51 protein-coding genes, 2 tRNA genes and 1 pseudogene (2 of these 54 cut by a window edge) are annotated in these 56,168 nt (G+C 63.0%); 30 read left to right on the top strand and 24 right to left on the bottom strand.

Features of this window, described 5'->3' with window-relative positions; translation table 11 throughout:
- From HCN50_RS29865 to HCN50_RS29845, 5 genes are all read left to right on the top strand, one after another.
- Nucleotides 1-729, top strand: partial view of a carbohydrate ABC transporter permease gene (locus HCN50_RS29865; protein ID WP_171713455.1) — the 3' portion only. It extends 183 nt beyond the left edge of the window; 729 of the gene's 912 nt are visible here — the last part of the coding sequence; the start codon falls outside the window, past its left edge; its stop codon occupies nt 727-729.
- A 4-nt stretch (nt 730-733) separates the two neighbouring features.
- Nucleotides 734-1,834: an ABC transporter ATP-binding protein gene (locus HCN50_RS29860; protein ID WP_171713454.1), complete on the top strand. Its 1,101-nt coding sequence runs from the start codon at nt 734-736 to the stop codon at nt 1,832-1,834.
- 29 nt (nt 1,835-1,863) lie between these two features.
- Entirely contained in the window at nt 1,864-2,853 is a 990-nt protein-coding gene (locus HCN50_RS29855; protein WP_171713453.1) for a hydroxyacid dehydrogenase, read from the top strand.
- Between the two features lie 53 nt (nt 2,854-2,906).
- Nucleotides 2,907-4,331, top strand: a complete 1,425-nt coding sequence (locus tag HCN50_RS29850) for an amidase (RefSeq protein WP_171713452.1) — start codon at nt 2,907-2,909, stop codon at nt 4,329-4,331.
- Between the two features lie 117 nt (nt 4,332-4,448).
- The gene (locus HCN50_RS29845; protein WP_171713451.1) at nt 4,449-4,853 is read left to right on the top strand and encodes a hypothetical protein; all 405 of its coding nucleotides are present in this window, start codon (nt 4,449-4,451) and stop codon (nt 4,851-4,853) included.
- 21 nt (nt 4,854-4,874) lie between these two features.
- Here the strand turns inward: HCN50_RS29845 and HCN50_RS29840 are convergent, their stop codons facing one another.
- Nucleotides 4,875-5,387 carry a DUF1993 domain-containing protein gene (locus tag HCN50_RS29840; RefSeq protein WP_171713450.1) on the bottom strand — a complete coding sequence of 171 codons (513 nt, stop codon included), beginning with the start codon at nt 5,385-5,387 and terminating at the stop codon, nt 4,875-4,877.
- A 96-nt stretch (nt 5,388-5,483) separates the two neighbouring features.
- Between HCN50_RS29840 and HCN50_RS29835 the strand changes: the two genes are divergently transcribed.
- From HCN50_RS29835 to HCN50_RS29825, 3 genes are all read left to right on the top strand, one after another.
- Nucleotides 5,484-6,263: a transporter substrate-binding domain-containing protein gene (locus HCN50_RS29835; RefSeq protein ID WP_171713449.1), complete on the top strand. Its 780-nt coding sequence runs from the start codon at nt 5,484-5,486 to the stop codon at nt 6,261-6,263.
- 189 nt (nt 6,264-6,452) lie between these two features.
- Nucleotides 6,453-7,292, top strand: a complete 840-nt coding sequence (locus tag HCN50_RS29830; RefSeq protein ID WP_171713448.1) for a DUF2147 domain-containing protein — start codon at nt 6,453-6,455, stop codon at nt 7,290-7,292.
- A gap of 139 nt (nt 7,293-7,431) precedes the next feature.
- On the top strand, nt 7,432-7,785 hold the full coding sequence (locus HCN50_RS29825) for a hypothetical protein (protein ID WP_171713447.1): 354 nt from the start codon (nt 7,432-7,434) through the stop codon (nt 7,783-7,785).
- Between the two features lie 13 nt (nt 7,786-7,798).
- Here HCN50_RS29825 and HCN50_RS29820 read toward each other — a convergent pair whose 3' ends face one another.
- Both HCN50_RS29820 and HCN50_RS29815 read right to left on the bottom strand, forming a co-directional pair.
- Nucleotides 7,799-8,203 carry a (R)-mandelonitrile lyase gene (locus HCN50_RS29820; RefSeq protein ID WP_171713446.1) on the bottom strand — a complete coding sequence of 135 codons (405 nt, stop codon included), beginning with the start codon at nt 8,201-8,203 and terminating at the stop codon, nt 7,799-7,801.
- A 23-nt stretch (nt 8,204-8,226) separates the two neighbouring features.
- The gene (locus HCN50_RS29815; protein WP_171713445.1) at nt 8,227-8,925 is read right to left on the bottom strand and encodes a ribonuclease activity regulator RraA; all 699 of its coding nucleotides are present in this window, start codon (nt 8,923-8,925) and stop codon (nt 8,227-8,229) included.
- 214 nt (nt 8,926-9,139) lie between these two features.
- Here HCN50_RS29815 and pxpB point away from each other — a divergent pair, with 214 nt between their 5' ends.
- The 3 genes from pxpB to HCN50_RS29800 are packed head-to-tail and all read left to right on the top strand — an operon-like array spanning nt 9,140 to nt 11,731.
- Nucleotides 9,140-9,871, top strand: coding sequence for a 5-oxoprolinase subunit PxpB (gene pxpB / locus HCN50_RS29810; RefSeq protein WP_171713444.1), 732 nt, complete (start codon nt 9,140-9,142; stop codon nt 9,869-9,871).
- On the top strand, nt 9,868-10,923 hold the full coding sequence (locus tag HCN50_RS29805; protein ID WP_171713443.1) for a 5-oxoprolinase subunit C family protein: 1,056 nt from the start codon (nt 9,868-9,870) through the stop codon (nt 10,921-10,923). The genes pxpB and HCN50_RS29805 overlap by 4 nt, the downstream gene beginning before the upstream one ends.
- Before the next feature lie 34 nt (nt 10,924-10,957).
- On the top strand, nt 10,958-11,731 hold the full coding sequence (locus tag HCN50_RS29800; RefSeq protein ID WP_171713442.1) for a LamB/YcsF family protein: 774 nt from the start codon (nt 10,958-10,960) through the stop codon (nt 11,729-11,731).
- Here the strand turns inward: HCN50_RS29800 and HCN50_RS29795 are convergent.
- From HCN50_RS29795 to HCN50_RS29785, 3 genes are all read right to left on the bottom strand, one after another.
- Entirely contained in the window at nt 11,728-11,880 is a 153-nt protein-coding gene (locus tag HCN50_RS29795; RefSeq protein WP_171713441.1) for a hypothetical protein, read from the bottom strand. The genes HCN50_RS29800 and HCN50_RS29795 overlap by 4 nt on opposite strands.
- Nucleotides 11,881-12,132: 252 nt before the next feature.
- Complete coding sequence (locus HCN50_RS29790; protein WP_171713440.1) at nt 12,133-13,296, bottom strand: CmpA/NrtA family ABC transporter substrate-binding protein; 1,164 nt, start codon at nt 13,294-13,296, stop codon at nt 12,133-12,135.
- A complete protein-coding gene (locus tag HCN50_RS29785) occupies nt 13,293-13,883 on the bottom strand; it encodes an ANTAR domain-containing response regulator (protein ID WP_057852587.1) in 591 nt (196 codons plus the stop codon). The genes HCN50_RS29790 and HCN50_RS29785 overlap by 4 nt, the downstream gene beginning before the upstream one ends.
- Nucleotides 13,884-13,996: 113 nt before the next feature.
- Between HCN50_RS29785 and rimO the strand changes: the two genes are divergently transcribed.
- The 3 genes from rimO (at nt 13,997) to HCN50_RS29770 (ending at nt 16,972) form a co-directional block, all read left to right on the top strand.
- Nucleotides 13,997-15,322: a 30S ribosomal protein S12 methylthiotransferase RimO gene (gene rimO, locus HCN50_RS29780; RefSeq protein WP_171713439.1), complete on the top strand. Its 1,326-nt coding sequence runs from the start codon at nt 13,997-13,999 to the stop codon at nt 15,320-15,322.
- Between the two features lie 246 nt (nt 15,323-15,568).
- Nucleotides 15,569-16,765, top strand: a complete 1,197-nt coding sequence (locus tag HCN50_RS29775; RefSeq protein ID WP_171713438.1) for an acetylornithine transaminase — start codon at nt 15,569-15,571, stop codon at nt 16,763-16,765.
- A 131-nt stretch (nt 16,766-16,896) separates the two neighbouring features.
- Nucleotides 16,897-16,972, top strand: a tRNA-Arg gene (locus tag HCN50_RS29770).
- A gap of 25 nt (nt 16,973-16,997) precedes the next feature.
- Here the strand turns inward: HCN50_RS29770 and HCN50_RS33925 are convergent.
- Nucleotides 16,998-17,102: pseudogene (locus tag HCN50_RS33925) on the bottom strand (IS5/IS1182 family transposase); the annotation flags it as partial.
- Nucleotides 17,103-17,457: 355 nt separating this feature from the next.
- Here HCN50_RS33925 and soxC point away from each other — a divergent pair.
- Both soxC and HCN50_RS29760 read left to right on the top strand, forming a co-directional pair.
- A complete protein-coding gene (gene soxC, locus HCN50_RS29765; protein WP_171713437.1) occupies nt 17,458-18,729 on the top strand; it encodes a sulfite dehydrogenase in 1,272 nt (423 codons plus the stop codon).
- On the top strand, nt 18,716-19,255 hold the full coding sequence (locus HCN50_RS29760) for a c-type cytochrome (protein ID WP_171713436.1): 540 nt from the start codon (nt 18,716-18,718) through the stop codon (nt 19,253-19,255). The genes soxC and HCN50_RS29760 overlap by 14 nt, the downstream gene beginning before the upstream one ends.
- A 178-nt stretch (nt 19,256-19,433) precedes the next feature.
- On the opposite strand, the gene HCN50_RS35060 is transcribed toward HCN50_RS29760, so the two are convergent.
- From HCN50_RS35060 to pcsA, 4 genes are all read right to left on the bottom strand, one after another.
- On the bottom strand, nt 19,434-20,018 hold the full coding sequence (locus HCN50_RS35060) for a DUF8467 domain-containing protein (protein WP_512699172.1): 585 nt from the start codon (nt 20,016-20,018) through the stop codon (nt 19,434-19,436).
- Between the two features lie 246 nt (nt 20,019-20,264).
- Nucleotides 20,265-21,239, bottom strand: coding sequence for a quinone oxidoreductase family protein (locus HCN50_RS29755; RefSeq protein ID WP_171713435.1), 975 nt, complete (start codon nt 21,237-21,239; stop codon nt 20,265-20,267).
- A 70-nt stretch (nt 21,240-21,309) separates the two neighbouring features.
- Nucleotides 21,310-22,047 carry a TerC family protein gene (locus HCN50_RS29750; protein WP_171713434.1) on the bottom strand — a complete coding sequence of 246 codons (738 nt, stop codon included), beginning with the start codon at nt 22,045-22,047 and terminating at the stop codon, nt 21,310-21,312.
- Entirely contained in the window at nt 22,044-22,778 is a 735-nt protein-coding gene (gene pcsA, locus HCN50_RS29745) for a phosphatidylcholine synthase (protein ID WP_171713433.1), read from the bottom strand. Before pcsA ends, HCN50_RS29750 begins: the two co-directional genes overlap by 4 nt.
- A 134-nt stretch (nt 22,779-22,912) precedes the next feature.
- Between pcsA and HCN50_RS29740 the strand changes: the two genes are divergently transcribed.
- On the top strand, nt 22,913-24,103 hold the full coding sequence (locus tag HCN50_RS29740; RefSeq protein ID WP_171713432.1) for a UbiH/UbiF family hydroxylase: 1,191 nt from the start codon (nt 22,913-22,915) through the stop codon (nt 24,101-24,103).
- An 87-nt stretch (nt 24,104-24,190) separates the two neighbouring features.
- On the opposite strand, the gene HCN50_RS29735 is transcribed toward HCN50_RS29740, so the two are convergent.
- Nucleotides 24,191-25,144, bottom strand: coding sequence for an AEC family transporter (locus HCN50_RS29735; RefSeq protein WP_171713431.1), 954 nt, complete (start codon nt 25,142-25,144; stop codon nt 24,191-24,193).
- 123 nt (nt 25,145-25,267) lie between these two features.
- Here HCN50_RS29735 and hspQ point away from each other — a divergent pair, with 123 nt between their 5' ends.
- Complete coding sequence (hspQ, locus tag HCN50_RS29730; protein ID WP_027537766.1) at nt 25,268-25,600, top strand: heat shock protein HspQ; 333 nt, start codon at nt 25,268-25,270, stop codon at nt 25,598-25,600.
- Nucleotides 25,601-25,671: 71 nt separating this feature from the next.
- On the opposite strand, the gene HCN50_RS29725 is transcribed toward hspQ, so the two are convergent.
- Nucleotides 25,672-26,457, bottom strand: a complete 786-nt coding sequence (locus HCN50_RS29725) for an invasion associated locus B family protein (protein ID WP_171713430.1) — start codon at nt 26,455-26,457, stop codon at nt 25,672-25,674.
- A gap of 304 nt (nt 26,458-26,761) precedes the next feature.
- On the opposite strand from HCN50_RS29725, the gene HCN50_RS29720 reads away from it, so the two are divergent.
- The 3 genes from HCN50_RS29720 (at nt 26,762) to HCN50_RS29710 (ending at nt 31,455) form a co-directional block, all read left to right on the top strand.
- Nucleotides 26,762-28,546, top strand: a complete 1,785-nt coding sequence (locus HCN50_RS29720; protein ID WP_235977297.1) for an extracellular solute-binding protein — start codon at nt 26,762-26,764, stop codon at nt 28,544-28,546.
- A 43-nt stretch (nt 28,547-28,589) separates the two neighbouring features.
- Nucleotides 28,590-30,095, top strand: coding sequence for an AMP-binding protein (locus tag HCN50_RS29715; protein WP_171713428.1), 1,506 nt, complete (start codon nt 28,590-28,592; stop codon nt 30,093-30,095).
- Nucleotides 30,096-30,183: 88 nt separating this feature from the next.
- A complete protein-coding gene (locus HCN50_RS29710; RefSeq protein ID WP_171713427.1) occupies nt 30,184-31,455 on the top strand; it encodes a GGDEF domain-containing protein in 1,272 nt (423 codons plus the stop codon).
- Nucleotides 31,456-31,577: 122 nt separating this feature from the next.
- On the opposite strand, the gene mfd is transcribed toward HCN50_RS29710, so the two are convergent.
- Complete coding sequence (gene mfd, locus HCN50_RS29705) at nt 31,578-35,096, bottom strand: transcription-repair coupling factor (protein WP_171713426.1); 3,519 nt, start codon at nt 35,094-35,096, stop codon at nt 31,578-31,580.
- Complete coding sequence (locus HCN50_RS29700) at nt 35,093-35,383, bottom strand: FAD assembly factor SdhE (protein ID WP_171713425.1); 291 nt, start codon at nt 35,381-35,383, stop codon at nt 35,093-35,095. Before HCN50_RS29700 ends, mfd begins: the two co-directional genes overlap by 4 nt.
- 209 nt (nt 35,384-35,592) lie before the next feature.
- Here HCN50_RS29700 and recG point away from each other — a divergent pair, with 209 nt between their 5' ends.
- On the top strand, nt 35,593-37,701 hold the full coding sequence (gene recG / locus HCN50_RS29695; RefSeq protein WP_171713424.1) for an ATP-dependent DNA helicase RecG: 2,109 nt from the start codon (nt 35,593-35,595) through the stop codon (nt 37,699-37,701).
- Here recG and HCN50_RS29690 read toward each other — a convergent pair.
- From HCN50_RS29690 to glmS, 3 genes are all read right to left on the bottom strand, one after another.
- Nucleotides 37,653-38,642, bottom strand: coding sequence for a Dap2 family DHDPS-related protein (locus HCN50_RS29690; RefSeq protein ID WP_171713506.1), 990 nt, complete (start codon nt 38,640-38,642; stop codon nt 37,653-37,655). The two genes, recG and HCN50_RS29690, sit on opposite strands and share 49 nt — an antisense overlap.
- Nucleotides 38,643-38,803: 161 nt before the next feature.
- On the bottom strand, nt 38,804-39,589 hold the full coding sequence (locus HCN50_RS29685; RefSeq protein WP_171713423.1) for a DUF502 domain-containing protein: 786 nt from the start codon (nt 39,587-39,589) through the stop codon (nt 38,804-38,806).
- A 144-nt stretch (nt 39,590-39,733) separates the two neighbouring features.
- Nucleotides 39,734-41,560, bottom strand: coding sequence for a glutamine--fructose-6-phosphate transaminase (isomerizing) (gene glmS / locus HCN50_RS29680; RefSeq protein WP_171713422.1), 1,827 nt, complete (start codon nt 41,558-41,560; stop codon nt 39,734-39,736).
- 867 nt (nt 41,561-42,427) lie between these two features.
- On the opposite strand from glmS, the gene HCN50_RS29675 reads away from it, so the two are divergent.
- Together HCN50_RS29675 and HCN50_RS29670 are read left to right on the top strand one after the other, a co-directional pair.
- Entirely contained in the window at nt 42,428-43,084 is a 657-nt protein-coding gene (locus HCN50_RS29675; protein WP_171713421.1) for a glutathione S-transferase family protein, read from the top strand.
- A gap of 232 nt (nt 43,085-43,316) precedes the next feature.
- Entirely contained in the window at nt 43,317-43,508 is a 192-nt protein-coding gene (locus HCN50_RS29670; protein ID WP_171713420.1) for a hypothetical protein, read from the top strand.
- A 547-nt stretch (nt 43,509-44,055) separates the two neighbouring features.
- Here the strand turns inward: HCN50_RS29670 and HCN50_RS29665 are convergent.
- The 3 genes from HCN50_RS29665 to glmU all read right to left on the bottom strand — a co-directional run bounded on the left by HCN50_RS29665 (nt 44,056) and on the right by glmU (nt 46,877).
- Nucleotides 44,056-44,802, bottom strand: coding sequence for a hypothetical protein (locus HCN50_RS29665; RefSeq protein ID WP_171713419.1), 747 nt, complete (start codon nt 44,800-44,802; stop codon nt 44,056-44,058).
- Nucleotides 44,799-45,263 (bottom strand): hypothetical protein, encoded by a 465-nt coding sequence (locus HCN50_RS29660; RefSeq protein ID WP_171713418.1) that lies wholly within the window; start codon nt 45,261-45,263, stop codon nt 44,799-44,801. The genes HCN50_RS29665 and HCN50_RS29660 overlap by 4 nt, the downstream gene beginning before the upstream one ends.
- Before the next feature lie 258 nt (nt 45,264-45,521).
- On the bottom strand, nt 45,522-46,877 hold the full coding sequence (glmU, locus tag HCN50_RS29655; protein ID WP_171713417.1) for a bifunctional UDP-N-acetylglucosamine diphosphorylase/glucosamine-1-phosphate N-acetyltransferase GlmU: 1,356 nt from the start codon (nt 46,875-46,877) through the stop codon (nt 45,522-45,524).
- 165 nt (nt 46,878-47,042) lie between these two features.
- Between glmU and HCN50_RS29650 the strand changes: the two genes are divergently transcribed.
- Together HCN50_RS29650 and HCN50_RS29645 are read left to right on the top strand one after the other, a co-directional pair.
- Complete coding sequence (locus HCN50_RS29650; RefSeq protein ID WP_171713416.1) at nt 47,043-48,323, top strand: hypothetical protein; 1,281 nt, start codon at nt 47,043-47,045, stop codon at nt 48,321-48,323.
- A gap of 96 nt (nt 48,324-48,419) precedes the next feature.
- The gene (locus HCN50_RS29645) at nt 48,420-48,800 is read left to right on the top strand and encodes a hypothetical protein (RefSeq protein ID WP_171713415.1); all 381 of its coding nucleotides are present in this window, start codon (nt 48,420-48,422) and stop codon (nt 48,798-48,800) included.
- Here the strand turns inward: HCN50_RS29645 and HCN50_RS29640 are convergent.
- A complete protein-coding gene (locus HCN50_RS29640) occupies nt 48,760-50,385 on the bottom strand; it encodes a glycoside hydrolase family 17 protein (RefSeq protein ID WP_171713414.1) in 1,626 nt (541 codons plus the stop codon). The genes HCN50_RS29645 and HCN50_RS29640 overlap by 41 nt on opposite strands.
- A gap of 21 nt (nt 50,386-50,406) precedes the next feature.
- The gene (locus tag HCN50_RS34335; RefSeq protein ID WP_283812139.1) at nt 50,407-50,532 is read right to left on the bottom strand and encodes a hypothetical protein; all 126 of its coding nucleotides are present in this window, start codon (nt 50,530-50,532) and stop codon (nt 50,407-50,409) included.
- Between the two features lie 100 nt (nt 50,533-50,632).
- Here HCN50_RS34335 and HCN50_RS29635 point away from each other — a divergent pair, with 100 nt between their 5' ends.
- From HCN50_RS29635 to HCN50_RS29620, 4 genes are all read left to right on the top strand, one after another.
- Nucleotides 50,633-51,208, top strand: a complete 576-nt coding sequence (locus HCN50_RS29635) for a beta-1-3, beta-1-6-glucan biosynthesis protein (protein ID WP_171713413.1) — start codon at nt 50,633-50,635, stop codon at nt 51,206-51,208.
- 215 nt (nt 51,209-51,423) lie between these two features.
- Nucleotides 51,424-54,102 (top strand): glycosyltransferase, encoded by a 2,679-nt coding sequence (locus HCN50_RS29630; protein WP_171713412.1) that lies wholly within the window; start codon nt 51,424-51,426, stop codon nt 54,100-54,102.
- Between the two features lie 147 nt (nt 54,103-54,249).
- Nucleotides 54,250-54,325: transfer RNA gene (locus tag HCN50_RS29625), tRNA-Lys, on the top strand.
- A 1,200-nt stretch (nt 54,326-55,525) separates the two neighbouring features.
- Nucleotides 55,526-55,720 carry a hypothetical protein gene (locus HCN50_RS29620; RefSeq protein WP_171713411.1) on the top strand — a complete coding sequence of 65 codons (195 nt, stop codon included), beginning with the start codon at nt 55,526-55,528 and terminating at the stop codon, nt 55,718-55,720.
- A 446-nt stretch (nt 55,721-56,166) separates the two neighbouring features.
- Here HCN50_RS29620 and HCN50_RS29615 read toward each other — a convergent pair whose 3' ends face one another.
- Nucleotides 56,167-56,168: a 2-nt sliver of a hypothetical protein gene (locus HCN50_RS29615; RefSeq protein WP_171713410.1), read on the bottom strand. Its footprint extends 652 nt past the window's final position; a 2-nt sliver of its 654-nt coding sequence is all that appears in the window; its start codon lies off the right edge, out of view; its stop codon straddles the right edge of the window (only 2 of its three bases are visible, at nt 56,167-56,168).

Here is a 56,168-nt window from a genome sequence, read left to right as displayed (position 1 = left end):
GCCGCAACCAATCCCTGGTGGGTCTTCCACCCAACGCTGTCGAACTACATCGAGCTGCTGACCTCCAATCAGTTCCTTCGGTTCTTCTGGAATTCGGCGATGGTGGCGATCATCGTGGTGACAATTACCATGCTGATCAGCGTGCCGGCGGCGTTTGCGCTGGCGCGAATGAAATTCTGGGGTTCGGCGACGCTGGCGACCGGCGTGTTTCTGACCTACCTGATTCCGGACTCGCTCCTGTTCATCCCCCTGTTCAAGATGCTGGTGATGGTCGGCGACTGGACCGGTATCCAGCTCATCAACCGCTGGTACGTTCTGCTGTTCATTTATCCGACACTGACGGTGCCGTTCTGCACCTGGATCATGATCGGCTATTTCGCTTCGATCCCCAAGGAGCTCGACGAAGCGGCCATCATCGACGGTGCGTCCTGGTTTCAGACGCTGACGCGGATCTTCATTCCGGTGGCGCTGCCGGGAATCATCGCGGCGACCATCTTCGCCTTCACGGTGTCATGGGCGCAATTCCTCTATCCGCTCGTGTTCACCACCTCCACGGACCAGCTCGTGTTGCCGGTCGGCATCATCACGACGCTGATCAAGGGCGATGTGTTCAACTGGGGTCAGATCATGACCGGCGCCCTGCTCGGCGCTGCACCCCCGCTCATCATCTACGCGTTCCTGATGGACTATTACATTGCCGGCCTGACCGCCGGTGCGACGAAGGGTTGATCTCATGGCTGACGTGACGTTGCGTAAGGTTGTTAAGCGCTATGACGAGGTCGAGGCGGTGCGCGGCATCGATCTCGACATCGCCGACCATGAGTTCGTCGTGCTGGTCGGCCCCTCGGGCTGCGGCAAGTCGACCACGCTGCGGATGATCGCGGGTTTGGAGGATATCTCCGACGGAGACATCATGATCGGCGGCGATGTCGTCAACGACGTTCCCCCGAAGGATCGCGATATCGCGATGGTATTTCAGAACTACGCGCTCTACCCGCACATGACGGTTGCCGAAAACATGTCGTTCGGACTGCGGCTCAAGCGCTATCCGAAGGCCGAGATCAAGAGCCGGGTCGACGAGGCGGCGCGCATGCTCGATATCGTCGAGCTCGTCGACCGCAAGCCGAAGCAACTGTCCGGCGGCCAGCGCCAGCGCGTCGCGATGGGCCGAGCCATCGTGCGCAATCCGAAGGTATTTCTGTTCGACGAGCCGCTGTCCAACCTTGACGCCAAACTGCGCGTGCAGATGCGGATCGAGATCAAGAAGGTGCACCAGAAGGTCCGTACCACGACGGTCTACGTGACCCACGACCAGGTAGAGGCGATGACGCTGGCCGATCGCGTCGTGGTGATGAACCATGGCCGGATCGAGCAGATCGGCACGCCGAACGAGCTCTATCACAAGCCGGCAACGAAGTTCGTCGCCAGCTTCATCGGGTCGCCGGCGATGAATTTCATTCCCTGCCGGCTGGAGGAGCTCGCCGGCAAGTTGCACGTCCGACTCACCGATCGCATTGCCTTTCCGCTGCCGCCGGCCCGCGCTGCCCGCTATCAACGCATTCCGCGTGACGACAAATTATTGTTGGGGCTGCGGCCCGAGCACATCGCCGAGGCCAGGCCGCATCCCGCGCCGGGCGTCGAGACCTTCGACACCGTGCTCGACGTCACCGAGCCGATGGGAATGGAGACGCTGATCTATTTTACGCTCGAAGGCGCGCAGGTCTGCGGCAGGGTCAATCCCAATGCCGGCGCACAGGATGGCGCCCCCCTCCGATTGGCTGTGGACCTCAACAATATGCACCTGCTAAACGAGGTAACCGGCGTCGTGCTTTGACGGCGCACCAGGAGACCCAAGGGCAGGAAATGGCTACCAATAAGAAGAAAATCTTCATCACGGAATCGATGTCACAGCAGGGAAGAGCGCTGCTTCATGCGCGAGACGACATCGAGCTCGTCGAATTTCCCAACATGATTTCGCAGGAAGATTTCAACATCAAGCTGAAGGAGCACGCGCCGGTCCATGGCGTCGCGCTGGGCGGCACCCGCTTCGGCGAGCCCGAGCTGGAATCCTCCAAGAACATGCTGGTGGTGACCCGGATCGGGGTCGGCTTCGACGCGGTCGACGTCCCCGCCCTCAGCCGCCGCAAGGTGCCGCTGATGGTGGCGGGCACCGCCAATTCGCCATCGGTCGCCGAACATGCGCTGTTCATGATGCTGACGCTCGCCAAACGCGCAACCGAAATGCATTCGCTGGTCCGGGACGACAAATGGGCTGATAGGCTCGGGATGCTGCCCTACGACCTCTTCGGCAAGACGGTCCTGATCGTCGGTTTCGGGCGCATCGGCACTCGAACCGCCAAGCGCTGTCTGGCGATGGAAATGCATGTTCTGGTCTTCGACCCCTACAAACCCGCCGCCGACATCAAGGCCGCGGGCTGCGAGCCGGTCGCCGATCTCAATGCGGCGCTGCCGCGCGCTGACTTCGTCAGCATCCACTGCCCAAAAAATCCGGAGACGGTCGGCATGTTCGATGCCGACAGGCTGAACCGGATGAAGCCGACCGCCTATCTGATCAACACGGCGCGCGGCGGAATCGTCGACGAGGCCGCCCTGCATGCCGCGCTGGTATCCGGCAAGCTGGCCGGCGCAGGCCTCGACGTTTTCGAGCAGGAGCCTCCGCCGGCCGGCCAAGCCTTGCTTGCCCTGCCGAACGTCATCATGGCGCCGCATGTCGCCGGTGTCACGGTGGAAGCGGTGGATCGGATGAGCGAACAGACTGCCCGCAACATTCTGAGCGTGCTGGATGGCGATCCGCTGCGCCAGAACGTGATCAATCAGGACGTGCTCGGCTGAATCGTCCACCACCGGCGCGGCCGGCATCGACCGGCCGGCTAGTGAGGTAGTGCATGGCGTTCAAGGAATACGGCAATTACGACGCGGTTGGCCTCGCCGAACTGGTTCGAGAGAAACAGGTCTCGCCTAAGGAATTGCTCGACGAGGCCGTCGCCCGCACAGCGAAAATAGATCCGCAGATCAACGCGGTCGTCGTCAAACATTACGACTATGCCGAGCGTCAGATCGCGAATGGCCTGATCGACGGCCCTTTCACCGGCGTGCCGTTCCTCCTGAAGGACCTCGACCTCCTGGAAGGCACGCGCACGACCTCGGGCGCGACGGTCCTGATGGATTTTGTGGCTGACCATACCGGGACGCTGGCGCAGCGTTTCATCGATACCGGCGTATCCATCTTCGGCAAGAGCTCCAGTCCCGAATTCGGCCTGATGCCGACGACGGAGTCACGCCTGTTCGGGCCGACCCGCAACCCCTGGAATCTCGCGCATTCCTCCGGCGGCTCGTCGGGCGGAGCCGCGGCTGCCGTTGCCGCCCGCATTCTTCCCGTTGCCCATGCCAGCGATGGCGGCGGTTCGATCCGGATCCCCGCCTCGGCCTGCGGCGTGTTCGGCCTGAAGCCGACCCGGGCGCGCAATCCGCTGGGGCCCGATCGCGGCGAAGGCTGGGGTGGATTTTCCTGCGGCCACGTCGTGAGCATCAGCGTGCGCGATAGCGCGGTGATGCTGGATGCGATCCACGGTCCTGAAGCGTCGAGCCCCTATGTCGCGCCGCCGCCGGAACGGCCGTTCTCGCAGGAAGTCGGTCGCGACCCCGGCCGGCTTCGCATCGCCTTCACCGACAAGTCGCCGTATGGCGACGCCATCGACCCGGAAATCGCGGCCGCCGTGCGCGAGATCGCAAGCCTTCTGGCCGGGCTCGGCCACCACGTCGAGGAACGGGCGCCGGAGCTCGCGGCCGATCCTGCCGCTGTCATGACCACCATTGTCGGCGGCAACACCGCGCTGACAGTGCGGCTACTCGAGCAGAGGCTCGGCCGGGAAATGACGGACAGAGATATCGAGGCGTTGACGCTGGCGCATTCCCACAACGCGAAGAAGGTCACCGCGACCGACTATGTCGCCGCCCAGCTCGCTGCTTTCCAGATCTCCCGCTCGCTGGCGGCCTTCTTCGCAGGCTGCGACGTCTTCCTGTCTCCCACATTGTGCGCACCACCGCTCCGCATCGGCGAGCTCAACACAATGTCGAACGATCTGTCGCACATTGCCCCGATCCTGCGACGCTACATGCCCGGGACGTCCATGTTCAACATGTCCGGACAGCCGGCGATGTCGGTGCCATTGGCGTGGAACAAGGCCGGGCTGCCGCTCGGCATGATGTTCTCGGCCAGATTCGGCGACGAGGCGACCCTGTTCCGGCTGGCCGGTCAGCTTGAACAGGTGCGCCCGTGGAAGAACAAATTACCGCCAGTATGCGCCTAGCCGCGCCGCAAAAAAGCCACGGATTGACAAAACCCAGCTTTATTCGGAAGCAAGGAGGGAGCCCGGGCGGCAACTGACACCGATTCTGCAAGCGGGCTCGATCCGGGAGGCCGAATCGTGACGCCAAGCGACCCAACCGATCATGCCCTGGCGACCATCGCCAGCATTCTTGACCCGCCGCAAGCCCATCGCGAATCCACCGAGCAAAGGCCCGTGGCCCCTCCTCCGCTCCCCGCCGCGCCTCTGCCGATCGAGGCTCATGGCTACTGCAAATTCGGTCCTGGGCCGATGGCGGCGATCCGTTTCAAATGGACCGTCCGGCTCGAGAACGGCGACTACTATGTCGACGAGACCATCGGCGAGAATTCCGCTCCGATCATCATCGGGCCGATGTCGAGGGAGGCCGCGATCCAGATGGTCGATAATCGCGAGAGCGCCGCGCGCCGCCGCTTCGAGCAATTGAAGAGCGAGATGGTCGGACGCAGCGCGGTCGCCAATCCGGTCCGCAACGGTGAGGAGTAATCTTCCGCGATGGCCTGACGGCTATCTTGGCGCCTCCAGAAAGTCCTTCTTGGCGAGGTCGACACCGGCATGGCGCAAGATGTCGTACGCCGTCGTGGCATGAAAGAAGAACTGCGGAACGCTGAAGGTCAGCAGCAACGATTTTCCGGTGAATTTCCGCTGGTTGCCATTCTTGAAGGTGAACGCGACTTCCTTGTCGGCCGCGGCGTCGATCTCGGCGCGCGGCAGAGCTTGCACGAACTCGACCGCCGCGGATATCCGTGTCTTGAGCTCGGCGATATCGGGCTCTGCGTCTGAAAACGTGAGAGGTGCGCGTCCGGCCAGGAGCGCGCTGGCAACGATTGCATGCCGGCTTGCTTCTCCGACCTGCTGCTTCAAATTGTACATGGTGGGCGAGAGCCGCATGTTCAGGAGCACGGCGGGATCGATGTTCCAGGTTTCGGCATGCGCCGAAGCCTTGTCGAGAAGACCGGACAGATTTCCGAGATACGGCACAAACACGCCGACGGAAGCCTCATGAAGCGAGATGGTCACGTTTCGATTTCTCCGGCTGGCACGGCGTGGCGATCTGGTCTAAATCCGCGCCATCGCTTTGAGGATGTCATCTAAATTGCCGTTGGAGAAGACGTGATGTTTCGGGTGTTGGTCAGTCTTGCAATCGCCGTGCTGTGGACGGTTTCGGCCCACGCGCAGCAGGTCGGGAATTCCCGCCTCGACGATATCATCAAGCGCGGCACGCTGCGGGTCGGCATGACCGGCGACTATCTGCCGTTCACCTACTACGACAAGGACACCTCGAAATTCCGCGGCTTCGACGTCGACATGGCGGAAGCACTTGGCAAGGCGATCGGCGTCAAGGTCGAGTTCGTGAAGACGGCTTGGCCGCAACTGATAAAGGATTTTGAAGCCGACAATTTCGACATCGCGATGGGCGGCGTCTCGATCACGCTCGACCGGCAGAAAAAGGGGCTGTTCTCGGCGCCGATCATGCGCGAGGGCAAGACGCCGATCGCGCGCTGCGCCGACAAGGACAAATATGAGACCATTGCAGATATCGACAGGGCCGGCACGCGCGTCATCGTCAATCCCGGCGGCACCAATGAACGATTCGCCAAGGCGAACATCAAGAATGCCGAGATCAAAGTGTGGATTGACAACGTCACGATTTTCGAGGAGATCGCCAAAGGCAATGCCGATCTGATGATGACGGACGCTTCCGAAACCCGCTACCAGCAGAAGCAGCACGCGGGCGTGCTCTGCGCGGTGCATCCGGAAAAGCCGTTCGACTTTTCCGAAAAGGCCTATTGGCTGCAGCGCGACGTGGCGCTGAAGGCCTTTGTGGACCAGTGGCTCCACATCACCACCCAGGACGGAAGCTTCAAGAAAATCTATGCTGTCTGGTTCGATTGATTCCGGAAAGACTCGCTTTCCGCCGGAAATTTGACCGTCAATTGAGCTCTATTTAATCTGCAAATTCGAATTTGAACCGAAGCCGCTAGTACACGACTTATAGTTTGAAAGTGATCTGGATCACGTTGGGTGGAGCTACCGATGCGTAGTAGCTTCGAGGAACGGGGTTCCTGCCAGGAGGTCATCAGAATGAAGAAGTGTCTCGCTATCGCCGCGCTTTTGCTGGCGAGCACCGTCACCGCCGCGCAGGCGCAGTACACCTTCGAGTATAACGGCCGCACCATTACGATCGATCCTGATCGCGGCACCGTTTCCATTCCGGGCGTCTACGACAATACCGGCAAGAAGAAGCGCGCGCGTGGCGAGGAAGGCGATCTTGATCGTCCGAGCAGGAAGGTCCCGCAGCAGGCGAAGACCGCTCCGCAGGCCGCACCCGAAACAGCGCCGGCGCCGGCGGCGCCGCCAGCAACAGAACAAGCGGCTGCCCCTGCGGCGCCGGCACCTGCCGCCCCTGCTCCGAGCGCTCCTGCCGCTGCGACGGCTACGCCGTCAACCGCGACCGCAGCCGTTGCGCCGACCGATGCTGCTGCGCCTGCGCCGGCAGCGCCTGTTGCGCCTCAAGCGCCACAAAACGCTGCTCCGGCAATCGAGCCGCCCGCCCCCGTAGCCGCGCCGCCGCAGCCGCAACAGAAACAGGCCGCGGCCCCCGCCGCTTCGATGGCTCCGCCCGCGAACTCACCGATCGGCGTGTGGCTGACGGAAGAAAAGGAAGGCAAGGTGCGGATTGAACAGTGCGGCGCCAACCTCTGCGGCTATTCCGTCGACAAGAAGTCGAACCAGAACGGCGAGCAGGTCTTGATCAACATGAAACCCGGCAAGGACAAGTGGAGCGGCCGGATTCTCGATCCGACCACCGGCAGCACCTACGATTCCACGATCGCCCTCAAGGGTACCGACAGCCTGCGCGTTCAGGGCTGCGCCTTCGGCGGCATGTTCTGCGGCGGCCAGACCTGGACCCGCGTCAACTGATCGGCGAGCATTGCTGCGCACGCGAACCAAGCCCTGCCATCCCGCGGGGCTTTTTCACGGATTCGCCGCGTGACGACAATCACTGTCGTCAGGGAAGCGCTGTGAGAGCATGACCGTGTCCAAACCAAAGGGGCACGTCATGCTAAAGTCTCGGAAATCCGTGGTCGCCGTTTCGCTGCTTGCTGCACTAGGCCTCGCGACACCATCTGCAGCCGCAACATTTGACGGCGACTGGAATGTGCAGATCGCCTCGTCGAACGCCGCCTGCAGCAGCGTCGCTTCGGTCTCGATCGGAATCAGCAACGGTCAGGTCGCCTCCCACAACGCCGCCATCACGGCCTCCGGCCGCGTAGCCGAAGCCGGCTCCATCCGCGTCACCCTTGCCAGCGGCATGAAGCGCGCGGTCGGCTCCGGCGTTCTCACTGCTACGTCAGGATCAGGCACATGGCGCGCAGCGCTGTGCTCCGGCACCTGGACCGCGCAGCGGATGTGAAGCAACGGCCCGCTCAGCCGACCTTCTCGGCGTACTCCGCGTCGGTCACGTGCTCCATCCAGGTGACATAGCTGCCGTCGAGCGCTTCCTGCATGGCGATGTGGGTCATGCTGTTGGTCGGCGAAGCCCCGTGCCAATGCTTCTCGCCCGGCGGAATCCAGACGACATCGCCGGGCCGGATTTCCCTGACAGGTCCGCCCTTGGCCTGCACCCGGCCAATGCCTGAGATCACATACAGCGTCTGCCCGAGCGGGTGGGTATGCCACGCCGTGCGGGCGCCCGGCTCAAACGAGACGCGCGTTGAAGCCAGCCGCGCCGGCGCCTCGGTCTGGATGATCGGATCCTGCAGCACCGTGCCCGTAAAATAGTCTGACGGCGCCCGGCGTGTCGGCCGGGACCCAGCGAGATGGATTTCCATAGGGTTGCCTCTGCCTGTTGACGTTACTTCTTCGTAGCGGCGTAGCGCGCCTTGGTCTCGGCGTTCATCGGATAGAGACCGGGCAATACCGCGCCGTTGTTCACCTCGTTGACGATCCAGGCTTCCATCCGCTCCTGCTCCGGCCCCTCGGCCAACACGTGATCGAGCAGCGCCTGCGGGATCAGCACGGCGCCGTCCTGGTCGGCAACCACGATGTCGTTTGGAAATACCGCAACCCCGCCGCAGCCGATCGGCTCGCCCCAACCGACGAAGGTCAGCCCGGCCACGGAAGGCGGTGCGGCGAAGCCATTGCACCAGACCGGAAGATTGGTGCCGAGCACGCCTTCGACGTCGCGCACCACGCCATCGGTGATCAGCGCGGCAACGCCGCGCTTGACCATGCGCGCGCACAGGATGTCGCCGAAGATGCCGGCGTCCGCGACGCCCATGGCGTCGACCACGGCAATGCAGCCGGCCGGCATGGCTTCGATCGCGGTGCGGGTCGAAATCGGTGACGACCAGGATTCCGGCGTGGCCAGATCCTCGCGCGCAGGCACGAAGCGCAGCGTAAAGGCCGGTCCCACCAGTCGAGGCTGGCCGGGCCGCAGCGGTTTGGTGCCGCGCATCCAGACGTTTCGCAAACCCTTCTTGAGCAGCACGGTGGTGATGGTGGCGGTGGATACGCCGGACAGGGTTGCGATGGCTTCAGGGGACAGGGACATCTGGAATGCAGGCTCCGCAGGGTGAGAAAGGTAGCGCATCTTGCGAAGCGCTGACATCGCGTCAAGGGGCCTTGGAGGGAGGCGCGATCACAACAATTTATCATCGGCATGCAGATTAATTTATTGAACTTACTGGCGGATTTCGCGCGAAGCGAATTCCACTCTCGTCCAAAACACGCTACAGATTGAGGTCAGCACAAGAGCTCTAGAGGCCATGGTCGCCACGCCACCCCCGCCCCGCCTTTTGCCGAGTGGCGACAGCGCCATCACGGTGGAATTCAGCCGCAACATCGACGATGCCGCCAACCGGCGGGTGCTGGCGCTCGACCGCGCGCTCGCTGCCGAACCCATTGCGGGCGTTGTCGAGACCGTGCCGACCTACCGTTCGCTGCTGGTCCATTACGACCCCGTCCAGATCGATTTCGACAGGCTCGGCAAAGAGATTCTCGCCTTCGCGCAACGGCCGGTACCGGCAACGACAAAGTCCCGGCGTTGGCGCATTCCGGTCGTCTATGGCGGCGAGCACGGCATCGATCTGGAGGATGTCGCCAAAACCCTCAACACCACGCCGGACGAGATCGTGGCGCGGCATGTCGCCGGCGACTACCGGGTCGCCATGATCGGCTTTACCCCCGGCTGGTCCTATCTCAGCGGGCTCGCGGACTCCCTGCACATGCCGCGGCGGCAGAACCCGCGTTTGCTGACGCCGGCCGGCACCATCTCGATCGGTGGCGTGCAGACCGGTGTGCAATGCCTCGCCGGCCCGAGCGGCTGGCATCTTTTGGGACGAACCGCGGTCCGCACCTACCAGCTCCATCGCGATCCGATCTTCCTGCTCGAGCCGGGCGATAACGTCATCTTTACGCCGGTCGACGCCAAGACGTTTGCGGAGCAGGATCGTGCTGCCGAAGCCGGTGAAATCATCGCCGAGCAGATCGCCTTATGAGCAAGCTCGTCATCGCATCGATCGGCCCGGCAAGTTCAGTGCAGGACGGCGGACGTCCCGGCGCCCAGCGCTATGGCCTGGTGCCGAGCGGCGCGATGGACCGGCTGGCGCTGGCGGCTGCGAATACGCTGGTTGGGAATGAACCGTTCACGGCGGCCGTCGAAGTCGGCCCGTTCGGCGCAAAATTCACCGCGCGGGGCGGCGCAGTGCGCGTCGCGCTGGCGGGAGCGCCGCGCAATGCCGACATCGCCGGTCGCGCAGTGGCATCGGATGCCTCCGCATCGCTTGCCGATGGCGAGACGCTGACGCTCGGCTTTACCCGCGGCGGCTCGTTTAGTTATCTCGCGGTCGAAGGCGGCATTGCCGGCGAGCCGATGTTCGGCAGCCTCGCCGTCAACGCACGCGCGGGCCTCGGCAGCCCCTATCCGCGCCCGCTGCAGGCCGGTGACGAGTTGCAGACGAAGGCGGCAAGCGGCGCGCCGGAACGGCGGATCGAACTGCCGGCGGCGACCGACGCGCCGATCCGCGTGCTCTGGGGTCCGCAGGACGATGAATTCGCCGACGAGACCAAAAAGCTGTTCATCGACAGCGAATGGAAGATATCGGCAACCAGCGACCGCATGGGCTACCGACTCGAGGGCCCCGTGCTCAAGCACCTCCACGGCCACAACATCGTGTCCGATGGCACCGTCAACGGAAGCCTCCAGGTGCCCGGCAATGGGCAGCCGATCGTTCTGATGCCGGATCGCGGCACCAGCGGCGGCTATCCAAAGATTGCAACCGTGATTTCGGCCGATCTCGGCCGATTGGCGCAGATCCCCGCCGGACGCGCCTTTCGCTTTCGCGCCGTCAGCATGGCGGAAGCGCAGGCGGAAGCACGCAAATTTGCCGAGTTGCTGCGCGCCCTGCCCGAGCGTCTGCGGGAAGCCGAAAGCGTTGATCTCAACGTCGATGCGCTGCACGATGCCAATGTCGCGGGCCACGCTGTCAGCGCAGTCGACGCCGGAACCTGGCACGCGGTATTCCCGGCCGACGCGGCAGGCCCGGACTGAGCACCAATCCACTCACGAGAAGCGGACCAGCACCATGACCTCTATCGATCTCAATTGCGATCTCGGCGAAGGATTTGGCGCGTGGGAGATGGGCAATGACGCTGCGATGATCGAGCTTGCAACGTCGGTGAACGTCGCCTGCGGCTTTCATGCCGGCGATCCCGACATCATGCGACGCACCGTTGAGCTTGCGAAGGCGCGCGGCGTCAGTGTTGGCGCCCACCCGGGCTATCGCGACCTGCACGGTTTCGGCCGGCGTCCAATTCCAGGCTTGAAATCTTCGGAGATCGAGAACCTGATCGCCTACCAGATCGGCGCGTTGCAGGCGATTGCGACTGCGGCCGGCTACAAGGTCACCCACGTCAAGGCGCACGGCGCGCTCTCCAACGTCGCCTGCGAGGACGACATGACCGCCAAGGCCATTGCCAATGGCATCAAGGCCGTCGATCCCAATCTGATCTTCGTGGTGCTCGCCAATTCCAAGCTGGTGCAGGCGGGCGAAGCCGCCAACCTGCCGATGGTACACGAGGTGTTTGCCGATCGCGCCTATGAGGACAATGGTTCGCTGGTATCGCGCAAGAAGCCCGGCGCCGTACTGCATGATGCCAAGGCTATCGCCGATCGCGTGGTGCGAATGGTGCAGGATGGCGCGGTCGTGTCTGTCACCGGCAAGGTCATCAAGATGCGCACCGATACGGTATGCATTCACGGCGACACGCCGGGCGCCGTCGACATCGCCCGCGGCGTGCGTCAAGCGCTAAAGGATGCCGGCATTATGGTGGCGCCGTTCAAGACGGCTTCAGCCTAGAACGGATGGACCGAGAGCGTGCCAAACAGGATGGCGGCGATGAGCGCGAACGCGCTGTAGAGCGCAGCGGTATGAAAGCCGGTGCCGGAACGGCGGGACACCGAACGTGCGTAAAGATGCAGGCGGGCTTCCGCCGATAGTTCGCGCATAATCGATCTCCAACGCGGCATGACTGCATATGGAATATCGATCGCGCCCGGATGCAAGATGTCCGCCGAAATAGCGATATGGGCGCTCCGGCGAACTCCCTTTCAAGCGGAAAATTCTCTCGGTCCCGACCGGGGCGAGAATTTTATTCGGGCCGATTTGAGCCAGCCGGAACCCGAATTGGTAAATATCCAGCAGAAGCTGGCCGCCCTGAAGGGCGGCCCAAACGTTAGACCCTCGGATATCGGGAGTGGTTAGGGCTTCCAATGCCCAATCGTAAAGGCCGAAAGGTGCCCGGCGATGTCCCCGGGGTCGAACGCGGGACCGGCAAAAGCGCCGATCGCGCTGGAAGCGGACGTGGCCCCCGGACGTCCCATGGCGTCGTCGTAGAGATCGGGCCTGAACACCGCCATGGCGGTTCGAAGCGCATCCGGCCGCATCTCTGTCTGCCCCCAGCGCACCATCTGGGCGTAGAGCCAGGCGGCCTGCGCGGGATCGGGCCGGCCCGCCCCTTCGCGCCCGACCAGGAGATAGCGGCTGCTCTCGCGCCGCGCCCCGTCGGGCGAAACCTTCAGCCGGCCATCGAGGGTGCGCTGGATCACCTCGGCGCCGACGCCGAGCCGTTCGGGCCGCGCCAGGACGTGGGCGGCCTCGGCACGGTTCCCGGGATCCTCGATGTACTCGGCAGCGTGGGCAGCCGCGCGGATCAGGGCTGCCAGCACCTCGGGGTTCTTTTCCGACCACTTTTGCCTGACCGCCAGAACCTTTTCTGCCGCGCGCACCAGGATATCGGAGACGAAATGCAGAATGTGGCCGACGCCGAGATCGACGGCGACCGAGTTCCAGGGCGCGCCGACACAGAAGGCATCGACATGACCGTTGGCGAGGCTGTCCACCATGTAGGGCGGTGGCAGCACGACGAGGCGAACGTCCTCGTCGGGATCGACCCCACCTGCCGCCATCCAGAAGCGGAGCTGATAATTGTGGGTGGAGAACGGGAACGTCATGCCAAAGGTCAGCGGTTCGGCGCCGCTCTTGCGCCTGGCGGCCACGACGCGGGCGAGCGCCAGTGCGGTCGCCATGGGGTCGACGGCGTCGCCCTCGATCTCGCTCATGATCGCTGCGTGCAGTGCCGGCGACACCGTGATCGCATTGCCGTTGAGGCCCAGATTGAACGGCGCCGCGATCGGCACCTTGACGTGGCCTAAGCCCAGGCTCGAGGCAATCGCGACCGGCGCCAGCAGATGCGCCGCATCGAACAGGCCGATATTGAGCTTGTCGCGGACATTGGACCATGACACTTCCCGCACCAAGGTGACGTCGAGCCCTTCGGCGGCGGTAAACCCCTTGTCGACGGCGATGATCAGCGCGGCGGCATCGACCAGCGGAATGAAGCCGATATGCAGCGGTGTTTTCATTTCAAAAGCTCCGACGCGGTCAGGATCGACTGCGCGATCTCGCCGATTTTCTTTTTCTCGCGCATCGCGGTGGAGCGCATCAGCACGTAGGCCTCGTCTTCGGTGAGGCCCTTCACCTTCATCAGGATTCCCTTGGCGCGGTCGATCACCTTGCGTTCCTCCAGCGCAGACTTGGTGCGGTCGAGTTCGTCCTGCAGCTTCGAGAAGGCGTTGAAGCGGGAAATGCAGAGATCGAGGATCGGCTTGATCCTCTCCTTCTTCAGGCCGTCCACGATATAAGCGGAGACGCCGGCATCGACGGAGGCCTGGATCGAGGCTGCGTCGCTCTGGTCGACGAACATCGCGATCGGCCGCCGCACCGCCCGGCTGACCTGGAACATCTGTTCCAGAACATCGCGGCTGGGGTTTTCCAGGTCGATCAGGATGACGTCGGGATCGAGGGCATAGATTCGCGCCAAAAGGCTCTGCATTTCGCTGATATGCACGACGCCGGTAAAGCCCGCCTCCCGCAGTCCCTCTTCCAGGATTGCGGCCCGGATCGGGCTTTCGTCGACAATGACGATTTTCGGCGACGACTCAGCGCTCATCGATCAACTCTTTAGCCCGGCAGGGCTTCATAGCACGTCAGAAGCCGGCGCAAAGCCTTGTAATTATGGACAATTGGGACTAGTTCGTGCACATCAATCAGGCAGATTTAGATATGCAACAGGCCGCTGCGCCCAAAGTCAGCTTTGTTTCACTTGGGTGCCCCAAGGCGCTGGTGGATTCCGAGCGCATCATTACCCGGCTGCGCGCCGAAGGCTATGAGTTGGCGCGCAAACATGACGGCGCCGACATCGTCATCGTCAACACCTGCGGCTTCCTCGATAGCGCCAAGCAGGAATCGCTCGGCGCCATCGGCGAGGCGATGGCCGAGAATGGCAAGGTCATCGTCACCGGCTGCATGGGCGCGGAACCCGAGCAGATCGAGGCGGCCTATCCCGGTGTGCTCTCGATATCGGGCCCGCAGCAATATGAGAGCGTGCTGGAGGCTGTGCACCGCGCGTTGCCGCCGGTCCATAACCCGCATCTCGATCTGGTCCCGCCGCAGGGCGTCAAGCTGACGCCGCGGCACTACGCTTACTTGAAGATTTCCGAAGGCTGCAACAACCGCTGCAGCTTTTGCATCATCCCCAAGCTGCGTGGCGACCTGGTGTCGCGGCCGGCCAACGACGTGCTGCGCGAGGCAGAGAGGCTGGTCGCAGCAGGCGTCAAGGAACTGCTGGTCATCTCACAGGATACGTCGGCTTATGGCGTTGACGTGAAGTATGCGGAAAGTCCCTGGAAGGACCGCCAGGTCCGCGCAAAATTCTTCGACCTCGCCAAAGAGCTCGGCGAGCTCGGCGCCTGGGTGCGGCTGCAATATGTCTACCCCTACCCGCATGTCGACGAAGTCATCGGGCTGATGACCGAAGGCAAGGTCCTGCCCTATCTCGACATTCCCTTCCAGCACGCGAGCCCCGACGTCCTGAAGGCGATGAAGCGTCCCGCCGCGCAGGAAAAGACACTGGCGCGGATCAAAAAGTGGCGCGAGGAATGTCCTGACCTGACGCTGCGCTCGACCTTCATCGTCGGCTTCCCCGGCGAGACCGATTCCGACTTCGCCTATTTGCTCGATTGGCTCGAAGAAGCCGAGATCGATCGTCTCGGCTGCTTCAAATACGAACCGGTAGCGGGCGCCGCCTCGAATGCGATCGAGAATGTCGTGCCCGACGAGGTCAAGCAGGAGCGCTGGAATGCGCTGATGGCCCGGCAGCAGAAGATTTCCGCCCGCCGCCTCAAGCGCAAGGTTGGCACAAGGCAGCAGGTCATCGTCGACGAGGTCGGCCCGACGGTCGCGAAGGGTCGTTCAAAGGCCGACGCGCCGCAGATCGATGGCGCAGTCTATCTCAGCAGCCGGCGCCCGCTGAAGGTCGGCGAGATCGTCACCGCGAAGATCGAGCGGTCCGACCAATATGATCTGCACGGCAGCGTTGCGGGGTTCTGAGCCAACCAACGCCGCTTGACACGGCCCGCCGTTCGGCTGTATGGGCCATCGCATGAAACTGAACCGGACCAACCGCCGCGCCTGCCTGCGTCGTCGCTCCCGCGACGATGATGGGTTGCGCCGTGTCCGACGACAATGCTGATTAGCTAATTTCAGCCAAGTTGCGAGAAGGCCGCACCCTCAAAGTGCGGCCTTCTTGCGTTTCGGCATCACCTTTCACCCCAGCACCACCCAGAGGAGATCGACATGACTGACGCCACCCATCCGTTCGACGCGCTGATGGAGATTACCGCTCGCCCGCCGGTGGTGTTCGTCCGCGGTGCGGGCTCCTATCTCTGGGACGATTCCCGCAAGCGCTATCTCGACTTCGTGCAGGGCTGGGCTGTCAACGCGCTCGGCCATTCGCCGCCGGCCGTTGCGGAAGCGCTTGCCGCACAGGCCAAGCGGCTGTTGACGCCGAGTCCAGCCTTCTACAACGGCCCCAGCCTGCAACTCGCCAAGGCGCTGGTCGAGAAGAGTTGCTTCGATCAGGTCTTCTTCGCCAATTCCGGCGCGGAGGCCAACGAAGGCGCCATCAAGCTCGCGCGGAAATACGGCACGAAATACAAGAACGGCGCCTTCGAAATCATCACCTTCGCAGGCGGCTTTCACGGCCGCACGCTCGCGACCATGTCGGCATCGGGCAAGAAGGCGTTCGAGCCCTTGTTTGAGCCGAAAGTATCCGGCTTTAGGAAGGCCAAGCTCAACGACTTCGATTCAGTGAAGGCGCTGATGTCGGATAACACGGTTGCCGTGATGCTGGAGCCGATCCAGGGCGAGGCCGGCGTCTGGCCCGCGACCGATCAATTCTTGACGGAGTTGCGGACGCTCACCAAGGAGCACGGCCTGCTGCTGATCGTCGACGAGATCCAGACCGGCATGGGGCGGACCGGCAAGCTGTTCCACTACGAGCATGCCGGCATCGAGCCTGACATCATGACGCTCGGCAAGGGCATCGGCGGCGGCGTGCCGCTGGCCGCCCTGCTCGCGACCAAGGAAGCGTCGTGCTTCGAGCACGGCGACCAGGGCGGCACCTTCAACGGCAATCCGTTGATGTGCGCTGCCGGGCTTGCGGTGCTCGAGGCGGTTTCGAAGCCGCAATTCTTGAAGGCGGCCGCGGATGCCGGCCTGTTTCTGGAAAGCGAATTGCAGAAGCTGTCGGCGCGGCATGGTCTCGGCGAGGTCCGTGGCCGCGGGCTGCTGCTGGCGCTCGATCTCAAACTGCCGATCGGCCCTGCGATCGTGGCCGAGGCGCTTGCGGACGGCGTGCTCATCAACTCGCCGCAGCCCGACGCGCTGCGCTTCATGCCGGCGCTCAATGTCACGCGCGAGGAGATCTCGCTGATGGTTGATTGCCTGGACGCGATTTTGGTGAAGACAGGGGCGGCGCGGCGGGTGGCGTAGTCTCTCCTGTCATTCCGGGGCGATGCGCAGCATCGAACCCGGAATCTCGAAATTCCGGGTCTGGTGCTAGCGCACCATCCCGGAATGACCACGACAACGTCCGGCCGCAAGATCGCAGCCGACGAAGGCAAGGTTCCGTAGCTCAATGGATAGAGCATCGCGTTGCGGGTGCGAAGGTTCGAGGTTCGAGTCGTCGCGGGACTACCACTTTGCTGGTTAACTAGAGCGCGGACTAATTAGCACGCAAGCAGATGCGGATTGCCAGGTAGTTGGCCGCTATCTCGTATCGTGTCGCGACACGCCGACATTGCTTGATCTTGTTGAAGAACCGTTTGAATTTACTTCTGCTCTCGGCGCGACAAGGGACCCGGCCGGGCTTGCTGCCGGATCGAGCCCGTCGCGAATGACCCAACGCGGATATCCGAGTCGCTGGTTTGGCCGGATTGTTTGTGCGACATTCTGGCCAACATGGACGTCTTTTGAAAGGGCGTGGGATCTTGTAGGCTTCTTTGCAGCTGCTTTCGAGACGTGCCGACGTCTCCGTTCGCGTCGAATGGCAGCAGGGAATGCCGTCGGCTGGCATCGCACTCTCAATAAACCGACAGTCCTATTGTGCCGGTCTCTCACCGAGCGCTAGCCGTGCGCGCGGGCAACGAGATGCTTCAATTGAGCGCAACAAGGGAGTGCTGCTCATGATCAGAAAAACACATCCCGAACTAGGCGATCCGGCGGCGGGCAATGGAATTCTAAGCCGTCGCGTCTTTCTTGAAGGCACGCTCGTTGTCGGTGCGACTGGTGCGGGCTTATCCTGCGGATCGGCAGAACCCCTTGCGGTGCAGCCATGGATGAAGGTGCCGGGTCCTGGATTTGCGGGCTATGGCCAGCCGTCACCGTTCGAGAGTAAGGTGGTCAAAGTGTTTCCGCCGCCCCCGAACCCGCCCGGGGTCGGCGCGTCACGCACGCCGCTGCACATGCTCGAAGGAATGATCACGCCATCCGGGCTGCATTTCGAACGTAGCCATTCCGGCGTCCCAGAAATAGATCCCGATCAACACCGGCTGGTGATCCATGGACTTGTGAAGCGCCCGCTTGTGTTTACGGTCGAAGCGCTGTCGCGCTATCCGATGCAATCGCGCATCGCCTTCATCGAGTGTGGCGGCAATAGCCTAGCGCTCAACGCGCCTCAGGCCCAGCCGCTCAATGTGGCGGCTATTCACGGCCTGCTGGGTTGCTCGGAATGGACCGGCGTGCGGCTCTCCACTTTGCTCGATGAAGCCGGCATCGAACCTGAGGCGCGCTGGGTGATCGCTGAGGGCGCTGATGCTGCCGCCATGAGCCGTAGCATCCCCCTCACCAAGGCGATGGATGATGCGCTGCTCTGTCTCTATCAGAACGGAGAGCGAGTGCGGCCTTCGAACGGCTATCCGGTGCGGCTGTTGCTGCCTGGTTTCGAGGGCAACATGAATGTGAAGTGGCTGCGCCGGCTCAAGCTGACTGCCGGCCCCGCCATGACCAAAGACGAAACATCGAAATACACGATCCTGCTCAAAGACGAAAAGGCCTGGCAGTTCGTGTTTCCGATCGAAGTCAAATCCGTCATCACGCGGCCGTCGCCGGGGCTCGCGCTGAGGGGACCGGGATTCTACGAGATTTCCGGGCTTGCCTGGTCGGGCAACGGCAGCATCCGGCAGGTCGACGTGTCGGCTGACGGCGGACGAAGCTGGGCGCCGGCGGCTTTGCAGGGCCCGATCCTGCCAAAGGCGCCCGTGCGCTTCCGCACAGCGTGGCAATGGAACGGCGGTCCCGCCGTGCTGCAGAGTCGCGCCACTGACGATACCGGCATGGTGCAGCCAACGCGCGCGCAGTTCGCGGCTGAGCGCGGCTTTCGTGGGGTCTACCACTACAACGCCATCGCAAGCTGGCGAATTGACGAGATGGGGGAGGCCAGCAATGTTTACGCTTAAACCCATTGCAGTCTGTGTATCCATGCTGACCATCGCACCGGCGGCGCTGGCCCAAGCCCCGCAGCTCGGGCAACCGATCGCGCCGGCCGATATTGCCCCGTGGGACATCAGCATCGGACCGGATGGCGCAGGTCTGCCGCCTGGCCAAGGTACCGCAATCGAGGGTGAGGCCATCTATGTAGCGAAATGTCAGGCCTGTCACGGCGAGAAGGGAGTCAGGCCCAATGTCGCGCTCGCTGGAGCGCTCGTCGGCGGCATGGGCACACTGGCGCCGGATAAAACACCGATAAAAACTGTGGGAAGTTTCTGGCCGTATGCAACAACCCTGTTTGACTATGTCCGTCGTGCAATGCCATTCCAAGAGTCAAAATCGCTCACCGCGGACGAAGTCTACGCAGTGTCGGCCTACATCCTCAATCTCAACGGGATCATTGGGCCGAACGATGTAATCGATGCGCACTCGCTGCCGAAGGTGAGAATGCCGAACCGGGACGGGTTTATCCCGTTCCCGCGCAATCCGAAGTAGCTGCGGAGCCGGACCTTTCTCCGATTATGGCCCATCGCGACGGGTTTGGCAGGTCTCGCTCAGGTCGCCTTTCGCAGGCAGAGCTGACATGATTTGCTCGCCGGGAGCATTACGGCTTGTGACCCAAAGGCGACGATCAACGCCTCTTCGGAGCCTGCATGCCGACTTTGCGACATTACTAGCTTATAGTACCTTCTATGAGAGGGGCGGCGACGTTCTTGATGTGCCGCGCAGGATCGGCAGCCAGCCAGGCCATTGCAGCGGGCCCAACCCAGAGCGAATTGTCGGGCTTGCCAACATTTGCAGAGCTGGACGGGTTGGCCGGTGCTTTGGGAGATCTCGAATAGCGCCACCTGACAATAGAGTTGCGATAGGTATTCTTGATCGCACGAGAAAGCACTTTGTATCGACCCTCGACGCTCTCTGTGGTCTTCTTGTCCGCCAGTCCGGTCCCGATCGCAAGACGGCCGTCTGTTATCGCCGTATCGGTGATCGAGCTTCTTAGGAACTGAATGGTTGCGTACTCTGATCTGCAATACCAATCGTTGGCAGTGGGCATGAAATCGGCAGCAAGCTGCCGCAGGTCCTCAGGGGACCAAATTATGCAGTAGCTACCGACAGCGAAGATATCTCGAGTTGTTAAGGGAGTGGCAGACTTCCAACGCGGACCGTCTATGAACAGGACCGCCGGGTCCCGCAGCAGCTCGCTGACCAGAACAGCCTCGTCATCCGGGTGCATCACGAACCGTAGCTGGCTTCTCACAGCTTTTGATCTCTAACGTCCATGTTGAACAATGCTCGATCCCCACTGATCAGCCAAGCGGCCATTGAGACCGCTCAGGCCAATGTCGGCACCCGAGAGAAAATCAGACATCGCGTGGGCTTGCCGCCAAATCGCCTGTTGGCCCATCGCGTCAATTCGCGGTAACGCGGCAATTCGTTCGCTATTGGTGCATAGCGGACTCAGGCAAGCCACCCGCTCGGCAGATTTATGGGTTCACGGGTAGCGTCATGGCCGCAAAATCGCGGCCCCCGTCGTCGCCCTGCTCTCCAGCTCGGTATGCGCCTTCGCGGCATCCTTCAGCGCATAGGCGTGGTTGATCGGCACGTGGAGCTTGCCATTGATGACGGCGGCAAACAGCGTGTCGGCGCCTTCGAGCAACTCCTTGCGGGTCGAGACGTAGTCGTTGAGCTTCGGCCTCGTCGCAAACAGCGAGCCGTGATTGTTGAGCTCGGCGAGCGGGAACGGCGGCACCGGACCGGAGGCATTACCGAAGCTGACGAACAGGCCGCGTGGCCTGAGGCACGACAGCGAACCCGGGAAGGTGGTCTTGCCGACACCGTCATAGACGACGTCGCAGAGTTCGTTGCGGCTGATCTGTTTCACACGCGCGACGAAATCTTCCTCGTTATAGAGGATGACGTGATCGCAGCCATTGGCGAGCGCGAGATCGGCCTTGGCCTTGGAGCCGACAGTGCCGATCACATGCGCGCCGAGCGCCTTGGCCCATTGGCAGGCCAGCAGGCCGATGCCGCCCGCGGCGGCATGGATCAGCACGCGATGGCCGGGCTCGACCTGGAAGGTCTTGTGCAGGAGGTACCAGACCGTCAGCCCTTTGAGCATCAGCACCGCGCCCTGCTCATAGGTGATGTGGTCGGGCAGCTTGACCAGCTTGTCCGCCGGGATCACCCGCTCCGAGGCATAGCCGCCAAGCGTGAAATAATAGGCGACGCGGTCGCCGGGATGAAAATTGGTGACGCCCGGGCCGACGGCCAGGACCTCGCCCGCGGCCTCGTTGCCGGCGATGAACGGCAGCCCCGGCGCCTTGTAGAGCCCGGTGCGGAAATAGACGTCGATGAAGTTCAGGCCGACGGCATGCTGACGGATGCGAACCTCGCCCGGTCCCGGTGCCGGGACCTCGACGTCCTCATATACCAGGGCCTCCGGTCCGCCCACCTTGTGCACACGCACGGCCTTGGTCATGACAGTCTCCCTCGGTATTTGCTCACGCGCCCGACTTGAGCGCGCAACGAAAGCCATCGCCGCCCGCTTGTCAACTGACCGGCCGTCTGGCGGCCTTCCTGCGGTTGCGCCTGGCGAGCACGTTGAACAGCTCGACGGCGGCCGCGAACAACATGGCGAAGTAGATATAGCCGCGCGGAATGTGGAATTTGAATCCGTCCGCCACCAGCGCGACGCCGATCAACACCAGGAAGGCCAATGCCAGCATCTTGGTGGTCGGGTGATTGGCGACGAACCTCGCCACCGGGCCCGAGGAGACGTACATGATGACGCAGGCGATCACGACGGCGGCGATCATGATTTCGAGATCCTGCGCCATGCCGATCGCGGTGATGATCGAGTCCAGCGAGAACACCATGTCGATGACGATGATCTGCATGATCACCCAGAAGAATGCACTGGCGCTGGGTCTGGCATCGGCCTCGCCCTCGCGCGCCTCGACTTCGCCATGAATCTCATGGGTTGCCTTGGCGATCAGGAACGCCCCGCCGGCGATCAGGATGATGTCGCGCCAGGACAGTTCGACGTTCTTCACGGTAACAACAGGCTCGGTAAGGCCGATCAGCCACACCAGCAGGCTGAGCAGCACGATGCGGAACACCAGCGCCAGGAAGAGGCCGATCTGGCGCGCGCGCTTGGCCTGCACCGGCGGGATGCGCGACACAATCACCGAAATGAAGATGACGTTGTCGATGCCGAGCACAATCTCCAGCGCCGTCAAGGTCAGCAGCGCCGCCCAGGCCTCCGGGCTCGTCAACAATTCCATCATGCTCTGAACGACTTGATTTGGCGGATCACCGCGTCGCTTCCGACGATATAGGCCGCAATGGCGCAAAGCCCGGCGACGATCGGCGCACCTACGTCGAAGTCGCGGACCAGCGCATACATTGCAAGCACGGCCCAGACGGCGACCAGCCACAGGGTGAGCCAGCGCAGGCGCACCACGCGGACCGGGTGCAGCACGTGAAATGGGGCGAATGTCAGTGCGATCAGGATTGCGATTCCGAGAGTGGACAGGACTGGCGGCAGATGCAGCAAGAACAAATAAAACGCCGCCGCGTTCCACAGCGCCGGAAAGCCGCGGAAGTGATTATCTGACGCCTTCATGCGTCGGTCCGCAAAATAGAGCGCGCTGGATACCACGATGCCGATGCCGAGCAGCGGCGCCGCCACCGGCAGCAGCATCCCGCTTGCGGTGATCGCATAGGCCGGCACGAAGACGTAGGTTACGAAATCGACGACGAGATCGAGCACCTCGCCCGACCAGTTTGGCTGCAGCCGCACGACATCCAGCTTGCGCGCCAGCGGGCCGTCGATCGCATCGATGATGAGGGCGACGCCGAGCCAGCCGAACATGTTGGCCCAATGCTCGCGCACGGCTTCCAGCATCGCCAGCAGGGCGACGCCCGCGCCGAGTGCCGTAAAGATGTGTACGGCGAATGCTGCGGTCAGCATTCGGCCGGTCGCCGGGACGGAATCTGGCTCTGTGTTCTGGTCCATTGCTCCGGCAGTGCTATCAGGAATCGCTCCGATTTGCATATCGGCGCTTGCGGCGTTCCGCCGCGCGATTGGGCGGAAACATTTCGGCCGGTTGATGGCTTGAAAATGCCGGCCCGAACGTCAATTGTCCCAATATGAACGATGCATCGCAAGTTTATGACGCCACCGTGATAGGCGGCGGGCCGGCGGGGTTGACCGCGGCAATCGCACTGGCCGTGACCGGCGCGAAGACCGCCCTGCTCGCACGCCGCGCCCCCTATGCCGACAACCGCACCACGGCGCTGCTGGGGGCTTCCACCGATCTGCTCGAACGTCTGGACGTCTGGCCCCGCTGCCGGGACAAGGCCGCCGCCTTGCGGACCATGCGCCTCGTCGACGACACCGGCCGGCTGATCCGTGCACCCGAGGTGCGCTTCACCTCGGACGAGATCGGGCTCGAACAGTTCGGCTACAACATCGACAACCGTTCGCTGATGGTCGCCCTGGAAGAACGCGCCGCCGAGGTTTCGAACCTGATCCGGCTGGACGATGAGGCGGCAACGATCGATCCGCAGGACGATTTCGTTACCGTCAGCACCAGCAAGCGCGAGAAGCTTGGCGCCCGACTGGTGATCGGCGCCGACGGCCGGCGATCGCCGTCCCGCGAAGCGGCCGGCATCAGGACCAGCCGGCGCGACCTGCATCAGTCGGCGCTGACGTTCAACGTCGCCCATTCGCGGCCGCACAACGGCGTCTCCACCGAGTTTCACACCACGCAAGGCCCCTGCGTATTTGTCCCGCTGCCGGGCGATCGCTGCAGCGTGGTGTGGGTTTCGGCGACCAGGGAAGCCGAGCGGCTGATGTCGCTCAGCGATGATGAATTGTCCGAAGCCGCAGAAAAGCAGTCACACTCCATTCTCGGCCGCGTTCAGGTCGAAGCCGGCCGCAACCTGTTTCCGCTAACGATCGAGCGTCCCGAGCAATTCGCCAGCCATCGTGTCGCGCTGGTCGGTGAGTCCGCCCATGTAGTGCCGCCGATCGGCGCGCAGGGGCTCAACATGGGGTTGCGCGATGCGGCTGACATCGCCGAGATCGCCGGCGATGCGATCTCGCGCGGCGAAGATCCGGGTTCGCCGGTGGTACTGGCGCGCTATCAATCCGCCCGCCGTGCCGACGTCGCAAGCCGCCTGATCGCCATCGATGTCGCCAACCGCTCCCTGCTCAGCGATTTCCTGCCCATGCAATCGCTGCGCGCGGCGGGCATGCACCTGCTCGGCTCGTTCGGCCCGCTGCGGCGGCTCGCGATGCGCGAAGGGCTGGCGCCGACCTGGAGGCGCGTGAGCTAGCTCGGGACGCCAGCGTGAGGGCTGCGACCTCTTCCAACTCTACTTTGCATGGGGTTGTTTTCGCGATTTTGTATCTCCGCGCCACACTTACGGAAACGCCAGCCGTCCGCTCTGGATGAACCACATCACGCAGGTCAGCGTGACCACGGAGGCGAAGGTTCCGATCAGAACCGCCACCGACGCCGGCTCGATCCAGGTGTTGTTCTGCCGGGCCATCACGAACACGTTCAGCGCGGGCGGCAGCGCGGCCATCAGCACCGCGGTCGCAGCCCACGGCTGCGCGAACGGGCCGAACAGCAGCATCAGCCCGAATACGATGAGCGGATGGATCAAGAGCTTGATCGCGATCACGCCGGGCACTTCCCAGGGCACCCGATCGAAGGGCCGCAGTGCCACGGTGACGCCGAGCACGAACAGCGCGGTCGGGGCCGCAGCGTTCTGCAGAAACAGCAGCGTCCTGTCGACGGCGACCGGCAACTGAATGTGCAATGCCGCGACAAGCGCCCCTGCGGCGGCCGACATGATCAGCGGGTTGAGCACGATCTGCCGCGCGGCGACGCCGATGGCGTGCACGAACGACGGATGCTTGCGATCAGTCAGCGCCATCAATAGCGGCACGATCGTGAACAGGAAAATGCTGTCGCAGCAGAAGATCAGCGCGGTCGGCGCCGCCGCCTTGGCGCCGAGCACCGCCAGCGCCAGTCCCGGTCCCATATAGCCGATATTGCCGTAAGCACCAGCAAGGCCTGCGATCGTAGCCTTGCGCAGCGACAACTCGCCGATGATGCGGCCTGCCACCATGGCAAGCACGAAGGCGCTCACGGTCGCCAGCGTGGTCGCGATCAGGAATGGCGGGTTGTTCAGTTCGGAAAACGGCGTCTCCGACATGATGCGAAACAACAGCGCCGGCAGCGAGACGTAGAGCAGGAAGAAGTTCATCCAGGCGAGGCCCGATTCCGGCAAGCCCCGCGTCTTGCCGCAGGCGAAGCCGATGAAGATTAGGCCGAAATAGGGAAGCGCGAGGTTGAGGATGTCGGCCATCTCGAAAACGTCTTTTCATCAGTAATTTCACGGGCATGGCGGCGGATGCGGCCACCACATGTAAAGGTTAATTCGTTCTAATGCCTCTAGCATCGGCCACAATCATGGTCTATTCGACGGGACATGATCAAAGCGCGCACCGCCAAATTTCAGATCGGGCAGATCGTCCGCCACCGGGTGTTCTCATTCCGGGGCGTGATTTTCGATATCGATCCGGAATTCAACAATACCGAGGAATGGTGGCTGTCGATCCCCGAGGAAGTTCGGCCTCACAAGGATCAGCCGTTCTATCATTTGCTCGCGGAAAACTCGGAGTCCGAATACGTCGCCTATGTCTCCGAGCAAAACCTGCTGCCGGACGATTCGGGCGAACCGATCCGGCATTCGCAGGTCGCCGAGATCTTCGTGAAGGACAAGTCCGGCGGCTATCGCCCGCGAAATCCGTCGCTGAATTAGTTATTTCTGCCCGCAACAAAAAAGGCGCCCTGGTCGGGCGCCTTTTGTGTTTTCTCGCTCTGTGCGAGGGCTTACTTCGCCGCTGGATTGGCAGCGGCACCCGCGCCCTCGAGCTTCTTGCGCTGCTCTTCGGCGCGCTTTTGCAGCTCTTCCTGCAGCTTCTTCTGATTCTCTTCGAACTGCTTCGGATCGGTCGGCGGGCCGTCATAGGCCTTGGCGAATTCACCGGAGAGCGGCAGCGGCAGCGTCAGCGGCGCACCGTTGGAATTGATCGCCTGAACAATGAGATTCTGGCCCTTCTTCAGGTTGGCGATCAGCTCGGGGGTTGCTTCGTAATCGGACATGCAACCGTTTTGGAAGCAGATGACGTAGGGGCTCTGCTGCGGCGGGTTGCTGTCAACGATGATCCGGGTTCCGTGCACGAGCTGCATGCCGAGCGGAAGGGTCACGCGCAGGAGCTTCTTCGGCTCGCCTTCCGGCTCGATGATGACGGCGGCGATGACGGGCTGACCCGACTCGATGCGGCCGTCCTTGCCGGTGAAGCAAACCTGCTTGGCGCCGGCTTCCTGGCCCTTGAGGCAGAACTTGGTCCAGGGGGCATAGATCAACTGGACCTGCTGTTCCTGCGGCGGCGGCGCGCCGGCGGGAGCGCCAGCCGGCGGGGCTTGTGCAGCGGGGGGACTGGCGGGAGCCTTGGGAGCGGCCTTCGGAGCCGCCTTCGGAGCGCCAGGCGCCGGCGCAGTCTGCTGGGCTTGTGCGCCCGAAGCGATCAAACCTGCCGACAATGCCGAGGCCGCCAACAAGGCCAAAATCTGCCCACGCGGCCGGACTGACCCAGCCAAGACACGGAAATTCATTGCGGAAAACCCTTTCTGAACGGAGCGCCCGAAACCGCTACAGGCACCGACACCTCTACCCGCGCTGAGGCGGCTGTCTCGTTGGCAATTGAGGCGGATACGTGACAGGCGTTCCCGCCGCTTTCAATCGCCCGCCTTCAATACAGCGGCAGGCGAAAAGATCAATGCCGACAAGCATCTTTGACATTCCCCGCAGGCCGAGGCCAGAGCCTATGGTAAAGCTTTCCTCGTGCGAATTTTCGAATCAAATCGCCGCCCGCCTATGCCCGTCCACGGGCCTATCCGGCTGCGTGTGCTGGCCGGCATGTCCCTCGCTTTGGGTGTGATGCTGGCCGCCCCAGCCAGCGAGGCAAAGGCGGCCGAAAGCCATGCGCTGGCGATGCATGGCGGGCCCGCCCTACCCGCCGGTTTCGCGCATATGCCCTACGCCAACCCCGATGCGCCGAAGGGCGGGCGGCTGATATGGGGCGCCCTCGGAACCTTCGACAGCCTCAATCCCCTGATCGTCCGCGGCCTTGCGATACAGCAAATCAGGGGCTTTGTGGTCGAGAGCCTGATGACGCGCGGCAATGACGAGGCTTTCACGCTCTATGGCCTGCTGGCCAGGAGCGTCGAGACTGACGATGCGCGAAGCTATGTCACCTTCCATCTCGATCCCAGAGCGCGCTTCGCCGATGGCAAGTCTGTTACGGCCGATGACGTCCTATTCTCGTGGGCCTTGCTGCGCGACAAGGGCCGTCCCAATCACCGCCAGTATTATTCCAAGGTCGCAAAGGCCGAGGCGCCCGACCCGCTCACCGTGCGGTTCGATTTCGGCGGTGCCAATGACCGCGAACTTCCCCTGATCCTCGGCCTGATGCCGGTCTTGCCGCGCCACGCGGTCGATTCCGCGACATTCGAAGAAACCACAATGACCGGACCGGTCGGTTCCGGGCCGTATCGCGTCAGCGCGGTCAAGCCGGGGGCCAGCGTCACGCTGACCCGCAATCCCGATTATTGGGGCCGCGACCTGCCGGTAAATCGGGGCCTATGGAACTTCGACGAGATCAGGCTCGACTTCTACCGCGAGTCCAACGGGCAGTTCGAGGCGTTCAAGCGCGGCCTCTACGACTTTCGCGTCGAGCACGAACCGCTGCGCTGGCACGACGGCTATGATTTCCCGGCGGCCCGCAACGGCGAAGTAATCCGCGACACCATCAGGACCGGCATGCCGCAGCCGTCGGAATTCCTGGTCTTCAACACGCGGCGGCCGGTGTTCTCAGACATCCGCGTGCGGCAGGCGCTGACGTTGCTGTTCGATTTCGAGTGGATCAACCGCAATTATTTTTTCGGGCTCTACACACGCGCGGCGGGTTTCTTCGCAGGGTCCGAACTTTCCGCCTATGGCCGTCCCGCCGACGAGCACGAGCGCGAGCTCTTGAAGCCGTTCGCCGATCGCATTCGGTCTGACATTCTCGACGGCAGCTATCGCCTGCCCGTCACCGACGGATCGGGTCGCGACCGCACGACGTTACGCCAAGCGCTGGGCCTGCTGTCGGAGGCGGGCTACGACCTCGACGGCGCCGTGCTGCGACAGCGTTCGACCAAGGCGCCGCTAACTTTCGAGATCCTGGTGACGACGCGCGACCAGGAGCGCATCGCGCTGGCCTATCAGCGCGACCTCAGGCGCGCCGGCATCGAGGCCAGCGTGCGCGCGGTCGATCCCGTGCAGTTTGACCAGCGCCGGCTCGGCTACGAATTCGACATGCTGCAGAACCGCTGGGATCAATCGCTGTCCCCCGGTAACGAGCAATCGTTTTACTGGGGCAGCCAGGCCGCCGACATTCCTGGCACGCGGAATTACATGGGCGCCAAGGAGCCCACCATCGACGCCCTGATTGCGGCGCTGCTCGAGGCGCGCGAGCGCCCGGCCTTCGTCTCCGCCGTGCGGGCACTCGACCGCGTCCTGATGTCAGGTTTCTACGCGATCCCTGTGTTTAACGTGCAGGAACAATGGATTGCCCGGTGGAATCGGATAGAAACACCTGCATCGACTGCGCTATCAGGCTACCTGCCGGAAACCTGGTGGCAGAAGCCGCAAGCCAAGTGAACTCGCCAAGTGGTGCGACCCTCGTGACAGAGCCAAGGTAACCGTGACCCAGCCCACCGCTTCGCCAACGCTCGATACGTTGTTCAAACGGAACCTGGCACGGCAGCCGGATGCGCTGGCGCTGGTCGATCCGCTCAACAAGCAGCGCATCACCGGCCAGCCGCCGAAGCGCCTGACCTTCGCACAGGCCGATCGCATGATCTCGTCGCTGGCGGCGCACTTCATCGAATCCGGCTTGCCGTCGAATTCGGTGATCGCGGTCCAACTGCCGAACACCATTGAATTCGCGCTCACCGTGCTCGCCGCGTTCCGCGCCGGCCTCGTCGTCGCGGTGCTGCCGCTGCTCTGGCGGCAATCGGAATTAACCATGGCGCTCAATCGCACCGCCGCGCGGGCGATCGTGACCATGAGCAAGATCGACGGCGTGATCTATTCGGATCTCGCGATGAACGCCGCCGCCGAAGCGTTCTCGATCCGCCACGTCTGCGGCTTCGGCAGCGACCTGCCGGAAGGCATGGCCTCGCTCGACAATGCCATCTTCCGAGAATCCCCGACCGCGCGCGCCGTGATCCAGGACGGCCGCAAGGCAGCGCTGATTTCGTTCGACGTCACCGCGGACGGTTTCCGGCCGGTCCCGCGCGCCCATCTCGGCCTGATTGCCGGTGGTCTTGCCATGACACTCGAAAGCGACGTGCCGCAGGGCGCAACCGTCCTGTCGGCGTTCTCGCCGATGTCGTTTGCCGGCCTCGCCTCTTCTCTGGCGGTGTGGCTGCTGTCCGGTGGAACACTGGTCCTGCACCATCCGTTCGATGAGGAAGTGCTGGAACAGCAGATCAACGAACAGGCCTGTGACACGCTGATGGCGCCCGCTCAACTGGCGCTGCGGCTGGATGAAATGGACCTCGCCGCGCGGATGCCAAGTCTGCGCAACGTCGTCGGCCTGTGGCGCACGCCGGAGCAGGTCGGCTCCAGCGCATGCTGGACGGCGAAACAGGCGACGCTGACGGACGTCTATCTGTTCGGCGAGGCCGGCTTGTTCGGCGCGCGCCGGATCGCGGAAGATGGCTCGCCGGCCCTCATCAAGCCTGGTCCCCATGGGGCACCACGCGAACTGCCGGGATCCTCGATCGCCGGCGAGATCCTGTTGACGCCGCGCGGCACGCTGGGATTGCGCGGGCCGATGGTGCCGGTCGCGGCCTATGCGCCACCTCCGCCGCCGAGCGACTCTATGGTCGCGTCACCGCCGCGGGACTTCGTCGATACGGATTATGCGGCGCGCATCGACCGCGCAACCGGCGCGATCAATATCACCGCGCCGCCCTCTGGCGTCATGGCCGTCGGCGGCTACCGGTTCCTCGCGCAGGACTTGCAAGAATGGGCGCGGCGGCTCGGCCAGGGCGCGCTCCTGACCGCGCTGCCCGACCGCCTGAGCGGCCACCGGCTCGCCGGCCGCGCGCTTGACAACGCACGCGCCCGGGACGCGCTGGCAGAACTCGGCCTCAACCCATTGATGGTGGAAGCATTTCGGGATCGAAGCAGCGCCGCCTGAGAGGCCGCCGGCGGGCGCCCGTTGACGGCGCATTAAGTGCCGCAAACTAGGATCGTGGCTCCAGACGCGCCTGATCCGAGTTCTCAAGATGTCCCAGCAAGGTCCGATCCTCATCGTATCGACCGTGAGACGGTCGTCCTTTGCCGCCACGCTCGACGTTGCGAAGCTGTTTCCGGTGATCGAGACCGAGTGGGCGGATGCGCCGCGCGCGGTCGAACAGGTGCAGCCGGCCGCCGTGCTGGCCGCTGCCTCCACGACAGATCAAGCCGGACTGGCGGCGCTGGCAGCGCGGGTCGCGTCGCGGCAGCCCTATCTGCCGCTGATTGCGGTCGATCCAGTGAGTTCAGTTCCGGACAACGTCATTCCGTTCTTTCAGAGCCAAATCTCGCATACGCAAGTCTCGCAAGCCCAAATCTCGCAAACTCGAGGCGGCGCCGACCGGCTGGCGGCGCGGCTGCGGGCAGCGCTGCGCGTGCGCTCGTTGCATGCGACCGTGATGCGTCGACTGGTGCCGGCGATGCCGATGGCGCTGTCGCAGATCGATCCGGCGCGCGACGCGACCGTGCTGCTGATCGGCCGCGGCGGAGCCTATCCGGCGCTGTCGGTCGCGCTTGGCGAGCGCACCGGCGTGGTCGGCGCGCTGTCGATCGAGGCAGCCGCCAAGCATCTCAACAGCCGTGACATCGACGGCGTCGTGCTCGGCGAAGGTTTCAGTCTGCGCGTGATCGACGCATTCCTCACCGTTCTGACGGAGGACGCCCGCTTCCGCAATCTTCCGGTCGTGGTGACGGCAGGCGACCTGGCGCCCGCCTACGACCTGCCGAACCTCGAGATCATCTCCGGCGACGCCGCGCAGGTGGCTGCGACGGCGCTGCCGTTGATACGCCAGCACGCCTTTGAGGCCCATCTGAGCCGCACACTGAAGGCCATCGACGCCGATGGCCTGATCGACGCGCGGACCGGCCTGCTCACCCCGGAAGTCTTCGAGCGCGACTTTGCCCGCGCCATCTACCAGACGCAGCAGCGCGGCGGCGGATTGTCGGTGGCACGCTTTGCGTTTGATCCCGAACATCCCCGCGCGCAATTCGACGGCGCGCGGATCATCAGCCGCCTGATGCGGCGGATGGATTTCGGCGCCGCCCAGGACGACGGCTCGGTCGTCGTGGTCTTTGCCGAGGCCGACCTGAAAACCGCCCACACCATCGCGCGACGGCTGTCGAGCGTGATGCGTCATACCAGCCACGGCAATCGCGACACGCGGTCGGAGCCGATGGTTACCGTCGCAACGCTGCTGCCAAACGATTCCGCAAAGTCGCTGCGGTCGCGACTATACGAAGGTGCGGAGCGCGCGGCTTCCTGACGTACTGCACGCTCCATCCCCGTCATTGCGAGGAGCGAAAGCGACGAAGCAATCCATTGGCACCGCACACGTGGACAGATGGATTGCTTCGCTTCGCCCGCAATGACCTGGACAGAGCAGCGCTACGCCGCCTTCTTGCTCTCCGCGAGATTGGCGAGCTGGCGCAAGATCTCCGTGGTGCCCATCAGCCGCTCTTCCGGCGTCTTCCATGTCTGCAGGAACACCACCTTCATGTCGGGCCGCACCTTCGCGGCCTGGCCGTGCTGGCGGATGAAGGCGACGAGGCGATCCGGCTGAGCAAAGCTGTTGTCGCGGAACGAGATCACCGCGCCCTTCGGCCCGGCATCGACCTTCTCGACATTGGCTCTGCGGCAATAGGCCTTGATCGCCGCCACCTTGAAGAGGTAGCGCACCTCGGCCGGCAGCACGCCGAAGCGGTCGCGCATCTCGGCGGCGAAATTGTCGATCTCCTCGTCGGTGTCGAGATCGGCGAGCCGCCGGTAGAGCGACAGGCGCACGGCGAGATCGTTGACGTAGTCCTCGGGGATCAGCACCGGCATGCCGATGGTGATCTGCGGCGACCAGCGGTCGGCGGCAGGCTCCGCCACGCCGGCCTTGAGGTTGAGGATCGCCTCCTCCAGCATCGATTGATAGAGCTCGAAGCCGACTTCCTTGATGTGGCCGGACTGCTCCTCACCGAGCAGGTTGCCGGCGCCGCGGATGTCGAGGTCATGCGAGGCGAGTTGGAAGCCCGCACCCAGCGTTTCCAGCGACTGCAGTACTTTCAGCCGCCGCTCGGCTTGCGCTGTGATCTTCTGCTGTGCCGGCAGCGTGAACAGCGCATAGGCCCGCAGCTTCGAGCGCCCGACCCGGCCGCGCAACTGATAGAGCTGCGCCAGCCCGAACATGTCGGCGCGGTGCACGATCAGCGTATTGGCATTCGGGATATCGAGGCCGGACTCGATGATGGTGGTCGAGAGCAGGATGTCGTACTTGCCGTCGTAGAACGCCGACATGATGTCCTCGATCACGGTCGGCGGCATCTGGCCATGGGCGACCGCGATTTTCATCTCCGGTACGTTCTTGTCGAGGAAGTCCTTGACGCTGGCGAGGTCCTCGATCCGCGGCACCACATAGAACGCCTGCCCGCCGCGGTAGCGCTCGCGCAGCAGCGCCTCGCGGATCATCAAGGGATCATGGGGCGCCACGAAGGTGCGCACCGCGAGGCGATCGACCGGGGGTGAGGCGATGATCGAGAGGTCGCGCACACCGGTCAGCGCAAGCTGCAGCGTGCGCGGGATCGGGGTCGCGCTCAGCGTCAGTACATGCACCTGCGCCCGCAGCTGCTTCAGCCGCTCCTTGTGGCTGACGCCAAAATGCTGCTCCTCATCGACGATCAAAAGGCCGAGATCCTTGAACTTGATCGACTTGCCGAGCAGCGCATGGGTGCCGACCACGATATCGACGTTGCCATCCGTCAGTCCCTTCTTGACCTGCGTCAGCTCCTTGGCCGGAATCAGGCGGGAGGCCTGCGCGACGTTGACCGGGAAGCCGCGGAAGCGTTCGGCAAAGTTCTTGCTGTGCTGCCGCGCCAACAGCGTGGTCGGCACGACGACGGCAACCTGCTTGCCTTCGAGCGCCACGGCAAAGGCGGCGCGCAACGCCACCTCCGTCTTGCCGAAGCCGACATCGCCGCAGATCAGCCGGTCCATTGGACGGCCACTTTCGAGGTCCTTCAGCGTCGAGGTGATCGCACCTAACTGGTCTTCGGTCTCCTCATAGGGGAAGCGCGCGCAGAATTCATCATAGACATGCGGCTGCACCGGCATCTTCGGTGCTTCATGCAACTGCCGCTCGGCCGCGATCTTGATCAGTTCGCCGGCGATCTCGCGGATGCGGTTCTTGAGCTTGGCCTTGCGCGCCTGCCAGCCGCTGCCGCCCAGCCGGTCGAGTTCGACATTGGTCTGGTCGGAACCGTAGCGCGACAACAGCTCGATGTTCTCAACCGGCAGAAACAGCTTGGTCTCAGCGGCATAATGCAGTTCGAGACAATCATGTGGCGCGCCGCCGACCTCGATCGTCTGCAACCCGACAAAGCGCCCGATACCGTGCTCGACATGGACCACGAGATCGCCAGTCGAAAGGCTCGTGACTTCGGATATGAAATTGTCGAGCTTGCGGCTTGATTTGCGCTGGCGCACCAAACGGTCGCCGAGGATGTCCTGCTCGCTGATAATGGCGAATTCGCCGGTCTCGAAGCCGCTCTCCATGCCGACCACCGCCAGCATGGCCTCGTTGCGCGGCGTTGCCTGCACCGTGCGCCAGGTATTGACGCTGGTGATATTGGCGAGCTTGTGATCCCTGAGCATGCTCGCCATGCGGTCGCGCGAGCCTTCGCTCCACAACGCGATCACCACCTTTTTGCGCTGCGCCTGCAATGCCAGCACATGCGCCACCACGGCTTCGAACACGTTGACGGAAGTATCGGCACGCTCGGGCGTAAAGTTGCGGCCTTGCCGCGCGCCGGCGTCGAATACATCGGCGGCGCCGTCGGGCACCGCAAACGGCGTGAGCCGCGCCACGGCCGCCTCGGCCAGCCGCGTCGTCCACTCCGTTTCCGTCAGATAGAGCCGGTCCGGCGGCAGCGGCTTGTAGACCGCGCCTGACCCCGGGTGCTCCAACGCCTCGCGCCTTGCCTCATAATAGTCCGCGATCTGCTTGAAGCGTTCGCGCGCGGCGTCCTCGCTCTGCGGCTCGATCGCAACCGGCGCGCCATCGAGATAGTCGAACAGCGTATCCATCCGTTCCTGGAACAGCGGCAGCCAGTGCTCCATGCCGGGGTGGCGGCGGCCTTCGCTGACCGCCTCATAGAGCGGATCGTCACGCTCGGGCGCGCCGAAGGTCGCGACATAGCCCATGCGGAAGCGGCGAATCGTTTCGGTGACGAGTTGGAATTCCGAGATCGGAACCAGATCGAGCGCGCGCATGTCGAGCAGCGTGCGCTGGGTTTCCGCATCGAAGGTGCGGATCGATTCGAGGCTGTCGCCGAAAAAGTCGAACCGTACCGGCTGATCGAGCCCGGCCGGAAACAGATCGAGGATACCGCCGCGCACGGCGTATTCACCGGGTTCTCGCACGGTCGACGAACGGTTGTAGCCATTGTGCTCCAGCCAGGCCACGATCGAATCCATCGGCACGACATGGCCAGGCGCGACCGACAGCGCCTGCGCCGCCACCACCTCGCGTGCCGGCACGCGCTGCACGATCGCGTTGACGGTGGTGAGCACGATCAGCGGCTTGTCGCTGCCCTGCAGGCGCGACAGCCGCGCCAGCGTCGTCAGACGCTGGGCCAGGATGCCGCCATGCGGCGACACCCGGTCATAAGGCTGGCAGTCCCAGGCCGGAAACTGCATCACCGGCAGATCGGGCGCAAAGAACTCCAGCGCCCGTGCCAACTGCTGCATGCGCGGACCATCGCGGCAGACCACGGCAAGGCTGACCGCCGGCGGTTTCGGCTTGGCTGCGACCGCACGCGCGAGATCGGAGATGACAAGCCCCTCCGCGCCCTCGGCGACGTTGGCAAAGGTCAGCGCGCGGCCGGGAGCCAGCAGCGCAGCGGGCGATTTGACGGGCGTCTTCATGCGTCGTGATCCACGGCGCGAAATGCCTTGATGCGGTCGAACAGCGGGCCGGCATATTCGCCCGCCAGCGGCTTCTCGCCAGTCAGCGCGGCATAGAGATCGGGATCAGGCACCTCGATCAGGCGTTCGAGCGCAGCCAGCTCGTCATCACGCATGGCGGATATCTCGGCATCCGCAAAGCGGCCGAGGATGAGGTCCATCTCGCGGGTGCCGCGATGCCAACAGCGGAACAAAAGCCGCTTACGGCGGTCATCAAGGCCGCCGCTTGATCGTGTCGTACCCGTCATTGCCCCTATTCCATGTCGAACGCCAAAAGCCCGGACGTGCCGGGCGGGGTTGATATAGCGAGCGGGATCGCCGATGTCAGCCCCAACAGTTCGGTGAATTACCACTACGGTGTCATTGCCGGGCTTGACCCGGCAATCCATCCTCTTGAAGAGGGATGGATGCGCGGATCAAGTCTGCGCATGACGGATCGTGAGCGACGAGCGACCTGATGCGCCCCACCCTGCTTAATCCCTTGTTTGCGCCGGTCACGAGCCTTCCGGGTGTCGGGCCGAAGCAGGACAAGCTGCTGCGCTACCTGCTCGACCGCGATGAGACGCCGCGGCTGGTCGATCTCTTGCTGCATCTGCCGGCAAGCGTGATCGACCGCCGGGCGCGGCCGAAGGTCCGCGAGGCAACGCCGGGAACCGTGGTGACGCTGGAAGTCACGATCGACCGTCACCGGCCGCCCCCGCCGCGCAATTCCCGCGCGCCCTACCTCGTCTATGCCTCTGACGATACCGGCGACGTGGTGCTGACGTTTTTCCGCGCCAAGCCCGGCTATGTCGAAAAGCTGTTGCCGGTCGGCGAGAAGCGCTACGTGTCCGGCACGCTGCAGATGTACGACGGCGTCCCGCAGATCGTGCATCCAGACCGCGTCGTGGACGAGGCGGGGTTTTCCAAACTGTCCGGCATCGACCCGGTCTATCCGCTGACGGAAGGTCTGGCATTGGGGTCGCTGCGCCGCGCGATCGCGCAGGCGCTGCAGAAGTTGCCGGAACTGCCGGAGTGGATCAGTCCGGAGGTGCTTCGCCGCTGCAGCTTTCCACCGGTCCGGGAAGCGCTCAATCGCGTGCATGTGCCGCTCGAACTCACCGACATCCTGCCCGACGGCCCGTTCTGGTCGCGGCTTGCCTTCGACGAGCTCTTGGCCGGTCAATTGGCGCTGGCGCTGGTGCGCGCGCAACTGCGGCGTCCGGCCGGTGACCGCAATGCCGGCGACGGTCATCTGCGCCACAAGATCATCGACGCGCTTCCGTACGCGCTCACCGCCTCGCAGCGCGCGGCGATCGCCGCCATCACCGAGGATCTGCGCCAGCCGGTGCGGATGCTGCGGCTGCTGCAGGGCGACGTCGGGTCTGGCAAGACGGTCGTGGCACTGCTTGCCGCGGCTGCGGTCGTCGAAGCCGGCAAGCAGGCCGCGCTGATGGCGCCGACCGAAATCCTCGCGCGCCAGCATATCAAGACCGTCGCGCCGCTCGCCGAACGCGCCGGGCTGCGGGTCGCGATCCTGACCGGCCGCGAGAAAGGCAAGGAGCGGCGCGAAATTTTGGCGCGGCTCGAAGCCGGCGAGATCGATTTCCTGGTCGGCACCCACGCACTGATCCAGGACGACGTGATCTTCAAGGCGCTGGCGCTGGCCGTGGTCGACGAGCAGCATCGCTTCGGCGTGCGCGAGCGGCTGGCGCTGACCAACAAGGGTGAAGCCGTCGACGTGCTGGTGCTGAGCGCAACGCCGATCCCCCGGACGCTGGTGCTCACCTATTTCGGCGACATGGACGTCTCGGAGCTCCGCGAGAAACCGGCCGGCCGGCAGCCGATCGACACCCGCGCGGTTCCGGCGAGCCGGCTCGACGAAGTCGTCGACGCCGTGGGGCGCGCGTTGAAAGCAGGCAAGCTGGTCTACTGGATCTGCCCGCTGGTCGAGGAGTCCGAGGCCGAGGGCACCGAGCATCTGACCAACGCCACGGAGCGTTTTGAGAAGCTGCAGCAACGCTTCCGGGACAAGGTTGGTCTCATCCACGGCCAGATGAAGGGTGCGGACAAGGACCGCGTGATGGCGCAGTTCGCCGCGCACGAGATCGGGCTCCTGGTCGCGACCACCGTGGTCGAGGTTGGCGTCGACGTGCCCGCCGCGACCATCATGGTGATCGAGAATGCCGAGCGCTTCGGGCTCGCACAATTGCACCAGCTCCGCGGCCGGATCGGGCGCGGGTCGGACGCCTCCACCTGCCTCCTGCTCTACAAGGAGCCGCTCGGCGAAATGTCGGCGGCACGGCTGAAGGTGATCAGGGAGACCACCGACGGCTTCCGGATCGCCGAGGAGGACCTGAAGCTCCGCGGCGAAGGCGACGTGCTCGGCATCCGCCAGAGCGGCCTGCCCGGCTATCGCATCGCCCGCTCCGACGTGCACGCCCAACTGATCACGCAGGCGCGCGACGAGGCGCTGCGCATCATGAAGGACAATCCAAAACTCAAGGGCGAGCGCGGCGAGGCGCTGCGCTGCCTGCTCTACCTGTATGAGCGCGATGAAGCCGTGCCACTGATCGGCGCGGGATAGGTCTTGCTCGCCTCAACGGCGGCAATGCGGCGGCGGTAGTGCTCGGTGCCCTCGACGATCTTGTCGAGCAACGCGTCCAGCGCCCAGAACTTCTCATGGATATCGAAGGTGACCGCGCGGCTGTCGGTGCAGGCGAACGTGCCGAGACGCTGGTGATAGAGCTTTGCAAGCTTCGGATAGCCCATCGGCTCGGCCATCGCTGATAGCGCGAGGTACACCGAAAGTTCATCCGCCAGCGCCGGATGGTCGGCATGTTCGGTCATCAGCCATTTGTAAAGATCAGGATGAAAGTTGGTGAACACGCCGGTAAAACCGCGCGAACCGGCCTTCATCGCCGCAAAGGCAATCGCCGCATTGGCATTGACGATGGCAAGCGGCGTGCCCCTGGTCAGCGTCACCCGCCGCTTCACCGTTTCGAGCTCGCAGGAGACGTCCTTCAGGATGACGAAGCGGCCGCTACTAGCACAGAACTTCAACTCGTCATCGGTCAGCAGGCGGCGATAGGGTGCCGGGCACTCGTAGAGACCGAGCGGAACTTGTTTCGGCAGCCGGTCCAGCAGCCAGGTCAGATCGTCGATGAACTTGGCCCCGCCTTCCCGCTTCGCATCGAGCCGGTTGGTGACCAGCACCATGGCGTCGACGCCGGTCGCGGCAATCGCAGTCAGCTCGGCAAGCTGGTCCTCCAGGCTTTCGCTGACGTGACCGGAGGCGATGACGGGCACGCGGCCTGCCGCCGCCTTCTTGACGAAGGCGGCAAGCGCAACCCGCTCGTCGAGACTGAGAAACTGCATCTCGCTGGACTGGCAGACCGCAAACAACGCGTCCGAGCCGTTGTCGATGTACCATTCCACCAGCCGGCCAAGGCCCGGATAATCGATCACACCGTTTGCCGTGAACGGCGTGATCATCACGGGAATGATGCCTTCGATCTTCTTGGTCATGATATCAGGCCGGTCCAGCATTTGAGGATCGAGGAGACGTTAGCGTGATTGCCGTCATTCCGGGATGCGCGAAGCGCAGACCCGGAATCTCGAGATTCTCAGGTGCGCACTTGCGCACCGGAGTTCGCATCTTCGATGCGCGCCGGAATGACGACTCCAAATCACTCCACCTTCACCTTTGCCGGAGCCGGCTTCAGCCCGGCGGCCGAATTCGCGACGCGCGCCGCGTTCGCCATGCCGGCCAGCGCACCATTGCGTTTCTGCGGATCGGAGCCGGGCTGCACCACGCCGGCGGACATGATCAGCGTCGCGGCATCCTCGGTCGTCATGTCGACTTCGATGATCTTGCTCTTCGGCACGTAGAAGAAGAAGCCCGTGGTCGGGTTCGGTGCGCAGGGCAGGAAAACCGAGATGTGCTCCTCCTCGCCGGGCAACTGGCTCGCGACATTCTCGCTCGGCGACTGAGAGATCAGGACGATCGACCACATGCCGGGCGAAGGAAATTCGACCAGGCCAACCCGGCGAAAGCTCGATCCCTTGCCTGAGAACAGCGTCTCGAACACCTGCTTGAGGCCGCGATAGATCGCGCGCACCACCGGCATGCGGCCGAGCAACCGTTCGCCGAGATCGACCAGCGTCCGCCCGATCAAATTGGCGGTGAGGAAGCCGAGCAGCGTCAGCGCGATCACCGCGACGATCAGTCCCGACCCCGGCAAGCCGAACGGCAGGTAGGTCTCGGGACGGTAGACCGTCGGCACGAAGGGGCGAACCAGATTGTCGACCCAGTTCACGAACCACCAGGTCAAATAGAGCGTGATCGCGACCGGCCCTGCGACAATCAGTCCGGTCAGAAAATAGTTCCGAAAACGGGCCATCAGCCCGGCGTGATGGCCTTCCGGCACGGATTCGTCCGGGGGCGCGGTCGGGGGCAGTTCTTCGCGGTTCATCGTGGTTCCAGGTCAGGGCGGCCGAACTCGACATTCGGGCGCGATGGACGCAAAACCGGGGTCCACTTTTGCTGATCGCGCCTATGCCAGCTAAGCCATCCTAGCAGGTTTTTGAAGGGCCAGCGTGACAGCCGATGGTCTTGACTATTCGACAGTTACCGATTTGGCGAGATTTCGCGGCTGATCCACGTCGGTGCCCATCACCACGGCGGTATGATAGGCCAGGAGCTGCACCGGGATGGCATAGACCATCGGGCTGAAGGTCGACGCCATGTCGGGCAGCACGATGGTGACCAGGGAATCGACGGTGGCTTCCGCCGCCCCCTTGGCGTCGGTCATCAGGATGATGTTGCCGCCGCGGGCTGCGACTTCCTGCATGTTGGAGACGGTCTTCTCGAACACCCGGTCGTGGGGTGCGATCACCACGACCGGCATGTTCTCGTCGATCAGGGCGATCGGTCCGTGCTTGAGCTCGCCGGCGGCGTAGCCCTCGGCGTGGATGTAGGAAATCTCCTTCAGCTTCAGCGCGCCCTCCAGCGCCAGCGGATAGCTGGTGCCACGGCCGAGATAGAGCACGTCCTTCGATTTCGAGATGTCGCGTGCCAGCTTCTCGATCTGCGGCTCCGCGATCAGCGTCGCCGCCATCAGGCGCGGAATCTCGACGAGGCCGTGGACCAGCTTGGTCTCGTCCTCGTCAGACAATTCGCCGCGCGCCTTGCCGGCCGCAACCGCGAGCGAGGCCAGCACCATCAACTGGCAGGTGAAGGCCTTGGTCGAGGCGACGCCGATCTCGGGGCCGGCAAGCGTCTGCAGCACGGTTTCGCTTTCGCGCGCAATCGTCGACGTCGGCACGTTGACGACCGAGAGCGTATGAACGCCCTCGGCTTTGGCGTAGCGCAGCGCGGCCAGCGTGTCGGCGGTCTCGCCGGATTGCGAAATGAAGATCGCAAGATCGCCCTTGCGCAGCGGAGCCTCGCGGTAGCGGAATTCGGAGGCGATATCGATTTCGACCGGAATGCGCGCCAGCCGCTCGAACCAGTATTTGGCGACATAGCCGGCATAGTTCGCGGTGCCGCAGGCCGTGATCGAAATGCGCTGGATGTCCTTGAAATCGAACGGCAGCTTGACCGGCAGCATGACGCGCTCGGTCGCCATGTCGACATACCTGGCAAGCGTGTGCCCGACCACTTCCGGCTGCTCGTGGATTTCCTTGGCCATGAAATGGCGGTAGTTCGCCTTGTCGACCAGCGAGGTCGAGGCGCTGTGCTTGACCGCCTCGCGCTGCACGATCGCGTTGTTCCTGTCGTAGATGACCGCGCCCTTGCGCGTCAGCACCACCCAGTCGCCGTCTTCGAGATAGCTGATCGTATCGGTGAACGGCCCTAGCGCGATCGCATCCGACCCCAGATACATCTCGCCGTCGCCGTGACCGATCGCCAGCGGCGGGCCATTGCGGGCGCCGATCATCAGATCGTCATCGCCGGCGAAGATGAAGCCCAGCGCGAAGGCGCCGCGCAACTCCGAGAGCGCCGCCCTCACCGCCTCGACCGGCTTGATGCCCTTTTGCAGAAAGCTGTCGACGAGGTGAAGAACGATCTCGGTATCGGTCTCGGTCTTGAAGGCCGCGCCCTTCTTCTCCAGCGCTTCGCGCAGCTCGCGGAAATTCTCGATGATGCCGTTGTGAACCACGGCGACGCGATCGGTCGCATGCGGATGGGCGTTGTTCTCGGTCGGCTTGCCGTGGGTTGCCCAGCGGGTGTGCCCGATGCCGGTGTGTCCCTGGAGCGGTTCGGCATCGAGCCGCTTTTCGAGATTCTTCAGCTTGCCCTCGGCGCGGCGGCGCGCGAGGTGATCGCCTTCCAGCGTGGCGACGCCTGCGGAATCATAACCGCGATATTCAAGCCGCTTGAGTGAATCAACCAGGAGCTCCGCGACCGGAGCTTTCCCAAGAATGCCGACAATGCCGCACATGCGGTTCAATATCCCCAAATCGACGACGAGTGGCGTCGCAACCCGCTAGTCTCATAGCGGCAATGGCGGGCACACAGATAGTCAATAATTGTTGCGTATTGAGACAGCCTTAAGCGGGAAGCTTAACGGACCGCCTGACTATTGACCTGTTACACCTGCAAAGGCGCGCGGAACAAGGGTCCGCGATCTCGCGGCATATCTGCCCGAGGCTTGCATCTCGTTTGCCCTCCTCTCCAATCAGAGGGCGCAGGGAAGACCGGGTGCGCGCCGCACCCGCGGTCTCGTGTGCGGTTGCGCATAGCAAGAGATGCACACGAGCATACAGGTTCGGCGGAAGCATCCCGGCCTTCCCTGCGCAATGGCTTTACGGCTTATAACGTGCTCTCCCCGGCGAACGGCTTTTTTGCCACCGTCGCCCCCAAGAAGCTTGGCCTGAAGCTTCGCTTCTGTTGGGAACTTAATGCCAGCACCGCGACATCAGGACCACACGACTTCACCGTACGCTTCCGGCGCGCAACGTCATCAGCGCCATCCGCGTCCATCGCATCCACCGCGCGTTCGTGACGTTCGCGAGCGCCCCTCATCTTGCGGTGAGACGGGCGGAGTTATGCCGCTGATTTGGCTCGGAACGAAAGCGGAATATTTTTGATTCGTGGGCTTGACATGATTTCGGATAATCCGAAGTGATTTGCCCGTCGGGCGGCAGTCAAGGTGCAATGAGTGCACTGTCAGCATAATTTAGCCAACCAACTCGCACGGGAGAAAGAAAGGGTTAGACACGGCGCGGATCGTTTTCAATCTCCTTGAATTTACCTTGATGGCTTGCCGGCCCCGCAGCCGATGATCTTTGCCAGAAGGAGCCCCACGATGACCATCACCATTACCGCCTTTGAACGGTCACCCGATGGCGGCAAGGGACTGGCGCGTGACACGCGCGTTCGCTGGGCGCTTGAAGAAGTGCGCCAACCTTACGAGGTTCGCCTTGTTTCATTTCGTGCGATGAAGGAACCCGCGCATCTGGCGCTTCATCCTTTCGGTCAGATTCCAACTTATGAGGAAGGCGATCTCGCCCTGTTCGAGACAGGATCGATCGTCTTGCATATCGCCGAGCGCCATGCGGGCCTGCTGCCTGATGATGCCAATGCCCGGGCGCGCGCGATCACCTGGATGTTTGCCGCGGTCAACACGGTGGAGCCGCCGATCCTTGAACTTGCAACCGCCACATTGCTGGAAAGCGACAAGCCCTGGTATGCGGCGCGTCTGCCGCTTGTCGAGGATCGCGTGCGCGACCGGCTGAATCAGCTTTCCGCCCGCCTGGGCGATGCCGACTGGCTCGACGGTGCGTTCACCGCGGGCGACCTGATGATGGTATCCGTGCTGCTCAGACTGAGATCATCGGGCATTCTGGACGAATTTCCGAACCTGGCAGCCTATGTCACCCGCGGCGAAGCGCGGCCTGCGTACAAACGGGCTTTCGCCGCTCAATTGGCGGTTAATACCGGCAAGCCGCCGACCGGCCAATGAGTCCGTTCTGGGGCTGGAAGTCGTCATCCGAGTTTTTCGTTCAGGGTATGGGTCCTGACCCTGGCTCCCGCAGCGAGAACGACAAATTGAATGAACTGTCACTGTAATACGAGGTCTGGCGCAGACGGACCGAAGCGCATCGGCCTGTTGCCAACTCTAATGGCGAAAGACAGACTCTCGGCCTTTTCCCCCTGGGTTGCAGGTCTCCCAATTCCAACCAGCGGAGAGCGAAATGGCTGAAAAGATCGATGTTGAGGTTACCGGCAAATCGCAGTTTGAAGTCGCCTACGACATGGCGAGGTTCATTCTGGTCAATATGGAAGGTCGTCGGGTGAAAGGCGTAAAGCGCGAAGAGCTCCTGCATTTGGTAGCTGACTGCATCGAGGCCTTGCGCGGCATCAAGGTCAAGCAGATTATCAGCTAAAAAGGTGAGGCTGGCACCCCGTCCAGCCTCCTCTTGTCCGCAAGGGATTTGCGCGGCGGCATAGCTTCCTAAATTTGCTCCTGCAAGCAGGTCGGCGACGTCGATCGCATCAAGTGTTCGCGGACGTGGACGCCGCCGAAAGATGTTCGAGGAAAGCGGTGTTACGGTGACAGTGCACCTAACTGCACTGCGCGAGTAATCCTCAGCCGGATTAAGCGCTCTGGCCTCGTGATTTCCGCATTAAGTGCACCGTCACTGTAATTCGGACGCATCCAAAATTGCGGTGCCAGCGAACTTAATCTGGCGCGCTGGTGTGAAGTGCAGTTGAGTACACTGTCACCGCAATTGGAAGTAATTGAGCCCGCCAAGGCAGCTTCTGAAGTTACGGTGCTAGTCCAGCACCGTCACCGCAATTCCATAATTCTCCGGATGGATGACTGAGCAAGGTTATCGGGATTTGTTGCAAAGCGGCACCTGATGACCGCGACGTTTGCCTTTGGCTAAATCCCTCGATCACGTCGGTAGGAGATCGGCCACGACGGCACTGTTAGTATTTGCTGTAAATTTTCGAAATCAGTTCATAGATGTGAGCGCCGACCGTCACCTCCTCAAAAGAAGCCGAGTTGGGGTGACCAGCTGTATTGCGTCTGTCCAGGCAGCTTTGAAGCTCCTTATGCTCGGCCTTCGTCAAAACGCCAATGTGCTCAAGCATGTTCAGAAATTCGGCTTCCCTCAGTGAGGCAAGATCGTCCACGCTTACTTTATCTTTCCACTCTTTCTTTTGGATCTTTTCGTTCTTCTGGTTCTTTTCGGATCGTCGTCGTCCTTCTTGGTTGAACTCAGCAAGCTTGTTATTGAGGACGTGTTGATACAGCAAGTAGACTGCACCGACCCAAATCAGCACAATGGCTGACCGATAGGCCTTGTTCTTCACACACTGAATGGCCTCTTCAATAAACCGAGCTCTGTCCGGATCGTGAACATCAGTCAGATACCTTTCGAGTGCGTGGGTGACTGGTGTGAGCACCCCGGCGGGATTTAACAGTCCTCGATCAGCGAGACTTTTTTTGCACGCCTCGGTGACTGTCCAACCATTTGGAAGGTAGATCGCGTTCTTCGTCTGTCTGAGAAAATTACCCGGGAGACTACCAGACCCGTCCTTCCACCCATTTTGCCGCGCAACCGCCCTTATGTCATTAGCCTTCATCGGACCGTCGTGCATGGCGATGATCAGGAGGTACTTATCGGTTTTAGAAACGTCCCGGCGAGCTAAACTTTCGCGGAGTAGCGTCATGAGCTAAGCTTCTCGACAAATTTTTCGTATGCAGCGTGTGACAGGGCGTAGTTGCCGCTGGATGGCTCGTTGATTTCCCCGCGGGAGAGCAAACCTTCAATTGTCTGCGTAAGGTTCTTACCCATATTGGGGTTGTAGAACCTTGCGGCATTTTTCATTTCGTCGTGGATCTTGTCTCGGCTTGCCGGCTCTATTCCATCGCTGATCTGAAGCTTTGCTAGAGCGATCTTGAAGAGCTCGGGCCCCGATCCAGCTTGCATTTTTGCTGCAGCCGAAGCGGTCGTGAATGTCTTGGTCTGTGATGTCGTAGGAACCTCGTCGGCGTTTTCATCATTGCCTGCGCCACCAATCGCTTGGATGATTGAGGCAATGAGATCCGGCACCTCGGATTTGAGGAATTCGACTTCACCTTCCCACTCGATCTCAATTCCCTTGGTTTTGATACGCAATTTGGCTGACACATGTGCCCCCTGGACCGATCTAAAGGGTGTCAGTAACAACCTCCAATAGTGATTCGGGAAAGAGACTGCCGCCTGTAATCCCCATATTCCCCAGCGAATTACCTTCCGCTCTCCAGGGGGCGCAAGCGCGCAGCGCGGCCGCTAGCGTTACGGTGACAGTGCACTTAAATGCGCTACGCCTGCGATGGCGTTGCGGAGGGTTTGGCGAGTGTCCGCCGATTGAGAAGTCTGAAGCGGAAAGCTCAACAATCCCACCCCCTAACCCTCTTTCGCCTTCGCCCGCAGCTTCATCTCGCGGTACCTTGCCGCCCCGCCCTCGCGGTTGGTCTGCGGGCTGCGCTCCACGGCCATCGCGTCGTCGGGCACGTCCTTGGTGATGACGGAGCCCGAGCCGATATAGGCGCCGTTGCCGATTTTCACCGGCGCCACCAGTGAGGCGTGGGTGCCGATGAAGGCGCCCTCGCCGATCGTGGTCTTGTGCTTGAAGAAGCCGTCATAGTTGCAGGTGATGGTGCCGGCGCCGAGATTGGCCTTGGCGCCGACATGGGCGTCGCCGACATAGGAGAGATGGTTGATCTTGGCGCCGGCTTCGATCGTCGCGGCCTTGGTCTCGACGAAGTTGCCGATCTTGGCGCCCTCGCCGAGCGATGAGCCCGGGCGCATGCGGGCAAAGGGACCGACCAGTGCGTTCTTGCCGATCGAAGACAGCACGATGTGCGAGAACGAATGGATCACCGCGCCGTCGCCGATGGTGACGCCGGGGCCGATCACGACAAACGGCTCGATGGTGACGTCGCTGCCGAACTTCGTATCGGCGGCGAGATAAACCGTCTCCGGCGCGACCAGCGTCACGCCGGCATCGAGCGCCGCCTGGCGCAGCCGCGCCTGCATGACGGCTTCCGCCTCCGCAAGCTGGGTCTTGTTGTTGATGCCGCGCACTTCATCCTCGCTGGTTTCGATCACGACGGCCTCCAATCCCATTTCCCTGACGATTTCGACGGCATCGACCAGATAATATTCGCCCTTGCTGTTGGCATTGCCGATCCGGTCGAGAATTTCCAGTGCTCGGCGGCCGTCGAACGCCATCACGCCGGCATTGCACAGCGTGACCTTGCGCTCCTCTGCCGTGGCATCGGCATGCTCGCGGATCGCCACCAGGCGATCGCCGTCGAGCAGCAGCCGGCCATAGCCGGTCGGATCGGCGGCGCGGAAGCCGAGCACTGCGAGCGCCGCGCGCTGTTCCAGCGGCGCGCGGAGCCGGGCAAACGTCTCCGCCGAAATCAGCGGCGTGTCGCCGAACGCCACCAGGAGATCGTCGGCGCCGCGGGCGATCGCCTCGCGGGCCGCCAGCACGGCATGCGCCGTGCCAAGCCGCTCGGCCTGAACGAAGGTCGCCGCATCGGCGCGCACCCGCCTGACCTCGTCGGCCACCGCCTTGTGATCCGGCCCGATCACGACGGCGAGCGAAGCGCCGGTTCCGTGCGGGGCCGCATCCAGCACATGGGCCAGCAGCGATTGGCCGGCGACCTGGTGCAGCACCTTGGGCAGCGCGGATCGCATGCGCGTGCCCTCGCCGGCGGCAAGCACGACAGTCAGGCTGGATCGAGCGGTCATTCTGGTCCTCAAGGCCAACACGGTTGCGCCGGCCGTCTTTAATTGTTTTCCACTGGAGATCAAACCGATTCGCTGCCCCGAAAATGTCCGGATTCAGGTGGGCCGCGCATTTCCTGTTAGTGTTTAATCCGTGATTCGGCGGGCCTTGAGGAGGGCCGAGGGCGTTTGGCCAAAAAACCTGACCATCTCGCAGACTTCGAGGCGGATGACAGCGGCGGCGTGCTGAGCAACCTGTTGGCCGACGAAGACGAGCTCGACCGCCGCGCGCTCTGGCGCATCGGATCCTGGGGCGTCGCCGCGACGGCTGCGGTGATTCTGGCGGTGATGGCCAACCAGTCCTCGCTCGGCCTGAAGCGGGACCAGGTCGCCGCGGCCGATCTGACCCGGCAGGCGCAGCAGATCCAGACGGTCGCCAGGGAAACCCAGAACGAGGCACGGCGGCTTGCTGCGGCGATCGAGACACTGAATACCGACCGCGACAGGCTGTATGCGCGTGTCACCAGCCTGGAACAAGGGCTCGATTCGGTTACCGGCGCCATTGGAAGGCAAGGGCCGGCGTCCGCCTCGCCGCCGGCGCCGAGTGCGGAACCGCCGGCCGTGCAAAGCCCGCCGCCTTCGCCGACCGCCGGGCCGGTGGCAGCCGCTCCGCCCACAGCGCCCGTCCCCAACAAGTCCGCGGCCGGTATCGCCGCGGCCGAGCCCGGCCCGGCGACGGTCTCCTCCGCTGCAAAGGATACCGCGAAGCCCGACCCTGCCAAAGCGGACAACGGCAAGCCGGAAACTGCAAAAGCCGACACGGTCAAGCAGGACGCCGCAAAAGCTTCGCCCGCCACGCCGCTGATGGCGTCCCAGTCGATGATGGCCCCACCCGATCCGGCAGCCGCCAGACTGATCGAGCCGGGCAAAGCCTCTGGTCCGGTGATCGCGAGCCCGCTCCCGGATGTCGTGGCGTCGGCGTCGAGCGATTCGGATGCAGAAGATGCCGGGCCACAGGTCTCGCTGCAGCGGACCGAATTCGGGGTTGATCTCGGCACCGCCAATTCCGTGAACGGCCTGCGCGCGTTGTGGCGCGGGCTGTTGAAATCGAGATCGAACGCGCCGCTCGCGCCACTGCGTCCAATCATCGTCATCAAGGAAGGCACCAACGGGCTCGGCATGCAGCTTCGCCTGGTCGCCGGTCCGCTGAACGACGCCGGCGCTGCCGCCAGGATCTGCGCCGTGCTGATGGAAAACAACCGGCCGTGCGAGACCGCGATCTTCGATGGCCAGCGGCTGTCGTTGAACGATCCGCCGCCTACTGCCGCCAAGCCCGGCCCGCGCCGGCGCGGCATCGCCAAGCAGTCGGCGGCGACAGTCGTTGAGGAGCCGCCGAAGAAGCCGGAGCCGCCGCCGGAGCCAACGCAGACGACATTTTCGTCCATCTTCGGCAAGAAGAATTCACAATAGGCTTTTGGCTACAGCGCGTTACGGCGCATTTCTGACTTGCGTTCTCACGGGAGTTGAACGCTTGTCCCAACAGCCAATCCCGACCATATTGCGCGCATGAAAAAATCCCCGTTCCGGCTCACGCCCTATCAAGTGCAATTCCTGTTGGTGATCGGCTTCGTCACCGTCGGTTATGCGCTCTATCTTCGCTACCTTGCGATCGAGTTCTCCACTGTCGCGCTGGCCTGCGACGCCGGCCTGCAAACCATGCTGTGCAAGTCGCGCACGCTCGCCACCTACCTGTTCAAGAATTCGGTGTTCGGCATCACCGCGCTTGTGATCGCGACGCTTCACGTCATGCGGCCGTCGATCGTGCTCTTGACCGGCGGCCTGATCGCGGCGGGACTCGGAATCGTGCTCTACAATATCGTGCTGTCGGGAATTGCGATCGGCCTGCTTATTTTGGGATTTGCACGGCCCGCGCCCGCCACAGCGTGAGCGCGAGCAACAGATAGATCGCGCAGGTCCACATCGACTGCCAGTTCTGGTTGCCTTCGTTGATACCGGTGAAGAGCGCGGCTGCGAGCAGCAATCCGGCAAACGCCGACTCGGCGATCGGACGCACGCCGTCTTTCGGCCGGTTGAGCAGCATCAAGGCCGCAAACGGCACCACCGCCATGGTCAGCGAAGCGAATGGAAAATCGCGGTAGCGGGGGTCGAACGCAAAGCCGAGCGCGGTTTGCGCCGCGATCACCGTGGTGACGCCCAACACAATGCCGAGCAGCACTGCGAGCGCCGACTTGGTCCGGAAATCGCGCGGCCCGAGCAGTTCGAGAAAGGTCGGCAGCGGCCGTCCCGACATCGCCGCGTTCGCGCACAATAGCGGTGAGGCGATGGCGGCCGCCAGCAGCGCCCCCCATTGCAGCCAGCCTCCGGCCCCATAGCTTTCGTAATACATCTTGTCCGCGGCAACCCCGAGCAGCATGCCGGCGGTCGTCGCCGACGTGCCGACCGCGATCCATGCTGCGAGCCCTGGCTTCCACGGCCGCCGCCGCATCGTCAGCCAGCCCACCAGGAACACGAGGGCGCTGAGCGCCATGCCGCATCCCATCTGCAGCTTCCAGGACGGATAATTGCTGATCGGCTCGCCGGGCGGATATTTCACCGCCCGCTGCGCATCATCGATCATGCCCCAGTAGCCGCCGACGGTGCCTTCGAGCTGGCGCTTCCACGGCTGGTCGTAGGCCTCGATCAGGTTGACGCGAAATTTTTCGCGCTTGGCGAGGTCGAGAATTTCGGACACGACGCGCGCCTGGTTGGTGCGCGACGGCAGCGCGCCTTCGCGCATCCTTCCCGCGCTCGGCCAACCGGTCTCGCCGATCAGGATTTCCTTGTTCGGAAATGCCACCGCCATTCGCTTGCGGATATCGTCGACATGGCTGGCGGCGTGTTTCGCGCGTACCGGCATGTCTTCCCAGTACGGCAGGATGTGGATCGTGACGAAGTCGACCGCGTCATAGATTTCGCGGTTGCGCAGCCAGAATTCCCAGACATCGGCATAGGTCACGGGCACGGTGACGCGCGACTTCACCGAGCGGATATGGGCTGCGAGGTCCGATGTCGTCATCTCGCCGCGCAGCAGCACCTCGTTGCCGACCACCAGCGCGATGATGACGTCGGGATGTTCCTTGGTCAGCTCGATCGCAACCGAGATCTGCGCGAGGTTCTTGGTGCGGCTGCTCGAGAGCCAGATGCCCTGGATCACCTTCAGGCCGACCTTGGCGGCCTGTGCCGGAACCTGATCGAGCCCGTTCTCGATCGAATAGGTCCGCACGCAGTCGGTGATCTTGGCGAGCTGCGCCAGATCCTGCGCGATCTGTTCAGGCGGGATTTGCGTGGTCGGTATCAGCGGCGTCTGCGCGCCCCGGAACGGGGCGTATGACACGCATTGCAGCTTGGCGGTGGGGTCGATCGGCGCGCGCGCAAGCGTGATCGGCGTGGCGAGCCACCACCACAGGGCCGCAATCATACCTAGCGATGACAGGAGAAGCGCCAGCGGCGTACGAAGAGAAATCGGTTCCATCCTCCGGGCGGGGACCGTCGATTACCCGTTCATCGGCGTTCTGCCAAGATGCACGATGGCCCTATTGCGCCCCATCCCCTGCGGCAGTTTTACCACCGCGTCGATAAAGTTGTGACTTTGCTGGACAAAATCCGAAATACCCGTCATGTGAATCGCCAACGTGTCCGCCGCATTGGGGACCTATTTGGGCGGCAACAAGCCAAAACCACCACACCGGCCAAGCGGCTGGAAACTGATCGGGGAATGTATGCGTCGACGGGTGCTTGATCCAAGAGTTGCGATTTTGAGGCGCTTTGCCGCTGCCGGCCTGGCCCTCCTGATCGGATCGGCTGGCGCGTTGGCCCAGAGCGGCACCCCGGCCCCCCAGGATCAGCAAGGCAAGCCGCCGGCCAACGCCGCTGATGCCAGCAAGGACAATCAGCGCAAGGCCGACGAATTCGTCGAGGCGGCCCAGGCCATCAACGGCCCGGCCGGAAATCCCGAATGCGTCTGGCTCGGCCGCCGGGTGGTAAGCCTGATGTGGCGGGACGATCTCGATACGGCATTCCGGCATCTCGACCTTTACGACCGGTTCGGCTGCCCGGGCGGCCATGTCCAGGCCGCCTTCCGCTGCCTGACGCGCTTTGGCGGCCAGATCGACCCGAAAGTGGCGGAAACCCTTTCCAGCCGCATCCAGGCCTGCTGGATCAATCCGGGTGCGCAGCCTCAGGCCGCCGCGGCAAGCCCGGCGCCAGCGGCGCCGGCGACCGCCGGCAACGCAACACCGGCGCCGGCCGCCTCGCCCTCGCCGGCCCCCAGCGCCGCGCCTGCCCCGGCGAAATAGACATCCGCCATTCAGGATGCGTTCAGAGGAACGATCCTATTGGTCCGGTGTTTGGATTGCTCGCGCCCGGAAAACGCCGTCCTTAAAAAAGTCATGGCGTCATACCAGTTGTGAAAACGCAGGGCAGGACTATCCTTATGACGCCGCCGTGCCGGTCGAACCTAGGGGACAGGTTCGCTTCCCATAAATTGCAGCCCCGTATGGTTTAGCCCTCGATGCGTGCCGTCGTTGCCGTTCTGCTGTTTGTAACCGCAGCTCACGCCGGGCTGTGGGGCTTGTTCCAGGACAAGCAGCCCGCCCCCGATTTCCGGGGCATCCTGCCCAGCGTCTCCTACGCGCCGTTCGAAGGAAGCGCCCACCCCGACGTCGACAATATTCCGCAGATCGAGAAAATCCGCGCGGACTTGAAGAAGCTGTCGACGATCACGCGCGCGATTCGTCTCTACTCTTCCACGGGCGGCGTCGAACTGGTGCCGCCGATCGCCGCCGAGTTCGGCCTCAAGGTCACCGTCGGCGCCTGGATCGACAAGAATGCCGACCGCAACGAACGCGAGATCGACGCGGCGATCACGCTCGCCAAGCGCAACAGCAACGTCAACGGCATCGTCGTAGGCAACGAAACCATCTACCGCGGCGAGCAGAAGGTCGAAGACCTGGTCGACCTGATCAAGCGGGTGAAGAAGGCGGTCAATGTCCCCGTCACCACAGGCGAAATCTGGAACATCTGGCGCGACAATCCGGAACTGGCGTCTTCCGTCGATTTCATCGCCGCGCACGTGCTGCCCTATTGGGAAAATTTCACCGACAAGCAGGCGGTCGATCAGGCCGTCTATCTTTACGGGCTGTTGCGTGAAAAATTCCCCGGCAAGCGCATCGTCATTGCCGAATTCGGCTGGCCCAGCGCCGGCTATAATTTGAAGAACGCCGAACCCGGCCCGTTCGAGCAGGCCTCGGTGCTGCGCAACTTCGTCACCCGTGCCGAAGCGATCGGCATGGAATACAACATCGTCGAGGCGATCGATCAGCCCTGGAAATTCTTCGAAGGCGGTGTCGGCCCCTACTGGGGCATCCTTGACGCCAACCGCGAGCCGAAATTCGCCTGGACCGGCCCGATCGTAAACGAGAACTACTGGAAGCTGGCCGCGATTGCGCTGCTCGTCGGCATCCTGATGTCGCTGCCGATCCTGCGGATCGAGCGGCCGACCGTCATGCAGGCCCTGGTGCTTTCCGCAGCCGCCAATGGCGTCGGCGCCTGGGTTTCCACCGTGTTCGCCTACTGGGCCGGGCATTATTTCGTGTTCGGCTCGGCGTTTGCGCTGACGCTCGGCCTGATCCTATTGGTTCCGCTGATCCTGATCGCAATGGCGCGCATCGACGAGATCGCGGCGATCGCCTTCGGCCGCGGCCCGCGCCGGCTGATTACCAAGAGCGCGGCAGTGGCGCCTGCCACCATCGGCGAGAACGTCGCCTTTCCAAAGGTGTCGATTCACATCCCGGCTTATTACGAGCCGGTCGAGATGCTGAAGCAGACGCTGGATGCGGTGTCGCGGCTCGACTACCCGAACTTCGAATGCGTCTGCATCATCAATAACACGCCCGACCCGGAGTTCTGGCGTCCGATCCAGGATCACTGCCGCGCGCTCGGCGAACGCTTCAAGTTCATCAATGCCGAGAAGGTGCAGGGCTTCAAGGCCGGCGCGCTTCGCATCGCCATGGAGCGCACCGCGGCCGATGCCGAGATCATCGGCATCATCGACGCCGACTATGTCGTGCATCCGGACTGGCTGAAGGATCTGGTCCCGGTGTTCGCCGACCCGCGCGTCGGCCTGGTGCAGGCGCCGCAGGAGCATCGCGACGGCGATCTCTCGCTGATGCACTACATCATGAACGGCGAATATGCCGGTTTCTTCGACATCGGCATGGTCCAGCGCAACGAGTTCAACGCGATCATCGTGCACGGCACGATGTGCCTGATCCGCCGCGCCGCGATGGACATGGCCGGCGGCTGGTCCAGCGACACCATCTGCGAGGACACCGACCTCGGCCTGACCATCCAGCAGCAGGGCTGGCTGACGCACTACACCAACGTTCGCTATGGCGAGGGTCTGCTGCCCGACACCTATGAGGCGTTCAAGAAGCAGCGCCACCGCTGGGCCTATGGCGGCTTCCAGATCGTCAAGAAGCACTGGCGGCGGTTCCTGCCCGGCGCCAGCCGGCTGACGCCGGACCAGCGCCGCGAGTTCTCGCTGGGCTGGCTGAACTGGCTAGGCGCCGAAAGCCTCGGCGTGGTGGTCGCAATCCTCAATCTGGTCTGGGTGCCGATCGTGGCGTTTGCCGACATCGCCATTCCCGACAAGATCCTGACGCTGCCGATCATCGCCTCCTTCGTGGTCTCGCTGGTGCATTTCGTCGCGCTCTATCGTCTAAGGGTGAAGATCAAGGCCGGCCAGATGCTCGGCGCGATGGTCGCGGCGATGAGCGTGCAGTGGACGGTGTCGCGCGCCGTGGCGCAGGGCCTGATCACCGAGCATCTCGCCTTCGCCCGCACCTCCAAGGGAGGCCTGTCGCGGATGTCGATCGAATTCCAGGCGTTCTGGGAAGCCGTAATCGGCGTGCTGCTCTTGATCGGCGCCGCCGTCCTGGTCGTCACCAACGGCTACAAGGAAGTGCGCGAGATCTACATCTTCGCGGGCGTGCTGGTGCTGCAAAGCCTGCCGTTCCTCGCGGCGGTCTCGATCGCGCTGTTGGAAAACTCCCGCGCCAATTCCTTCGCCTTCTGGCGCAACAGCGCGGTGCGGACGGCGGAACTGATCGGGCTGCGGCCCGTCAGCCTGCCGACGGTTTCCACCCAGTCCCAGCCGGTCGCCTCGGAAGTTCGCCGGGAGATCAATTGACCGCCCTGGATCGATTGGCGCCAGGCGGTTGAAGAAGCCGAACTAACCTTTAGCTATCCAAAGAGAATTAGAACCAGCCAAACCACGAATTTGCCGCGCCGGCGCTATTGACCCGTAACGGTCCGCCCCCTACACAGCGCGGCGAGTGAGCGCGTAGCTCAGGCGGTAGAGCACGTGACTTTTAATCATGGGGTCGAGGGTTCGAGTCCCTCCGCGCTCACCAAACGATTTCAAGCATTTAAGCCAGAAAATCTCTTCTCGAAAAGAAGATATCTTTTCATGTGCACACTCCCTGCGCACACTAGGCGGGGTGTGCCATGGACACCGATTCAGTCGGCCTTATCGCTACCATCGTTGCCGTGGTCCCGGTCCTAATTGCGGGGAAGGTGCAGGAGTGCAGGCAACGAAAAAGCCGCTAATAAGCGGCCCTAGCGATCGCCGGATGCGCCAAGGCCGCCAACCCTTTTTGGACAGGTTTTCTTCCGGCTGGAGCTATTCAGCGACACAAACCGGAAGCTTCGAATCTACTCGTCAGAAACGTGATTGTTCCTAAAATTGGAGCGCACGCGGTTCACGGCACGTCGCCAGCCTTCCTGGCAGCAGTAACCCTCGCGCGCAGACCGTTGACGCACTTCAGCGAGCGCCCTAAGCCACGGCGAGCTTTCCGCCTTCTCGTCATACCATTTCAGCGGCTCGCCCATTACCAACTCCGGCCGCCCAGCGCCCCTTCGTCGGACCGCCCTCTTCTTTCTTAAGCCCGGTCTCGCTCGGCGCACAGCCCATTGGGGCAGGCGCAAGCTGAAGAGAGACCAATGACTGTTCTTGTCTACGTCAACAGGAGCAAGCAGGTCGGCGATGCCTAGCACATCAAGGTGTTCGCCAATGTCGACGCTGCAGAAAAATGGTTCGAGGAGAACGACCCGAAGGGGTGGCGTTCGAGTATGAGGTTCTGGAGTGAAGGGCCGGCCAATGCCGCAGTAACTTAGAACCAGCCCTTATACAGGCAGAATCCAACCCAGACGACGACGGCCGCGATGGCTGTGATGTTCAAGTCTCGTTGTGACATTCACTGACGGCCTCGCGGACGTACTAACTTGGTGCTGATGCCGGTCAATCTCGAACGTAAACCTCACCTGTAGAGCCGGCCCGTTGTCGTCACTGACTTCGATCGCCATCCGGTGTCTCGGCCCGTCGTGGTTCTTTCTGACCGCGTCCCGCGCCATGTCGGCTAGTGCGCGGGCCGGGAAGTTCCAACCCTTCCTCGTGAGGGGCGACGTCACCCTCCTCAAGTCAAAGTAGTACCGTCGCATCGTCACCGGCCTTCGCACAATGGTAGAACTATGAAGCTCAGAGGTTGTCGCGGAAACAATAGGAACGAAGTCCGTTTTCCTGAATTTGAGTCGCGCTCAGTAAGGCGCGTACCATGAACACCCCGGATCAGGACGTTGTACTGCAGGCTATGGAGGATGCCAGGCGCATCCTTGGGGAATACATCGCGCTCCGCCCAAACGATGCCACGAGAACGGTGCACCGGCTAATTGCTGTTCTCGATCGAGAGGAAGTCGTCCACGCCCTGAATCGGATGAAGCTGCGCCGCACCATTCGGCTTGTGGAATGAAGCGACCCCGGCAATACGCAACGCACCGGGGCCGCCTGTCACTGGAGATTGCCCCGGCCGGGGACGCAGCCAGGCAACCAGACACTAGCCCGCCCCCCGGGCCTCGTCTGTACGGCCGCTGACAAAGGGGGGCAGCCCGCCAACGTGAACCGGCGGGCCTGAGTGTGCCTAGGACGCAGTATTCGGAAGGTGCGGTTCAAGGCACTCTCGTGCGCCAGCCATTACGTTGAATAGCTCGTCCAGGAATTCGAACGCGTTGTCTGGCTTCACGGCCCATCCGTCACACCTTCGATGTAAGACAGCAGCGCCAGCAAACCAGCCAGAGTAGTTGGACCCGTGCTCGTCAGCGTCCACCGAACATCGTTCTCTCGATCGCCGTCGCCTTCCGGCGGTCTTTTTGTCTGGATTGGCAGACCTCTTGCTCTCGCATGGCACTACCACGCAACTC

It is taken from the genome of Bradyrhizobium archetypum, from assembly GCF_013114835.1.
Classification (GTDB): domain Bacteria; phylum Pseudomonadota; class Alphaproteobacteria; order Rhizobiales; family Xanthobacteraceae; genus Bradyrhizobium; species Bradyrhizobium archetypum.
This window is presented reverse-complemented; position numbering and strand designations above follow the sequence as displayed.

Bases quoted from the DNA above. Each gene is read 5' to 3' on its own strand.
- hspQ (WP_027537766.1), top strand. From the start codon at position 25,268: ATGATCAAAGCGCGCACCGCCAAATTTCAGATCGGGCAGATCGTCCGC.
- HCN50_RS29690 (WP_171713506.1), bottom strand. From the start codon at position 38,642: ATGACCAAGAAGATCGAAGGCATCATTCCCGTGATGATCACGCCGTTC.
- HCN50_RS29790 (WP_171713440.1), bottom strand. From the start codon at position 13,296: ATGAAAACACCGCTGCATATCGGCTTCATTCCGCTGGTCGATGCCGCC.
- pxpB (WP_171713444.1), top strand. From the start codon at position 9,140: ATGGTCGCCACGCCACCCCCGCCCCGCCTTTTGCCGAGTGGCGACAGC.
- HCN50_RS29710 (WP_171713427.1), top strand. From the start codon at position 30,184: ATGTCCCAGCAAGGTCCGATCCTCATCGTATCGACCGTGAGACGGTCG.
- HCN50_RS29740 (WP_171713432.1), top strand. From the start codon at position 22,913: ATGAACGATGCATCGCAAGTTTATGACGCCACCGTGATAGGCGGCGGG.
- HCN50_RS29620 (WP_171713411.1), top strand. From the start codon at position 55,526: ATGAACACCCCGGATCAGGACGTTGTACTGCAGGCTATGGAGGATGCC.
- HCN50_RS29815 (WP_171713445.1), bottom strand. From the start codon at position 8,925: ATGTCCCTGTCCCCTGAAGCCATCGCAACCCTGTCCGGCGTATCCACC.
- HCN50_RS29805 (WP_171713443.1), top strand. From the start codon at position 9,868: ATGAGCAAGCTCGTCATCGCATCGATCGGCCCGGCAAGTTCAGTGCAG.
- HCN50_RS29855 (WP_171713453.1), top strand. From the start codon at position 1,864: ATGGCTACCAATAAGAAGAAAATCTTCATCACGGAATCGATGTCACAG.
- HCN50_RS29630 (WP_171713412.1), top strand. From the start codon at position 51,424: ATGCGTGCCGTCGTTGCCGTTCTGCTGTTTGTAACCGCAGCTCACGCC.
- HCN50_RS29735 (WP_171713431.1), bottom strand. From the start codon at position 25,144: ATGGCCGACATCCTCAACCTCGCGCTTCCCTATTTCGGCCTAATCTTC.
- HCN50_RS29635 (WP_171713413.1), top strand. From the start codon at position 50,633: ATGCGTCGACGGGTGCTTGATCCAAGAGTTGCGATTTTGAGGCGCTTT.
- HCN50_RS29665 (WP_171713419.1), bottom strand. From the start codon at position 44,802: ATGACGCTACTCCGCGAAAGTTTAGCTCGCCGGGACGTTTCTAAAACC.
- HCN50_RS29820 (WP_171713446.1), bottom strand. From the start codon at position 8,203: ATGGAAATCCATCTCGCTGGGTCCCGGCCGACACGCCGGGCGCCGTCA.
- HCN50_RS29720 (WP_235977297.1), top strand. From the start codon at position 26,762: ATGTCCCTCGCTTTGGGTGTGATGCTGGCCGCCCCAGCCAGCGAGGCA.
- HCN50_RS29700 (WP_171713425.1), bottom strand. From the start codon at position 35,383: ATGACGGGTACGACACGATCAAGCGGCGGCCTTGATGACCGCCGTAAG.
- glmU (WP_171713417.1), bottom strand. From the start codon at position 46,877: ATGACCGCTCGATCCAGCCTGACTGTCGTGCTTGCCGCCGGCGAGGGC.
- rimO (WP_171713439.1), top strand. From the start codon at position 13,997: ATGCAACAGGCCGCTGCGCCCAAAGTCAGCTTTGTTTCACTTGGGTGC.
- HCN50_RS29640 (WP_171713414.1), bottom strand. From the start codon at position 50,385: ATGGAACCGATTTCTCTTCGTACGCCGCTGGCGCTTCTCCTGTCATCG.
- HCN50_RS29725 (WP_171713430.1), bottom strand. From the start codon at position 26,457: ATGAATTTCCGTGTCTTGGCTGGGTCAGTCCGGCCGCGTGGGCAGATT.
- HCN50_RS29760 (WP_171713436.1), top strand. From the start codon at position 18,716: ATGTTTACGCTTAAACCCATTGCAGTCTGTGTATCCATGCTGACCATC.
- HCN50_RS29850 (WP_171713452.1), top strand. From the start codon at position 2,907: ATGGCGTTCAAGGAATACGGCAATTACGACGCGGTTGGCCTCGCCGAA.
- pcsA (WP_171713433.1), bottom strand. From the start codon at position 22,778: ATGGACCAGAACACAGAGCCAGATTCCGTCCCGGCGACCGGCCGAATG.
- HCN50_RS29685 (WP_171713423.1), bottom strand. From the start codon at position 39,589: ATGAACCGCGAAGAACTGCCCCCGACCGCGCCCCCGGACGAATCCGTG.
- HCN50_RS29860 (WP_171713454.1), top strand. From the start codon at position 734: ATGGCTGACGTGACGTTGCGTAAGGTTGTTAAGCGCTATGACGAGGTC.
- HCN50_RS29785 (WP_057852587.1), bottom strand. From the start codon at position 13,883: ATGAGCGCTGAGTCGTCGCCGAAAATCGTCATTGTCGACGAAAGCCCG.
- HCN50_RS29775 (WP_171713438.1), top strand. From the start codon at position 15,569: ATGACTGACGCCACCCATCCGTTCGACGCGCTGATGGAGATTACCGCT.
- HCN50_RS29800 (WP_171713442.1), top strand. From the start codon at position 10,958: ATGACCTCTATCGATCTCAATTGCGATCTCGGCGAAGGATTTGGCGCG.
- glmS (WP_171713422.1), bottom strand. From the start codon at position 41,560: ATGTGCGGCATTGTCGGCATTCTTGGGAAAGCTCCGGTCGCGGAGCTC.
- HCN50_RS29835 (WP_171713449.1), top strand. From the start codon at position 5,484: ATGTTTCGGGTGTTGGTCAGTCTTGCAATCGCCGTGCTGTGGACGGTT.
- HCN50_RS29750 (WP_171713434.1), bottom strand. From the start codon at position 22,047: ATGATGGAATTGTTGACGAGCCCGGAGGCCTGGGCGGCGCTGCTGACC.
- HCN50_RS29645 (WP_171713415.1), top strand. From the start codon at position 48,420: ATGAAAAAATCCCCGTTCCGGCTCACGCCCTATCAAGTGCAATTCCTG.
- HCN50_RS29830 (WP_171713448.1), top strand. From the start codon at position 6,453: ATGAAGAAGTGTCTCGCTATCGCCGCGCTTTTGCTGGCGAGCACCGTC.
- HCN50_RS29795 (WP_171713441.1), bottom strand. From the start codon at position 11,880: ATGCGCGAACTATCGGCGGAAGCCCGCCTGCATCTTTACGCACGTTCG.
- HCN50_RS29755 (WP_171713435.1), bottom strand. From the start codon at position 21,239: ATGACCAAGGCCGTGCGTGTGCACAAGGTGGGCGGACCGGAGGCCCTG.
- HCN50_RS29825 (WP_171713447.1), top strand. From the start codon at position 7,432: ATGCTAAAGTCTCGGAAATCCGTGGTCGCCGTTTCGCTGCTTGCTGCA.
- mfd (WP_171713426.1), bottom strand. From the start codon at position 35,096: ATGAAGACGCCCGTCAAATCGCCCGCTGCGCTGCTGGCTCCCGGCCGC.
- soxC (WP_171713437.1), top strand. From the start codon at position 17,458: ATGATCAGAAAAACACATCCCGAACTAGGCGATCCGGCGGCGGGCAAT.
- HCN50_RS29670 (WP_171713420.1), top strand. From the start codon at position 43,317: ATGGCTGAAAAGATCGATGTTGAGGTTACCGGCAAATCGCAGTTTGAA.
- HCN50_RS29675 (WP_171713421.1), top strand. From the start codon at position 42,428: ATGACCATCACCATTACCGCCTTTGAACGGTCACCCGATGGCGGCAAG.
- HCN50_RS34335 (WP_283812139.1), bottom strand. From the start codon at position 50,532: ATGACGGGTATTTCGGATTTTGTCCAGCAAAGTCACAACTTTATCGAC.
- recG (WP_171713424.1), top strand. From the start codon at position 35,593: ATGCGCCCCACCCTGCTTAATCCCTTGTTTGCGCCGGTCACGAGCCTT.